Source organism: Cupriavidus sp. YR651, assembly GCF_900101625.1.
Taxonomy (GTDB): Bacteria; Pseudomonadota; Gammaproteobacteria; order Burkholderiales; family Burkholderiaceae; genus Cupriavidus.
The window spans coordinates 225,378-281,467 of the sequence record NZ_FMYZ01000002.1; the positions used below are offsets into that span (position 1 = coordinate 225,378).

General features: G+C 65.7%; 51 protein-coding genes and 1 tRNA gene (2 of these 52 cut by a window edge). 23 read left to right on the forward strand and 29 right to left on the reverse strand.

Annotated elements, in window-relative coordinates; all coding sequences use genetic code 11:
- From BLR29_RS07170 to BLR29_RS07190, 5 genes are all read left to right on the forward strand, one after another.
- A protein-coding gene (locus BLR29_RS07170) for a M16 family metallopeptidase (RefSeq protein WP_092135789.1) crosses the window boundary here: on the forward strand, positions 1-567 show its end. Its footprint begins 987 nt before the window's first position; 567 of the gene's 1,554 nt are visible here — the last part of the coding sequence; its start codon lies beyond the left edge, outside the window; it ends in the stop codon at positions 565-567.
- A 9-nt stretch (positions 568-576) separates the two neighbouring features.
- Positions 577-1,941, forward strand: coding sequence for a M16 family metallopeptidase (locus BLR29_RS07175; protein WP_092135791.1), 1,365 nt, complete (start codon positions 577-579; stop codon positions 1,939-1,941).
- Between the two features lie 88 nt (positions 1,942-2,029).
- The gene (gene rsmD / locus BLR29_RS07180; RefSeq protein WP_176860896.1) at positions 2,030-2,668 is read left to right on the forward strand and encodes a 16S rRNA (guanine(966)-N(2))-methyltransferase RsmD; all 639 of its coding nucleotides are present in this window, start codon (positions 2,030-2,032) and stop codon (positions 2,666-2,668) included.
- Positions 2,669-2,864: 196 nt separating this feature from the next.
- On the forward strand, positions 2,865-3,350 hold the full coding sequence (gene coaD / locus BLR29_RS07185) for a pantetheine-phosphate adenylyltransferase (RefSeq protein ID WP_066739714.1): 486 nt from the start codon (positions 2,865-2,867) through the stop codon (positions 3,348-3,350).
- 66 nt (positions 3,351-3,416) lie between these two features.
- Entirely contained in the window at positions 3,417-3,677 is a 261-nt protein-coding gene (locus tag BLR29_RS07190; RefSeq protein WP_092135794.1) for a YfhL family 4Fe-4S dicluster ferredoxin, read from the forward strand.
- A gap of 140 nt (positions 3,678-3,817) precedes the next feature.
- Here the strand turns inward: BLR29_RS07190 and pth are convergent, their stop codons facing one another.
- The 7 genes from pth to BLR29_RS07225 all read right to left on the reverse strand — a co-directional run bounded on the left by pth (position 3,818) and on the right by BLR29_RS07225 (position 10,094).
- Positions 3,818-4,414 (reverse strand): aminoacyl-tRNA hydrolase, encoded by a 597-nt coding sequence (pth, locus tag BLR29_RS07195; RefSeq protein ID WP_092135795.1) that lies wholly within the window; start codon positions 4,412-4,414, stop codon positions 3,818-3,820.
- Positions 4,415-4,565: 151 nt separating this feature from the next.
- On the reverse strand, positions 4,566-5,183 hold the full coding sequence (locus BLR29_RS07200) for a 50S ribosomal protein L25/general stress protein Ctc (RefSeq protein ID WP_092135797.1): 618 nt from the start codon (positions 5,181-5,183) through the stop codon (positions 4,566-4,568).
- Between the two features lie 186 nt (positions 5,184-5,369).
- A complete protein-coding gene (locus BLR29_RS07205) occupies positions 5,370-6,323 on the reverse strand; it encodes a ribose-phosphate pyrophosphokinase (RefSeq protein ID WP_092135798.1) in 954 nt (317 codons plus the stop codon).
- A 94-nt stretch (positions 6,324-6,417) separates the two neighbouring features.
- Positions 6,418-6,494, reverse strand: a tRNA-Gln gene (locus tag BLR29_RS07210).
- A 67-nt stretch (positions 6,495-6,561) separates the two neighbouring features.
- Positions 6,562-7,440: a 4-(cytidine 5'-diphospho)-2-C-methyl-D-erythritol kinase gene (gene ispE, locus BLR29_RS07215; RefSeq protein ID WP_092135800.1), complete on the reverse strand. Its 879-nt coding sequence runs from the start codon at positions 7,438-7,440 to the stop codon at positions 6,562-6,564.
- A complete protein-coding gene (locus tag BLR29_RS07220; protein WP_092135801.1) occupies positions 7,437-8,051 on the reverse strand; it encodes an outer membrane lipoprotein LolB in 615 nt (204 codons plus the stop codon). Before BLR29_RS07220 ends, ispE begins: the two co-directional genes overlap by 4 nt.
- 141 nt (positions 8,052-8,192) lie before the next feature.
- Positions 8,193-10,094 carry a tetratricopeptide repeat protein gene (locus tag BLR29_RS07225; RefSeq protein WP_092135803.1) on the reverse strand — a complete coding sequence of 634 codons (1,902 nt, stop codon included), beginning with the start codon at positions 10,092-10,094 and terminating at the stop codon, positions 8,193-8,195.
- Between the two features lie 222 nt (positions 10,095-10,316).
- Here BLR29_RS07225 and mutM point away from each other — a divergent pair, with 222 nt between their 5' ends.
- The 3 genes from mutM (at position 10,317) to mutY (ending at position 14,898) form a co-directional block, all read left to right on the forward strand.
- Complete coding sequence (mutM, locus tag BLR29_RS07230; protein WP_092135804.1) at positions 10,317-11,222, forward strand: bifunctional DNA-formamidopyrimidine glycosylase/DNA-(apurinic or apyrimidinic site) lyase; 906 nt, start codon at positions 10,317-10,319, stop codon at positions 11,220-11,222.
- 363 nt (positions 11,223-11,585) lie between these two features.
- Positions 11,586-13,529 (forward strand): dynamin family protein, encoded by a 1,944-nt coding sequence (locus tag BLR29_RS07235; RefSeq protein WP_092135806.1) that lies wholly within the window; start codon positions 11,586-11,588, stop codon positions 13,527-13,529.
- A gap of 193 nt (positions 13,530-13,722) precedes the next feature.
- The gene (gene mutY, locus BLR29_RS07240; RefSeq protein ID WP_092135807.1) at positions 13,723-14,898 is read left to right on the forward strand and encodes an A/G-specific adenine glycosylase; all 1,176 of its coding nucleotides are present in this window, start codon (positions 13,723-13,725) and stop codon (positions 14,896-14,898) included.
- A 16-nt stretch (positions 14,899-14,914) separates the two neighbouring features.
- Here mutY and BLR29_RS07245 read toward each other — a convergent pair whose 3' ends face one another.
- The 11 genes from BLR29_RS07245 to BLR29_RS07295 all read right to left on the reverse strand — a co-directional run bounded on the left by BLR29_RS07245 (position 14,915) and on the right by BLR29_RS07295 (position 24,410).
- On the reverse strand, positions 14,915-15,568 hold the full coding sequence (locus tag BLR29_RS07245; protein WP_092135809.1) for an LON peptidase substrate-binding domain-containing protein: 654 nt from the start codon (positions 15,566-15,568) through the stop codon (positions 14,915-14,917).
- Positions 15,569-15,652: 84 nt separating this feature from the next.
- A complete protein-coding gene (gene rapZ / locus BLR29_RS07250) occupies positions 15,653-16,549 on the reverse strand; it encodes an RNase adapter RapZ (RefSeq protein ID WP_092135810.1) in 897 nt (298 codons plus the stop codon).
- Between the two features lie 105 nt (positions 16,550-16,654).
- Positions 16,655-16,987 carry a PsiF family protein gene (locus BLR29_RS07255; protein ID WP_092135812.1) on the reverse strand — a complete coding sequence of 111 codons (333 nt, stop codon included), beginning with the start codon at positions 16,985-16,987 and terminating at the stop codon, positions 16,655-16,657.
- A gap of 236 nt (positions 16,988-17,223) precedes the next feature.
- Entirely contained in the window at positions 17,224-18,195 is a 972-nt protein-coding gene (gene hprK / locus BLR29_RS07260; RefSeq protein ID WP_008650955.1) for an HPr(Ser) kinase/phosphatase, read from the reverse strand.
- Positions 18,196-18,279: 84 nt separating this feature from the next.
- The gene (locus BLR29_RS07265; protein ID WP_092135813.1) at positions 18,280-18,735 is read right to left on the reverse strand and encodes a PTS sugar transporter subunit IIA; all 456 of its coding nucleotides are present in this window, start codon (positions 18,733-18,735) and stop codon (positions 18,280-18,282) included.
- 491 nt (positions 18,736-19,226) lie between these two features.
- Complete coding sequence (gene hpf, locus BLR29_RS07270; protein ID WP_092135815.1) at positions 19,227-19,580, reverse strand: ribosome hibernation-promoting factor, HPF/YfiA family; 354 nt, start codon at positions 19,578-19,580, stop codon at positions 19,227-19,229.
- Between the two features lie 50 nt (positions 19,581-19,630).
- A complete protein-coding gene (locus tag BLR29_RS07275; RefSeq protein WP_092135816.1) occupies positions 19,631-21,115 on the reverse strand; it encodes an RNA polymerase factor sigma-54 in 1,485 nt (494 codons plus the stop codon).
- Between the two features lie 123 nt (positions 21,116-21,238).
- Positions 21,239-22,030 (reverse strand): LPS export ABC transporter ATP-binding protein, encoded by a 792-nt coding sequence (gene lptB, locus BLR29_RS07280; protein ID WP_092135818.1) that lies wholly within the window; start codon positions 22,028-22,030, stop codon positions 21,239-21,241.
- Between the two features lie 44 nt (positions 22,031-22,074).
- Positions 22,075-22,719, reverse strand: a complete 645-nt coding sequence (gene lptA / locus BLR29_RS07285; protein WP_092135819.1) for a lipopolysaccharide transport periplasmic protein LptA — start codon at positions 22,717-22,719, stop codon at positions 22,075-22,077.
- A 74-nt stretch (positions 22,720-22,793) separates the two neighbouring features.
- Positions 22,794-23,423 carry an LPS export ABC transporter periplasmic protein LptC gene (gene lptC, locus BLR29_RS07290; RefSeq protein ID WP_092135821.1) on the reverse strand — a complete coding sequence of 210 codons (630 nt, stop codon included), beginning with the start codon at positions 23,421-23,423 and terminating at the stop codon, positions 22,794-22,796.
- Between the two features lie 3 nt (positions 23,424-23,426).
- The gene (locus BLR29_RS07295; protein ID WP_092136641.1) at positions 23,427-24,410 is read right to left on the reverse strand and encodes a KpsF/GutQ family sugar-phosphate isomerase; all 984 of its coding nucleotides are present in this window, start codon (positions 24,408-24,410) and stop codon (positions 23,427-23,429) included.
- 148 nt (positions 24,411-24,558) lie between these two features.
- Here BLR29_RS07295 and BLR29_RS07300 point away from each other — a divergent pair, with 148 nt between their 5' ends.
- The gene (locus tag BLR29_RS07300) at positions 24,559-26,538 is read left to right on the forward strand and encodes a monovalent cation:proton antiporter family protein (RefSeq protein WP_092135822.1); all 1,980 of its coding nucleotides are present in this window, start codon (positions 24,559-24,561) and stop codon (positions 26,536-26,538) included.
- Here the strand turns inward: BLR29_RS07300 and BLR29_RS07305 are convergent.
- The gene (locus BLR29_RS07305; protein ID WP_092135824.1) at positions 26,535-26,960 is read right to left on the reverse strand and encodes a ribbon-helix-helix domain-containing protein; all 426 of its coding nucleotides are present in this window, start codon (positions 26,958-26,960) and stop codon (positions 26,535-26,537) included. The genes BLR29_RS07300 and BLR29_RS07305 overlap by 4 nt on opposite strands.
- 38 nt (positions 26,961-26,998) lie before the next feature.
- Entirely contained in the window at positions 26,999-27,577 is a 579-nt protein-coding gene (locus tag BLR29_RS07310; protein WP_092135826.1) for a DJ-1/PfpI family protein, read from the reverse strand.
- A 246-nt stretch (positions 27,578-27,823) separates the two neighbouring features.
- Here BLR29_RS07310 and BLR29_RS07315 point away from each other — a divergent pair, with 246 nt between their 5' ends.
- A complete protein-coding gene (locus tag BLR29_RS07315; protein ID WP_092135827.1) occupies positions 27,824-28,396 on the forward strand; it encodes an adenine phosphoribosyltransferase in 573 nt (190 codons plus the stop codon).
- 238 nt (positions 28,397-28,634) lie between these two features.
- Entirely contained in the window at positions 28,635-30,323 is a 1,689-nt protein-coding gene (locus BLR29_RS07320; protein WP_092135829.1) for a Na/Pi cotransporter family protein, read from the forward strand.
- Positions 30,324-30,422: 99 nt separating this feature from the next.
- On the opposite strand, the gene uvrA is transcribed toward BLR29_RS07320, so the two are convergent.
- Complete coding sequence (uvrA, locus tag BLR29_RS07325) at positions 30,423-33,287, reverse strand: excinuclease ABC subunit UvrA (protein ID WP_092135830.1); 2,865 nt, start codon at positions 33,285-33,287, stop codon at positions 30,423-30,425.
- 438 nt (positions 33,288-33,725) lie between these two features.
- Here uvrA and BLR29_RS07330 point away from each other — a divergent pair, with 438 nt between their 5' ends.
- Together BLR29_RS07330 and BLR29_RS07335 are read left to right on the forward strand one after the other, a co-directional pair.
- Positions 33,726-34,994 (forward strand): MFS transporter, encoded by a 1,269-nt coding sequence (locus tag BLR29_RS07330; protein ID WP_092135832.1) that lies wholly within the window; start codon positions 33,726-33,728, stop codon positions 34,992-34,994.
- A gap of 317 nt (positions 34,995-35,311) precedes the next feature.
- Positions 35,312-35,866 carry a single-stranded DNA-binding protein gene (locus tag BLR29_RS07335; RefSeq protein WP_092135834.1) on the forward strand — a complete coding sequence of 185 codons (555 nt, stop codon included), beginning with the start codon at positions 35,312-35,314 and terminating at the stop codon, positions 35,864-35,866.
- Between the two features lie 130 nt (positions 35,867-35,996).
- Here the strand turns inward: BLR29_RS07335 and BLR29_RS07340 are convergent, their stop codons facing one another.
- The 3 genes from BLR29_RS07340 to BLR29_RS07350 form a co-directional block, all read right to left on the reverse strand.
- Positions 35,997-37,445, reverse strand: coding sequence for an N-acyl-D-amino-acid deacylase family protein (locus tag BLR29_RS07340; RefSeq protein WP_092135835.1), 1,449 nt, complete (start codon positions 37,443-37,445; stop codon positions 35,997-35,999).
- Positions 37,446-37,462: 17 nt separating this feature from the next.
- Positions 37,463-38,506 carry an asparaginase gene (locus BLR29_RS07345; RefSeq protein ID WP_176860897.1) on the reverse strand — a complete coding sequence of 348 codons (1,044 nt, stop codon included), beginning with the start codon at positions 38,504-38,506 and terminating at the stop codon, positions 37,463-37,465.
- 70 nt (positions 38,507-38,576) lie between these two features.
- Positions 38,577-39,566 carry a Bug family tripartite tricarboxylate transporter substrate binding protein gene (locus tag BLR29_RS07350; protein ID WP_092135838.1) on the reverse strand — a complete coding sequence of 330 codons (990 nt, stop codon included), beginning with the start codon at positions 39,564-39,566 and terminating at the stop codon, positions 38,577-38,579.
- A 166-nt stretch (positions 39,567-39,732) separates the two neighbouring features.
- Here BLR29_RS07350 and BLR29_RS07355 point away from each other — a divergent pair, with 166 nt between their 5' ends.
- On the forward strand, positions 39,733-40,632 hold the full coding sequence (locus tag BLR29_RS07355) for a LysR substrate-binding domain-containing protein (RefSeq protein WP_255371130.1): 900 nt from the start codon (positions 39,733-39,735) through the stop codon (positions 40,630-40,632).
- Positions 40,633-40,698: 66 nt separating this feature from the next.
- Here the strand turns inward: BLR29_RS07355 and BLR29_RS07360 are convergent, their stop codons facing one another.
- Both BLR29_RS07360 and BLR29_RS07365 read right to left on the reverse strand, forming a co-directional pair.
- A complete protein-coding gene (locus tag BLR29_RS07360; RefSeq protein WP_176860898.1) occupies positions 40,699-41,547 on the reverse strand; it encodes an IclR family transcriptional regulator in 849 nt (282 codons plus the stop codon).
- The gene (locus BLR29_RS07365; RefSeq protein ID WP_092135840.1) at positions 41,544-42,347 is read right to left on the reverse strand and encodes an IclR family transcriptional regulator; all 804 of its coding nucleotides are present in this window, start codon (positions 42,345-42,347) and stop codon (positions 41,544-41,546) included. The genes BLR29_RS07360 and BLR29_RS07365 overlap by 4 nt, the downstream gene beginning before the upstream one ends.
- Positions 42,348-42,710: 363 nt before the next feature.
- Between BLR29_RS07365 and BLR29_RS07370 the strand changes: the two genes are divergently transcribed.
- The 6 genes from BLR29_RS07370 to BLR29_RS07395 all read left to right on the forward strand — a co-directional run bounded on the left by BLR29_RS07370 (position 42,711) and on the right by BLR29_RS07395 (position 48,964).
- A complete protein-coding gene (locus BLR29_RS07370) occupies positions 42,711-43,670 on the forward strand; it encodes an MBL fold metallo-hydrolase (protein ID WP_092135841.1) in 960 nt (319 codons plus the stop codon).
- A 61-nt stretch (positions 43,671-43,731) separates the two neighbouring features.
- The gene (locus BLR29_RS07375) at positions 43,732-45,486 is read left to right on the forward strand and encodes an FAD-dependent oxidoreductase (protein WP_092135843.1); all 1,755 of its coding nucleotides are present in this window, start codon (positions 43,732-43,734) and stop codon (positions 45,484-45,486) included.
- Between the two features lie 36 nt (positions 45,487-45,522).
- Entirely contained in the window at positions 45,523-45,750 is a 228-nt protein-coding gene (locus BLR29_RS07380) for a DUF2783 domain-containing protein (RefSeq protein WP_092135844.1), read from the forward strand.
- A gap of 214 nt (positions 45,751-45,964) precedes the next feature.
- Entirely contained in the window at positions 45,965-47,326 is a 1,362-nt protein-coding gene (locus BLR29_RS07385; RefSeq protein WP_092135846.1) for an MFS transporter, read from the forward strand.
- A 65-nt stretch (positions 47,327-47,391) separates the two neighbouring features.
- Positions 47,392-47,760 carry a hypothetical protein gene (locus BLR29_RS07390; protein WP_092135847.1) on the forward strand — a complete coding sequence of 123 codons (369 nt, stop codon included), beginning with the start codon at positions 47,392-47,394 and terminating at the stop codon, positions 47,758-47,760.
- A 280-nt stretch (positions 47,761-48,040) separates the two neighbouring features.
- Entirely contained in the window at positions 48,041-48,964 is a 924-nt protein-coding gene (locus BLR29_RS07395) for a transporter substrate-binding domain-containing protein (protein ID WP_092135849.1), read from the forward strand.
- Positions 48,965-48,972: 8 nt separating this feature from the next.
- Here BLR29_RS07395 and BLR29_RS07400 read toward each other — a convergent pair whose 3' ends face one another.
- Positions 48,973-49,869, reverse strand: a complete 897-nt coding sequence (locus BLR29_RS07400) for a MurR/RpiR family transcriptional regulator (RefSeq protein ID WP_092136647.1) — start codon at positions 49,867-49,869, stop codon at positions 48,973-48,975.
- 192 nt (positions 49,870-50,061) lie between these two features.
- Between BLR29_RS07400 and BLR29_RS07405 the strand changes: the two genes are divergently transcribed.
- The 3 genes from BLR29_RS07405 to BLR29_RS07415 all read left to right on the forward strand — a co-directional run bounded on the left by BLR29_RS07405 (position 50,062) and on the right by BLR29_RS07415 (position 53,572).
- Complete coding sequence (locus BLR29_RS07405; RefSeq protein ID WP_092135850.1) at positions 50,062-51,387, forward strand: aspartate aminotransferase family protein; 1,326 nt, start codon at positions 50,062-50,064, stop codon at positions 51,385-51,387.
- A gap of 12 nt (positions 51,388-51,399) precedes the next feature.
- Entirely contained in the window at positions 51,400-52,248 is an 849-nt protein-coding gene (locus BLR29_RS07410; RefSeq protein ID WP_092135852.1) for a beta-keto acid cleavage family enzyme, read from the forward strand.
- Between the two features lie 118 nt (positions 52,249-52,366).
- On the forward strand, positions 52,367-53,572 hold the full coding sequence (locus tag BLR29_RS07415) for a pyridoxal phosphate-dependent aminotransferase (protein WP_092135853.1): 1,206 nt from the start codon (positions 52,367-52,369) through the stop codon (positions 53,570-53,572).
- 36 nt (positions 53,573-53,608) lie between these two features.
- Here the strand turns inward: BLR29_RS07415 and BLR29_RS07420 are convergent, their stop codons facing one another.
- Positions 53,609-55,150, reverse strand: a complete 1,542-nt coding sequence (locus BLR29_RS07420; protein ID WP_092135855.1) for an efflux transporter outer membrane subunit — start codon at positions 55,148-55,150, stop codon at positions 53,609-53,611.
- A gap of 11 nt (positions 55,151-55,161) precedes the next feature.
- On the reverse strand, positions 55,162-56,090 hold the 3' portion of the coding sequence (locus tag BLR29_RS07425; protein ID WP_255371131.1) for an ABC transporter permease. Its footprint extends 289 nt past the window's final position; only the last 929 of its 1,218 coding nucleotides appear in the window; the start codon falls outside the window, past its right edge; its stop codon occupies positions 55,162-55,164.

Here is a 56,090-nt window from a genome sequence, read left to right on the forward strand (position 1 = left end):
TACAAGGTGCCGCGCCTGCATGACGTGGAGAAGGATGTCGATCCGTACGCGCTGGAAGTCCTGTCCGCCGTGCTCAACGGCTACGACAACGCCCGCCTGACGCGCGAGCTGGTGCGCGAGCAGCGGCTGGCCGACGACGTCAACGTTGGCTACGACAGCATCAATCGTGGCGAATCGCTCTTCGTGCTCGACGGCACGCCCGCCAGCGGTCATACCACCGAGGAGATCGAGCGCGCGTTGCGCGAGGAAATCCAGCGGATCGCGAAGAACGGCGTGTCCGAAGAGGAGCTGAAGCGCGTGAAGGCGCAGGTCGTGGCCGGCCAGATCTACAAGCGCGACTCGGTCTTCGGGCAGGGCATGGAAATCGGCGTGGCCGAGATCGCAGGCCTCTCCTGGCGCCAGATCGACCGCATGCTCGACAAGATCAAGGAAGTCACGCCAGCCCAGGTGCAGGCCGTCGCCGGCAAGTATTTCAGCGACGACAACCTGACCGTGGCCACGCTGCTGCCGCAGCCGATCGACCCCAACAAGCCCAAGACCGCGGCCCCCGAGGGCCTGCGTCACTGAGGAGCGACGATGTCCGTATCCGTCATGACGATTGCATCGCCACGCATGGTGCGCCGGCTGGCTGGCGCCGCCTGCGGGGTGGTCGCGTTCCTCGCCGGTGCCGTGGCCCATGCCGCCATCCCGATCGAGAGCTGGACCGCATCCACCGGGGCAAAGGTATTTTTCGTGCCGAGCCCGTCGATCCCGATGCTCGACGTCAATATCGACTTCGACGCCGGCAGCCGCTATGACCCGCCGGGCAAGGCCGGGCTGGCAACGCTCGCCGCCGCGTTGCTCGACAAGGGTGCCGCCGCGCAGGATGGCCAGCCGGCGCGCAACGAAGCGCAGATCGCCGATGCATTCGCCGATACCGGTGCCGATTTTGGCGGCGCTGCCGGGGGAGACCGCGGTGGCATCGGCCTGCGGACGCTGACGGCATCGCCTGAACGTGAGCAGTCACTGCGTCTGGCCGGGCAGCTCATCAAGGCGCCGACCTATCCGGACGCCGTGGTCGCTCGCGAAAAGCAGCGCCTGATCACCGCGATCCGCGAGGGCGATACGCGCCCGGGCGTAATCGCCGACAAGACCGTGTCGAAGGCGATGTACCCGAACCATCCCTACGGGGTATCGGCCACGCCGGAGTCGGTCGGATCAATCACGCGCGACGACCTGACGAAGTTCTGGCGCGACACCTACAGCGCAAAGCGCGCCGTCGTGACGCTGATCGGCGCGATCGACCGCAAGCAGGCCGAACAGATCGCCGAAGACCTGACGAAGGGCCTGCCCGAAGGCGTCGCGCCGCCGGCGATCCCCGACGTGCAGATGACGATTCCGGCCAGCGAGAAGCGCATCCCGCATCCGGCGCAGCAGGCCAGCGTGGCGATGGGCCAGCCCGCTATCGCGCGTGGCGACCCCGACTACTTCGCGCTGCTGGTGGGCAACTACGTGCTGGGCGGCGGCGGTTTCAGCTCGCGCCTGACGGATCAGGTGCGCGAGAAGCGGGGGCTGACCTACGGCGTGGACAGCTATTTCGCACCGTCCAGGCAGCCGGGTCCGTTCGGCATCACGCTGCAGACGAAGAAGGCCAACACCGATGAGGCGCTGACGCTGGTGCGCCAGATCGTTGCCCAATTCGTGGCGCAGGGCCCGACCGACGCTGAATTGCGCGCTGCCAAGGACAACCTGGTCAACGGCTTTCCGCTGCGAATCGACAGCAATCGCAAGCTGCTGACCAATGTGGCCAATATCGGCTGGTATGGCCTGCCGCTCGACTACCTCGACACGTGGACCGCGCAGATCAACAAGATCACGCGCGATCAGGTCCGTGCGGCATTCCAGCGCCATGTTCACCCGGACGCGATGGCCACGGTCATTGTTGGCGGCCCCGAAAAGTAGCCGTTGATCATCGTGCGCCCCATCCGATGGTGGGGCGCGCCGCCCCGCGGCCGGTGTGGCGCGGCGTGGCAGGCTCTACAATCACGGCATGAATTCGCGTTCCCGACCTTCGCCCGCGCCGCGCGTGCGATCCTCTTCCCCAGCGTCACGATCGGCGACCGCCCAGGTGCGGATCATCGGCGGGCGCTGGAAGCGCTCCCTGTTGCCGGTGCTTGACGCCGAGGGCTTACGCCCGACCCCGGACCGCGTCCGGGAAACCCTGTTCAACTGGCTTGGCCAGGACCTGTCCGGGCTGAGCTGCCTCGACCTGTTTGCGGGCTCCGGCGCACTTGGCTTCGAAGCCGCGTCGCGCGGCGCCGCCGCCGTGACGCTGGTGGAAGCCAACCCGCGTGTGGCGCGCCAGTTGCGTGACAACCAGTACCGGTTTGACGCCGTGCAGGTCAAGGTCATCCAGGGCGATGCCTTTGGTGTGGCCGCGCAGATGCCCGCCGCCAGCTTCGACGTGATCTTCCTGGACCCCCCGTTTGCGGAGGACTGGCTCGGGCCCGCACTGGAGCATGCGGCGCGGCTGTCACGTCCGGGCGGGGCCGTGTATGTGGAAACCGATCGTGCGCTGATCGGACCGGATGCGCCGGTGCCGGCATCGCTGGAGATCGTGCGTCAGGCACGGGCCGGCGCGGTGCACTTCCACCTGTTGCAACATCGCCTGCCAGGCGGATCGGAATAGAGACGTCGTACGACGAGTTCCGCGCCGTATAAGCCTTTCCGGTCGTGCTGCAATGCCGCAAAAAGGGTGCGCGTGCCGACTTCCAAACGCGGCATTTGGCGTTACACTACGCCGCTGTTGTTTGTTCAACGCTCGTCACCAAGAATCATTCGAAACGGCAAGTGAAGCCGGCAACGGGCAGCCCAAAGGAGGAAATATGGTCGTCGCGGTCTATCCCGGTACATTCGATCCCATGACCCGGGGACACGAGGATCTCGTCCGCCGCGCGTCGAATATCTTCGACGAGCTGGTGGTCGGTGTGGCGCACAGCCCCAACAAACGCCCATTCTTCTCGCTCGAGGAGCGCATCGGCATCGCGCGCGAGGTGCTCGGCCACTACCCCAACGTGCGGGTGGAAGGCTTCTCGGGCCTGCTTAAGGATTTCGTGCGCAAGAACAATGCGCGCGTGATCGTCCGCGGCCTGCGCGCCGTGTCGGATTTCGAATACGAGTTCCAGATGGCCGGCATGAACCGCTATCTGCTGCCTGACGTCGAAACCATGTTCCTGACGCCGTCTGACCAGTACCAGTTCATCTCGGGCACCTTCGTGCGCGAAATCGCGGTGCTGGGCGGCGATGTCAGCAAGTTTGTCTTTCCCTCCGTGGAGCGCTGGCTTCAGGAGAAGATTGGCAAACCGGAATAAAATAGAAGTCTTCGATCCCGCCGACGTGGCCAGTCGGGCGCGGGCGGGTCGCTGGAAGGAAATATCATGGCGCTGATCATCACCGACGACTGCATCAACTGCGACGTTTGTGAGCCCGAGTGCCCGAACGAAGCAATTTCGATGGGGCCCGAGATCTACGAGATCGACCCCAACAAGTGCACCGAGTGCGTCGGCCACTTTGACGAACCGCAGTGCCAGCAAGTCTGCCCCGTTGCGTGTATTCCCAAGGATCCCAACCGGGTGGAAACGCATGAAGTGCTGATGCAACGCTACCGGTTGCTGACCGCGGCAAGGCACGCGGCCTGAAGCCGGATCGCATCGGCGGTCGACTCGTTGCTCGTTCCGGGCTATCCGGAAAAGAAAAACCCCGCTCAACGCATGTTGGCGGGGTTTTTTGCTGGCCGCGTGGCGGATTGCTCCGCTCAGGCTTAGGGGATGAGGCGCGATCAGCGTCCCGTGTGCAGTTCCATCATCGCACGCTCGCTCTCGCCTCGCGCCAGCAGTCCCAGCGGGTCGATGCTGCGGTCGATGGCCTCGTCGATGGCTTGCTGTTCTTCCTTCCGCGGCGGCTTCAGCACATAGTTCACCACGTCCTCGCGGGCGGCTCCGGCGCCGCCCGGGGCATTGCGCGGATGGCCCACGCCCAGGCGCAGCCGCCAGTAGTCCTGTGTGGTCAGGTGAGCGGCGATGTCCTTCAGCCCGTTATGGCCGCCCGCACCGCCGCCGCGCTTGAGCTTGACGGCGCCCGCAGGCAGGTCCATCTCATCATGTGCCACGAGGATTTCGTCCGGCAGGACTTTATAGAAGCGCGCCAGCGATACCACGGCCAGGCCGGAACGGTTCATGAATGTTGATGGCTTGAGCAGCCAGATGTCCTGGTCCCACAGCCGCGCACGGCCGGCCAGGCCGTGGAAGCGGCCTTCCACGCGTAGCGTTGTGCCACCCATGCGGGCGAGCTGGTCGACGAGCCAGAATCCGGCGTTGTGCCGCGTGGCTTCGTATTCCGCCCCGGGATTGCCGAGGCCGACGATGAGCTTGATCATGCGTTATATCGGGAGTCGGGTGCCTGACGGCACCGGTTGGCGCCAGACAGGATACGCGAAAAATCCGCGCGAAAAAAAACCGCCGGCGAACCGGCGGTTTCTTCGATGCAGCAGCGGCGCTGGTCCGCTACGGCACCTGATGCAATGTCGCTCAGGCAGCCGGCGTTTCGCCAGCGGCTGCTTCACCGCCTTCAGCTGCCGCCACGCCGCCGGCCGGCAGCGAGATGTTGGCGATGGCGGGGTTCTCGTCACCGTGGGTGATGGCGGTCACGCCCTTCGGCAGGTTCAGGTCCGACAGGTGGATGGTCTGGTTCAGTTCGGCCTTGCCCAGATCCACTTCGATGAACTCGGGCAGGTCGCCCGGCAGGCACGACACTTCCAGGTCATTCAGGATGTGGTTGACGATGCCGTGGCCCAGCTTCACGCCAGGAGCGGATTCCTGGTTCATGAAGTGCAGGGGCACCTTCACGTGGATCTTGTCGGTGGCGGACACGCGCTGGAAGTCGACGTGCAGCACCAGCGGCTTGAACGGGTGCATCTGGAAGGCGCGCAGCAGGGCCTTCTCGGACTTGCCAGCCACTTCGAGGTCCAGGATCGACGAGTGGAACGCTTCCTTCTTCAGGGCGTGCCACAGGGCGTTGTGATCCAGCTCGATCATCTTCGGCTCGTTGGCGCCGCCGTAGATGATGCCGGGGGTCTTGCCGGAATTGCGCAGGCGGCGGCTCGCACCCGTACCCTGTACGCTACGCTCGAAAGCGATAACTTTCATTGTGAACTCCAAAAGTAAGAAGGCTGTCCGCGACCAGACAGCCTCGACTGGGCGACGCATCTTGAATGGTGCGCCGCCTGAATCACGTTGACCGCCGATATGGCAGCCAACGCGGTAAAGCCTTGCATTTTAGCAGGATTCCCCGCTCAAATCGCCCGCTCCATGTGAAACGGGCGAGCGGCCGGATCAGGCGTCGGCAAACAGCGACATGATCGAGTCGCCCTTCACGATCCGGGTAAAGGTCTCGGCCAGCAGCGGGGCGGTGGAGACCTGGCGGATCTTGCCGGACTGGCGTGCCTCGTCCGACAGCGGGATGGTGTCGCACACCACCACTTCGTCGAGTTCGGACGCCGCGATGCGGGCGGCAGCGCCGCCGGACAACACCGGGTGGGTGCAGTAGGCGAACACCTTCAGCGCGCCGCGTTCCTTCAGCACCTGGGCCGCCTTGCACAGCGTGCCGCCGGTGTCGATCATGTCGTCCATGATGACGCAGTTGCGGCCGGCGACTTCACCGATGATGTTCATCACCTCGGCCACGTTGGCCTTGGGGCGACGCTTGTCGATGATGGCCAGGTCGCAGTTCAGCTGCTTGGCCAGTGCACGGGCGCGTACCACGCCGCCAACGTCCGGCGACACGACCAGCAGGTCGCCGTAGTTCTTCTCGCGCAGGTCGCCCAGCAGTACCGGGGATGCGTAGATGTTGTCGACGGGGATATCGAAGAAACCCTGGATCTGGTCCGCGTGCAGGTCCATCGTCAGGACCCGTTCCACGCCGGCGACTTCCAGCATGTTGGCGACGATCTTGGCCGAGATGGCCACGCGCGCCGAACGCGGGCGGCGATCCTGGCGGGCATAGCCGAAGTACGGCATGGCGGCGGTGATGCTGCGTGCCGAGGCGCGCTTGAGGGCATCGACCATCACCATCAGTTCCATGAGGTTGTCGTTGGTCGGCGCGCAGGTCGACTGCAGCACGATGACGTGCTTGCCGCGAACGTTTTCCTGGATTTCGACCTGGACTTCACCGTCGGAGAAACGGCCTACCAGCGCTTTTCCCAGAGGAATGCCGAGGTGCTGTACGACAGCCTCCGCGAGTTTGGGGTTGGCGTTGCCGGTAAATACCATCAAGCCTTCGCTGCTCATTCGGGGCACCTGTCTTGCTGCTGGGGGAGCTTTGCGCTACCGGCTGGTGCCGGCAGCGATATCTGCGTATCCGTCAGGACACTATAGGAAGTAATGGCAGGGGAAGAAGGATTCGAACCTTCGAATGCCGGAATCAAAATCCGGTGCCTTGACCAACTTGGCGACTCCCCTACACAACCTTTATCGTCTGTCGCTGCGCCGTCTGAATACTTCCGGCACTTCGCCAAACGAAAACTTGCTATGCGAATGTTGCGAGCGGGTGGTGCGACAAACTTCTGACACACCTGCCATCCCATTCGGATGGCAACCGATCCACCACCTGCTGCGCAGTCTGCTCGTCATCAAATCGGGCAAACACGCAGGCTCCGGAACCGGTCATCCTTGCATGCGGACAATATTGTCTCAGCCATTCAAGGGCTCGGGCAACTTCGCCGAACTTCGCTGTTGCTACCGCTTGCAAGTCGTTGCGACCGAAAGCGAATTTGTTTGTGCAAGCAGCGAAGTCCGCAATTATGGAGATGGGCGTATTCCTTGTCAAGCGTTCGTCGGAAAAAATTGCAGCAGTGGGGACATGCTGCCGAGGGTGGATGACGACGAACCAACTCGCGGGCAATTCGACGGCCGTCAGCTCCTCGCCAACACCCTCCGCAAACGCGTTCTGGCCGAATACGAACACGGGCACATCAGCGCCCAGCGCAAGGCCGATGCGCATCAGTGCGGTGCGTTGCAAGCCCAATCCCCACAGGTGGTTCAGCGCGAGCAGCGTCGTCGCGGCATCCGACGATCCGCCGCCGATGCCGCCGCCCATCGGCAGCCGCTTGTCGACCGCGATGTCCGCGCCGAAACGCGTTCCGCTGGCCTGCTGCAATGCGCGGGCCGCACGCACGACGAGATCGGTATCGGCCGGCACCCCAGGAATATCCGTGGTGCGCGCGATCACGCCATCCTCGCGACGATGAAAGTGCAGTGTGTCCGACCAGTCCACCAGCTGGAAAACGGTCTGGAGCGTGTGATAGCCGTCGGGGCGGCGTCCCGTCACATGCAGGAACAGGTTGAGCTTGGCCGGCGCGGGGCAGTCGCGCAGTTCGGGCGGTGGCAGGGGTGTGCCAGCGGTCATTGCTTGGTCTCCGGATCGATCACGAGCCGCACGGACAGCGGCGAGTCGGCGCCGTCGCGCGCCATGTCGACGCGACGCGGCCGCGCGGTGGCCGGTGCAGCACCCTCGGGCGATTCCTGCCAGTCCACATAGCGCACGGTCCAGCCGCTTTGCATCAGGGTATCGAGGCGGCCTTTCGCATCGCGCGTCGACTTCGATGGCGCGCCGCTCGCGGGCCGGCCATGCAGCCAGTCACGCATGCCGGCCACGGGCAGCGAAAAACCGAGCGCCTGCTCCATCAGGCTGTCCACCTCGGGCGCGTTACGCGGCGGTTCGTTGGGCAGGTCGAGCGTGGCGCCGGACGGCGTGGACGTCACGACGGCAAGCGTCTGGCCCAGCGGCGACACCAGGTCCAGCCGGACATTGCGGCCCTGTTCTTCCCAGCGGAAGCTGCCCTGCACACCCTCGTTGCGGCCGTAGCGGACGTAGTTGGCGGCAAAGCGGCCGGAATACAGTTCGGCGCGTGCGGTTTCGCCGGCATCGAAGCTGCGGCTAGGCACAACGCTCGCACAGCCGGCGAGCCAGAGCGGGGCGGTCGCGCAAAGCAGGGCCAGGCGACGGAGTCGGAGCATGGTCACGAATGGGTGGGGATAAGTAGATGGGCGATCGGCGCGGCCATCACGCGAGTTGGCATGGCGCGTTGACATGGCGGCCCGGCATGGCAAGCCCGGGCACGCGGCCCGGGCGCATCATGCTGCGTCGTCGTCCTCGGATTACTTCGACAGCAGCACGTTCTGGTTGTAGCGACGCAGCGTGTCGAGCAGCGTCTGGTTTTCGGGCTCGGCCTTGGCGGCTTCTGTCCACGTCTTGCGTGCCTCTTCGTGCTGGCCAAGCTGCCAGAGCACCTCGCCCAGGTGCGCGCCGATCTCGGCCTCCGGAGCCTTGGCGTAGGCGCTCTTCAGCAGGTCTGCCGCCGGCTGGAGTTCGCCCTGCCGGTACTTGACCCAACCCAGGCTGTCCATGATGTAGGGATCGTCCGGGCCGAGTTCGGAGGCGCGTTCGAGCAGCTTGCGGGCCTCCGGCAGCCGTTCGTTGCGATCGGCCAGCGAATAGCCCAGCGCGTTGTAGCCCTGCTTCTGGTCGGGCTGCAGGTCGATAACCTTGCGCAGGCCGCGCTCCATGCTGTCGTAGCGCTTCTCGCGTTCGTCCAGCATGGCCAGTTCGTAGACCCAGTCGGCGTTGTCGGGCTCGACCTTGACGCGTTCGTCCAGCAGCTTGCGTGCGCGGTCGTACGCCTTGCTGTCCATCAGCGTGGCCACCTCGGCCTGGCGGATCGCCGTCATGCGCTGCGCGCGCTGGCCGGGATCGGCGATGTCCTCGGCATCGGCCAGCATGTCGCCGAACACGGCCTGGGCGTCGTCGAGCTTGCCCATGCGCGCCAGCAACTGCGCGCGCTTGGCCTGTGCGGCGGGCGCCAGGCGGCTGTCCTCGATGCGGTCCAGCCACTCGATCGCGCCAGCGTAGTCCTTCTTTTCCTCGGCGATCTGGGCCAGATACTGGAAGGCCACGTCGGGGTTGGCGGCCGGCGACTTCGCCGCCATCTCCAGGTATTCCTTCAGATAGCGCTCGGCGTCATCGTAGCTGCGCGCCTGCAGGCTGGTCAGGCCCAGCGCCAGCGGCACGCGCGGGTCGTTGGGCGCAACCTTGCGCAGGACTTCGAACTCGGCGCGGGCGGCCTGCATGTCGTTCTTCTGCAGGTACACCCGAGCCAGCGTGATATGGCCATTCACCGACTTCGGCGACTTCGACAGGAAGCGCTTGAGCACCGCGATGGACTTGTCGGGATCGGACTCGACCTGCATCTCGGCGGCCATCAGCGCGGCGGCCTCCATATCCGGCTTCAGGCGCAGTGCTTCGTCGAGTTCGGCGAGCGATCCCGCATTGTCGCCGGCAGCTTCCTTGGCGCGGGCCATGGCCAGGTGCGTCTCCGCCAGCTTCATGTCGTTGGCGGTAACGCGCTGGAGCACGCCCACGGCGCCGGCCGGGTCGCTCGTGCGCGACAGCTGCTGCTGCATCTGCAGGATGGCGTCGCCGCGATGGCCGGCCGGCGCGCTGGCCAGTTGCTGGACCAGCAGCGGTTCGGCCTCGTCCCAGCGGCCGTTCAGCACGAGCAGCGTCGACAGGACCTGCCTGGCCGCAGGCGATGTGGGCGCCAGTTCGGCCCACAGGCGGGCGCCATCCAGCGCCTGCTGCGAGATGCGTGCGTTGAACGCAATCTCCGTGGCGCGCTGGGCCAGGCGCGGATCGCGCGTCTGGCGGGCCAGGTCCAGGTATGTGCGGTACGCGGTGCCGACCAGGCCACGCTGCAGCGAGATCTCTGCCGCCAGCACCCGATAGAGGATGTCCGGCGTCAGCGTCACGTTGGGCAGCGGCGTGCGCGGCGCGCGAGACTTGGCCGCGGATGCCGGGACGTCGATGACTTCGTCTTCGGTCTGAGCAACGGTGGCGGGTGCGGCGTGCGCCAGCGAGGCAAACGCCAGGCAGGCGGCGACGCCCAGCGCACGCGCGTGGCGGCGGAACCGGGCGGCGGGCGAACCCATTGGGGCGGCGGCGAAAGCGGTCATTGGGAAAGAGTCCGGGCGCATGGCCTGAAGGGACGAACGGAAGTCCGGCATGAAATCAATGCTCCGGCGCACGGGGGCGTAGGAATGGATGAGAGGCATTGTAGCCTGCCGCTACAATGCCCTGCTTGCCCCGAAGGGCCGAAACGTATGAGAGCCCGCACAGCGCGTTGCCGCAAGGCATGGCGGCGTGCGGATTCCTGCGTGATTGGAGCGCCAAAGCGGGCAAGTGGTTCTTGAAAGCGGGCCGGATGCCGGCCGGGAGACACGGGCGCGATGCCAGAATTGCCGGAAGTCGAAGTCACGCGGCGCGGACTGCTGCCGCATGTGGTCGGGCGCCGTATCGTCGACGTGACGGTACGTCATCGTGGCCTGCGCTGGCCCGTGGAGCCCGAACTCGAGGGCCGGCTGGCCGGACGCGTGATCGGGCGGATCGAGCGACGCGGCAAGTACTTGCTGCTGGAGTGCCTGCCGCCAGTGCACGTGGCCGCGAGCGCGAACCGCCCCGAGGGCGATTCCGAAACCGGTTGGCTGCTGGTCCACCTCGGCATGACCGGTACCCTGCGGGTCTATCCGGAGGCGCCTGCGCCGGGCCCGCACGACCACCTGGACCTGCTGCTGGCAGCTGAACCCGATGACGCCGGGGCCGACCCCCGGCCGGTCGTCCTGCGCTTTCGCGATCCGCGCCGTTTTGGGGCGATCGTGTGGAGCCCGCTGCCCGAGTCGGACCTCTCCGATCATCCACTGTTGCGCAAGCTTGGCATCGAGCCGTTCGATCCACGCTTTGACGGCGCGTGGCTGCATCGCCATACGCGTTGGCGCAGCGTGGCCATCAAGACTGCGCTGCTGGCCGGTGACATCGTGGTCGGGGTCGGCAACATCTACTGTTCCGAGAGCCTGTTCCGGGCCGGCATCCGGCCGACGACTCCGGCGGGCCGCCTCAGCCTGGCCCGTTGCGAGAAGCTTGCCGTCGCCGTACGCGAGACACTCGCCGAAGCCATTGCCCGGGGCGGGAGCACGCTGCGCGACTTTGTTGGCAGCGATGGCAGCAGCGGGTACTTCCAGCTGGACTGCTTCGTCTACGACCGCGCCGGCGAGCCCTGCCGCGTCTGCGGTAACCCCGTCCGCCAGATCGTGCAGGGACAGCGTTCCACGTTCTACTGCCCGCACTGCCAGCACTGACCGAGGGGCGGACGTCGGAAGGCGGAAGGCGGCGGCGGCCCTCCCGCGCGTGCCTGAAGCATCACAGCACACGGCAATCCGGTGCAGGGGCATTGTCGTAAGACATTGCCGATGGGTCGGCGCAACACTCGCTCGTCACGGAAGCAACAAGGGACGCGAATTCCACAAAATCCGGCAAGAAACCTGTATCGTGTGCGCAGACATAAAAAGTTACAAAATGCACCGAATCCCACCGATATGACATGGATCCGGTGCGGCGTTTTGTTCCGGTTCCGCAGGGTCAGCGGGCCAAGCCGGGACGAGACGTGTTCTACGAGCCCGAAACGATAAATCCGAGCCGAACCAGCCAACGCGAACACCTCCATGACGAGCCTCGCCCACCAATTCGAACAATATGGCGCCTGGAGAACCGGGGTCCTTCAGTCTCTCGCCGAATTCCAGTCCTGGCTGCAACAGTACGACCTCTATGACGCCACTGCGGAAGACCGCGTGCAGCGCATCCAGAGCGTCCTGAAGAGCGACCGGCTGAAGGTTGCGTTCATTGCCGAGTTCTCGCGCGGCAAGAGCGAACTGATCAACGCTATCTTCTTTGCCGACTACGGCCGCCGCATCCTGCCGTCGTCCGCCGGGCGGACCACGATGTGTCCGACCGAGTTGCGCTACGACGAGAACGAGCAGCCGTGCATCCGGCTGCTGCCGATCGAGACGCGCCTGCAGGATGCATCCACCGCGGACTTCATGGAGCCAGGTTCCGCCGGGTCCCACTGGACCACGGTGCCGCTGGACCCGTCGTCGCCCGACGGCATGCTGGCCGCGTTCCAGCACGTGGTGGAAACCACGCGCGTGGCGCCGGCCGTGGCCGAATCGCTTGGCCTGTACAACGAGAGCGACCCTGACGCTGCCTGGTCCGTCGATGCCGATGGCATGGTCGAGATTTCGCGCTGGCGCCATGCCGTCATCAATTTCCCGCATCCGCTGCTGCGCCAGGGTCTGGTGATCCTGGACACGCCGGGCCTGAACGCGATCGGTACGGAACCGGAACTGACGCTGCGCCTGATTCCGGATGCGCACGTGGTGGTGTTCGTGCTGGCCGCCGATGCCGGCGTGACCAAGAGCGACCTGGAACTGTGGCGCAGCCACGTGGGCGCGGGCCATCGCCGCGGCTGCCTGGCGGTGCTGAACAAGATCGACGGCCTGTGGGATCCGCTGAAGTCGTCGCCCGAGATCGCCAGCGAGATTTCGCGCCAGGTCCGTTCGACTGCGCAGATCCTTGGCATCGAGGAGCGTCGCGTCTATCCGGTCTCGGCCCAGAAGGGCCTGGTGGCCAAGGTCACGCATGACCAGCCGCTGCTCGTGCGCAGTAACCTGCCGCAGTTCGAGCATGTGCTTTCGGACCAACTGATCCCGCAGCGCCGCGAGATCGTGTCCGATCAGGTCCAGCGGCTCGTGCAGGACATGTCGCGCGGCGCGCAGCAACTGCTGCAGAGCCGCCGTCGCGACATCGTCGAGCAGCTCTTCGAGTTGCGCGGCCTGCGCGGCAAGAACCATGCGATGGTCAAGCACATGCTGCTGCGCGTGCAGGGCGAGAAGGAAGAATTCGAGCAGAGCATCTCCAAGTTCCAGGCCCTGCGTCTGGTGTTTGGCCGCCACAGCGCCGACATCATCAAGAGCCTGCAACTGCGCGACGTGCGCCGCACCATGCGAGATGCGCGCGAGCAGATGAAGGAGCGATTCTTCTCGCGTGGTCTGCGCGAAGACATGGAGGCGCTGTTTGGCCAGCTCACCGGGCTGATCACGGATGCCGACCAGAAGATCGCCGGGCTGCACCAGCTCGTGGACAGCATGTATCGCCGCTTCAATGCAGAGCATGGCTTTACGCTGCCGTCGCCGATGCAGTTCGTGACGTCGCGCTACGTTGCGGAGCTGCAGGAGACGCTGCAACTGGTCAACAATCACTTCGGTGCGGTCAACATGCTCACGCGCTCGCGCCCGCAACTGGTGCAGAACGCATTTGCGACGATGGCCAGCCGCGTGCTGGAGAACTTCCGCGACCTCAACCGCGATATCGAGATCTGGCTGAAGTCGGTCATGACGCCGCTGGAGGCCCAGGTGCGCGAGCACCAGAAGCAACTGCGCCGCCGCGTCGATTCGATCGAGCGCATCCATGAGGCGACGGACACGCTGGAGAGCCGCATCTCGCAACTGGAGGAAGTGCTCAACGGGCTGGACGAGCGCAGCGGCAAGATCGAGTCGTATGCCAGGAAGCTGGTGGAGCCGCAGGAGGAAGCCAGCGCGCGCGCCGCGTAAGGCTTTTGGCGGGGCGTCCCCGGCAGCATCGGGACGCCCGCGCGGTATCATGTGGCGCCGCCTTCGAGCGGCGCCTTGTTTTTTGGCCCGTCGCCCCCGGATGTTCGTCCCTGATTCGCCTCTGCGCGTCTGATTGGCCTCCGAGACGCCTCCGATTCGCCCTGGTGCCGCACACCCAACCTGTTCCCACGCAATGCCCCGCAAGTCCGCTGCCGCCTCTGTTCCCGCTGTCAACACATCGCCCGACATCACCGTGCCACCGGACTTCGGCGCACGCGTGGTGTGCTGGCAGCGCGATCACGGACGGCATGACCTGCCGTGGCAGAACACGCGCGATCCCTACCGCATCTGGTTGTCGGAAATCATGCTGCAGCAGACGCAGGTCGCGGCGGTCATCGAGTACTTCCAGCGGTTTGTCACCGCGCTGCCCACGGTGGCCGCACTGGCCGCGGCGCCAGCGGACGAAGTGATGGCGCTCTGGGCCGGCCTGGGCTACTACTCGCGCGCGCGCAATCTGCATCGATGCGCCAGGTCGGTGATGGAAGACCACGGCGGCGTGTTTCCGACCGATCCCGCCGTGCTCGTCACGCTGCCCGGCATTGGCCGTTCCACCGCGGCTGCCATCGCGGCGTTCAGCGCGGGCGTACGATCGCCGATTCTCGACGGCAACGTGAAACGCGTGTTTGCGCGAGTCTTCGGCATCCACGGATATCCGGGTGAGCGGGCGATCGAGACACGCATGTGGCAGCTGGCAGAGCTTGCGTTGCCCGCAGCGGGGCCGCGACAAGCGGAAGACATGGTTGCGTACACGCAGGGGCTGATGGATCTTGGCGCGACGATTTGCTCGCGCGGCAAGCCCGCCTGCCTGGTCGACGCCGAGGCCTGTCCGCTATCGGCGGATTGCGTGGCGCGGCGCGATGGCCTGACCGCCGTGTTGCCCACGCCCAAGCCGCGTGCCGCAATTCCCGAGCGGAGCACGGTGATGCTGATCGTACGGCATGGGCGCGACGTGCTGGTCTCCCTGCGGCCGGACAGCGGCATCTGGGGCGGCCTCTGGAGCCTGCCAGAGATGGCGGTGACCTCGGTGCCGTTCGATGCGGAGGCCGCGGAGCAGGCGGCGCTGGATGCCGCCAGCGCGTTTGGAACACCCACGCGCGCCTGCCTGACCGGCGAACTGACCCACGTATTCACGCATTTCCGGCTGCTGATTCGCGCGATCCGCGTCGACCTCGGTGCGCTCGCGCTGCGCAGCGGTGCCGATGATGGCGCCAGCCGGCGCTGGCTGTCACTCGATGACCTCGACGCGCTCGGCACGCCGGCGCCCGTGCGCCGGCTGCTTGAGGATCAGGCAAGAATCGGATTGTTCTGAAAATGAGCGAGGCGCGTCACATGATGTGGTGCTGGCGCATGTAGCGATGAACGATCTCGATGCGCATGCCGGCATCGGGCAGGGCCATCAGCATTTGCTTGGCCTTTAGCGGCACGGGCAGCAGTTCGCAGAGCCGGTTGGCCACCCAGCTCGGGTCGTCCCAGAGGTAGGGTTCGGCAAACGGCATCCTGGACTTGTCGGTCTGCTCCGCGTGGATCGCGGTCACGAGGCGGCGCAACGCGGCCAGGCATTCGCCGAGCAACTCCAGCTTGCAATCGATGACGTCCGGCGGGATCAACTCCGCGCGCGCCACGATCAGGCCGTCTTCGCGCGTTTCGTGCGACAGCACCTGAAAGCGCTGGCGCCCGCGTGCCTCGATCAGCAGCACACCCAGCTGCTCCATGTTGCAGTCGACGATGTCGGCCAGGCAGCCAATGGGTTCGGGATCGGTGGGGTGGCCGGGACGGCTGACTTCCTCGCCGCTGGCAATCAGGCAGACACCGAACGGGGTGTGGTCGCGCATGCAGTTGCGCACCATGTCCACGTAGCGCTTCTCGAACACGCGCAACGGCAGGCGGCCATCCGGGAATAACACCGTGTGCAGCGGAAACAGTGGCAGGGCGTCCAGGTCGGTAGTCCTGGGTGCGGTGTCGGGCGGATGTGACGACATGCGGTGCCGGTTCCAGTGGCGGGTCGGCGGCGTCGGTGCGGCGCGCATCGCCGAAACCCGGGTACAAAACCTCGGTACAACGCTTCAGCTTGCCGGGGCAAGCTCGCGGTGTCTGACCAGCACATTACCATGTGCCCGGAAGTAGTTGGCAAGTCTTTCCGCAATAAACACCGACCGGTGCTGGCCGCCTGTGCAGCCGATTGCGACGGTCAGGTAGCTGCGGTTATCGGCAATGAAACTCGGCAGCCACTTCTCCACGTAGGCGCGGATGTCCTCGGCCATGGCCAGCACCATCGGCTGGCTTTGCAGGAAGTCGATCACGGGCGCGTCGCGGCCCGTCAACGGGCGCAGCGCGAGGTCGTAGTAGGGGTTCGGCAGCGAGCGTACGTCGAATACCAGGTCGGCATCGCTCGGCACGCCATGCTTGAAGCCAAAGGACTCGAACAGCAGCGTCAGCTGCTGCCTGTCATCGCGGATCAGTTCCTTGATCCAGCTGCGCAGCGCATTGGTGCGCACGTTGCTTGTATCGATGCGGTGCGCCGATTCCGCCAGCGGGCTGAGCAGCTCGCGCTCCATTTCGATGGCTTCGATCAGCGAGGTATTGATGCGGGTGTCTCCACCCTCCACGCTGTCTGTCGTCGCCAGGGGTGCATCGGTCTGTGCGGACAGGGGATGGCGGCGGCGTGTCTCCGAATAACGCTGGACCAGCGCATCGGTGCTGGCGGTCAGGAACAGGACCTGGACCTGGTGTTCGGCGGCCAGGCTGCGCACGGTATCCGGAAGGCGCGCGAGCGATTCGCGGCTGCGGATGTCGGTGGCCACGCCGAGGTGCGTGTAGCCCTGGTCGGCCAGGTAGCTGGTCAGCTCGGGGATGAACTGGGCCGGCAGGTTGTCGACACAGTAGTAGCCTGCATCTTCCAGGACGTTCAGGGCGACCGACTTGCCGGAGCCGGAAATTCCGGTGATGAGAATGATCCGCATATCAATGGAAGCATAGCATCGGGTGATGGCGGCGTCATGACAGCGTGACCCAAACAACAAAGGCGAACCGTGTGGGGTTCGCCTTTGCTGGAGGGTGGGGACGGATCAGGCTGGCTTGGCCGACAGGCACTCGCTCTGGGCCTTCTTGTATTCGTCGCCCTTCTTGCCCTTGTTCTGCTTGGCACAGGCCGCCATCTTTTCCTGCTGGGTCTTCGGCTCGGCCGCGGCTGCCGGGCCACTGCCGGACAGGCACTCGCTCTGGGCCTTCTTGTATTCGTCGCCCTTCTTGCCCTTGTTCTGCTTGGCGCAGGCCGACATCTTTTCCTGCTGCGCGGTCTTGCCAGATTTCTCTGCGGCCGGAGCCGAAGCGCCTTGGGCAAATGCAGCCGTGGCGAACAGGGGGGTCACCAGCACACACATCGCGATCAGTTTCTTCATGCTTCTCTCCTGGCTGTGGAAAAACATCTTGGCCGCGCACCATCGTTCTGACACTGAAAGGCTGGCTGGCGGTACCGGACTGGGCTCGATGCCCATTACAGCACAAAACGGGGGGCACCCGTAGACCGTTGACGCAAGTCAGGCAGGCGCTTGTAAGCAAATGAAAAACGCCCGCGAGGTGCGGGCGTTGGCGGGTGTCGGCGGGCGTTTGCCGGTGGCTGGAGCGGCTGGCGTGCCTAGAGCAGTCGTCCCTGGCCCCGGGAGACCACGTCGGCCTGCATGGCGGCGCGCTGGCGGTCCATGAAGTCGCGCAGGGTGTCGATGCCACGCAGGCGCAGGATCGTGTTGCGTACGGCGGCTTCCACCAGCACGGCGAGGTTTCGGCCGGCCGCCACCTGGATCTTCACCATGTGGATCGGCAGGCCGAGCACATCGAGATACTGCGAGTCGAGCGGCAGGCGTTCGAACTCTCCGTCATTGCGGCGCACCAGTTGCACCACAAGCTTGAGTTTCATCTTCCGGCGGACCGCCGTCTCACCGAAGATCGTCTTGATATCGAGCAGGCCCAGGCCGCGCACTTCCAGCAGGTTCTGCAGCAGCGGCGGGCAGCGGCCCTCGATGAAATCGGGACCCAGCCGGACAAAGTCCACGGCGTCGTCGGCCACCAGCCCGTGGCCGCGCGAGATCAGTTCCAGGCCCAGTTCGCTCTTGCCCAGGCCGGATTCGCCCATGATCAGCACGCCCATGCCCAGGATGTCCAGGAACACACCGTGCATCGTCACGCGGGGCGCGGAGATGCGCGACAGGTACAGCCGGAGGTGATCGATCACGGCCGCCGAGGAAACCGGCGTGGTGAACAGTGGCGTGGACGAGCGCGTGCAGCGCAGTTCCAGGTCCGGCGGGGGCTCCATGCCATCGGCCACGACCAGGAACGGCGGCTCCAGCAGGATCAGTTCGCCCATCTGCCGCTTGCGCGGTTCGTCGTCGAGCCGCTGGTAGTACAGGATCTCGGGCTTGCCGAGCACCTGGATCCGGTTCGGGTGGATGAGGTTCAGGTGGCCCACCAAATCGGCCGCGGATGTGGCTTCACGGGCGAATTCGACATCGAAGGCACGATCGGCTCCTTCGAGACCGGCGACCCACGAGAGTTTGATGTCGGCTGCGTTGTCGTCGAAGATCGACTGCGAGGTGACGCCGGTGAGTTCCATGCGGGATGACTTTCGGGACTGGCTTTGCGCGTCAGACGGCGGTGGCCGCGGTGCGCGAGGCGATGGGGCGGGCAATCACGGGGATCAGGGGTGCCACTGCGTCAGTAACTGGTGGACAGCTTCCGGGGTCGGCAACGTAGCCAGCCCTTCGCGCATGTCGCGGTCCGACAGCAGTTGCGCAATCTCCGAGAGGATTTCCAGATGTTGCTGCGTGGCCTGTTCCGGCACGAGCAGGAAGATCAGGAGCGAGACGGGCTTGCCATCGGGGGATTCGAACGGAATCGGCTCGGCCAGGCGCATGAAGCCGGCCAGCGGCTGCTTGAGGCCCTTGATGCGGCCGTGCGGAATGGCGACCCCGGCGCCGAGGCCGGTCGAACCGAGCGATTCCCGGGCAAACAGGTTATCCGTCACGGTGGCACGCGCCACGCCATGGTTGTTCTCGAATAAGAGCCCGGCTTGCTCGAACACCCGCTTCTTGCTGGTGACGGTGACGTCGAGGTGGATGTTGCCGGGTGGCAGCAATTTGGCCAAACGATTCATGGGCGATGCACGAGAAGTCAGGTTAGCGGGCCGGGGCGCATAGGCCGTCCCGCCGCGTGGGGGCAATTCAGGATATCGAGTGCTTTGTCAGGACGCCCGCATTGGAGCGTCCGGCCATTATAGAGCAGGGTCACACCGCACTTGTGCGATGCAACGCCGGTTCTGCGGGTGGTGCCGCAAGAATTCCGGCCGGCTTGCCCACCCGTTGCCGCCGCCCGCCACGCATGGTCTCTTGCCGTGCGATATGTCGGTCCGGTGCGCCGGGGCCGTTCTGCCTTGTTTGTATGGCGCAGCATACACTGAGCGGGACGCGTTGCGAACACCCTGGAGCCTTTGGCCGTGGCGCCAAGGTAACGAATGAAACAAGTGGAATCCGGAGTGCCGGTGGCGACACAAATCCGCGCGCCCATCAAAAAAGCCGCGCTGATTGCGCGGCTTGATCTCTTCTTTTCAGTCCTCTTCAAGGCAACCCGAATGGGGTGCCGGCAAGGCTATTGCTGCTGTAGTTGCGCTTCAGCCATCTGGTACTTGACTGCTTCGCGATCGTGGCCTTGTACGCGGTCCTTGTAGCGGATCACTTGCCGGTCGAGCTTGTCGACCAGAGCGTCGATCGCCGCATACAGGTCTTCATGATGTGCTTCGACGAAGATGTCCTTGCCCTTGAGATGCAGATTGATTTCCGCGTACTGACGCCGGTCCTTTTCCTTATGGTTATCCACCGATAGCAGCACACTAACGCCAATGACTTGATCGAAATGCCTGACGATACGCTCCAGTTTCGTTTCCACATACTCACGCAGCGGCGGCGTGATGTCGAGGTGGTGTCCACTGATCTTGAAGTTCATAGCGCTTCTCCTTCTGAAAGAGCCGCACCAGGCAGGCGGTTGCGGCTCGGCTACAAAGTCTTGCGGAGATTGACTGCTGGGATCTTGAGCGCTTCGCGGTATTTGGCCACCGTGCGGCGTGCAACCACAAAGCCTTGCTCGCCAAGCAGTTCGGCGATCCGGCTGTCGGAAAGAGGATTCCTGGGGTCTTCGGCTCCTATCAGTTGCTTGATCAGCGCGCGGATTGCCGTGGATGAGGCCGCGCCGCCCGTCTCCGTGGAGACGTGGCTGCCAAAGAAGTACTTAAGTTCGAAAGTACCCATTGGCGTGGCCATGTATTTATTCGTCGTGACCCGGGAAATGGTTGACTCATGTAAACCCAGTGTATCGGCAATCTCCCTCAAAACCAAGGGGCGCATCGCGATTTCGCCGTGCGTGAAAAAGTTCTTTTGACGCTCCACAATCGCCTGCGCCACGCGCAGGATCGTGTCGAATCGCTGCTGGATGTTCTTGATGAGCCACCGCGCCTCCTGCAGTTTTTGTTGCAGCCCGGCAGTGCCCGATTCCCCTTTTGCACCGCGCAAAATCTGCGCATACATATCGTTGATGCGCAGGCGCGGCATGACGTCGGGATTGAGCTGCGCGATCCATCCACCACCAGTCTTGCGCACGAACACATCGGGCACGACAAAGTCCGCTTCCGGGCGGCTGTATGCATGACCGGGGTAGGGCGCGAGCGAGCGAATCAGATCGTGCGCTGCCTTCAATGCTATTTCGTCCACCTGCAGCGCTTTCTTGAGTCGCGTGTAGTCACGGACGGCCAGCAGTTCCAGGTGATGGTTGACGATGGACAGCGCCAGTTCACGCTGCGGATGCTGCAGTCGGCGCAGTTGCAGGGCCAGGCATTCCGCGGCATTGCGCGCGCCCACGCCGGGCGGGTCGAAGCTTTGCAGCAGCGTCAGTATCGCGTGGACTTCGTCGATCTCGAACTCCAGTTCCTCGGGGAGTTCGGTGCAGATTTCCTCGAGCGACGCGCTCAGGTAGCCGTCGTCGTCCAGCGATTCGATCAGGAAGATGGCCAGGCCCTTGTCGCGCGTCGAAATCTTGAGCGGCGCAAGCTGTTCCATCAGGTATTCGCGCAGCGTCGGTTCGGCATCGCGCAACTGCATCGGCGTCTTTTCGTCCTCGTCGCCCTGGGGGCGGCGGGCAAAGTCATCGAGGCTCCAGTCGTTGCCGTAGTCCTCGCCACCGCTGTCGCTGTAGTTGTCTTCGTCGCCACCGGACGCGCCTTCAGCGCGGTCCTCGCCGTTGCCACCCTGCTGCTCGGCAGGGGCCGGCGCGGGTGCGCTCTGGAGGTTGACGGAGCCGTCCGCGCCCACGCGCAGCGGGCTTTCGATCCAGTCGTTTTCGCGTTCCAGCAGGGGGTTCTCGGTCAGCGCCTGCTCCACTTCCTGCTGCAGTTCCAGCGTCGAGAGTTGCAACAGCCGGATGGACTGCTGCAGCTGCGGAGTCAGGGCAAGGTGCTGGGAGAGGCGAAGCTGAAGCGACGGTTTCATAGCGACCTATTCTATGCGCATCTTTCCGTTGTTGGAACGGAAATTGCTATCGCCTATCGCTTTTGCTTCGTGATCGCCAACCACTGTCGGCGAGCGGTCCGCGCGGGGTGCGCGGACGGGGCATCACATGCGGAAATTCTCGCCCAGGTAGACGCGCCGCACGGACTCGTTGGCGATGATTTCCTCGGGCATGCCGGCGGCCAGCACGGTGCCTTCGCTGATGATGTAGGCGTGGTCGCAGATCCCCAGCGTCTCCCGCACGTTGTGGTCCGTGATCAGCACGCCGATGTTGCGCGCCTTGAGGAAGCTGACGATGCGCTGGATTTCGCCCACGGCAATCGGGTCCACGCCGGCGAACGGCTCATCCAGCAGGATGAAGCGCGGCGACGAGGCCAGCGCACGCGCGATTTCCACCCGGCGACGCTCGCCGCCGGACAGCGACAGCGCCGGATTGTTGCGCAGGTGGGCAATCTGCAGGTCGTCCAGCAGCGCATCCAGGCGGCGGTCCAGCTCGGCCCTGGATAGCGGCTTGCCGTTTTCCACCTGCAGCTCCAGCACGGCGCGGATGTTCTCCTCGACGTTGAGCTTGCGGAAGACCGACGCCTCCTGCGGCAGGTATGACAGGCCCATGCGCGCGCGCTCATGGATCGCCAGGCCGCTGATGTGCTGGTCGTCCAGCACGATGTCCCCTTCGTCCAGCGCCACCAGGCCCACGATCATGTAGAACGACGTGGTCTTGCCCGCGCCGTTGGGGCCCAGCAGGCCGACCACCTCGCCGCTCTTCACGTCCAGCGAGACGTCCTTGACCACGGTGCGCGAGCCGTAGCGCTTCTTCAGGTGGCGCACGACGAGGGTGCTGCTGTCGGTGCGGACGGCGGAAGCGTCGGGGGTGGCGAGCGTGGCGGTATCGTTCATCTCAGGCAATCATGCAGTGCGTGACGCTGCGGGCAGCGTGTCGTTCAGGGCTTGGCGGGCGCGGGCGCCGGCTTCAGTTCGAGGGGCGGGGCGGCAGGGCCGCTGGCCTGGTCCGCACGCGGCGACAGCACGGCGCGCACGCGGCCGGACGGATTGCCGGTGGACGTATTGTCGCCGCCGCCGGTGGCCGTATACAGCTCGTTGCGGCTGTCGTAGGTGATGACGGCCCCGCGGATCTCGTCGATGATCTTCGCGCCGGTGCCGGCCACACGCGCCGCGCGGGCATGGCCGATCAGCTTGTTGATCTCGGCCTTGCCGTCGTATTCGATGCGGTCGCCCCAGCCGTCGATGTACTCGTCCACACCATCGCGCTTCTGGCGGATATAGGCCTGCCGGCCCGGCTTGGCGGTGGCCACGGCGTACTGGTAGCCCTCGGGGTCGGTGCGGATTTCGGCCGCATCGGACTTCAGCACCATCGTGCCCTTGGTCAGCACCACGTTGCCGGTCAGCGTGTAGATCTGTTTGACGTCGTCGTAGCTGGCATTGTTGGCCTCCAGCACCAGCGGCTTGTCCTTGTCCGCGCGTTCGGCAAGGACCGGCTGGGCCAGGGTCATGCCGAGCGCGGCGGTTGCCGCCAGCAGGGCGGGCGCGATGCGGCGACAGGACAATGTCGTCAGGGATGAAGTCATGTTTGGCTAGCGGTGAGAAAGGGACGGCGATCAGGTCGGCACCTGACGGCGCTCTGGCATCGTCGCGGCGATGATTAGGGGGTCTTGGCCTGCCCTGACGGCGGATTCATGATGATCGTGCCGCGGACGTTGCCCAGCAATTGTACTTCGCGGGTGACGTTGTTGAAGATCAGGCCGTTGGCGGTCATCACCGACGGGCCGCGATGCAGTTCCACCGCCTTGTCGGTCTTGACGATATCGTCATTGACCAGCAACTGGAAATATTGAGAAGCGGCAGTCATGCGCGGGTCCTTGGACGGGTCCGGGCCGGCCTGCCGCACGACGAATGCATTGCCGTACAGGTCGATGATGGAGCCCTCGGCATTCATCACCCCGCGGTCGGAGTTGGCGGTGACGGGCGGGCGATCGGGCTGGTAGGCGCGCATGGCCGGACGGGTCACGTCGTAGGTCTGGTCGTCCTCGAAATGGATCATCTTGATGCCCGTGAAGCGCAGCTTCGTGGTGCCGTCTTCGGCCAGCTCCGTGGCGGAGAAGCGCTCCATCCAGTAGTCCGGCTCGTGCCGCTTGACGTTCTCGCGGGAGGTGTCTTCGCGCGGCGAATTGACCTGGACCAGCCAGAAGGTGCTGCCGGCGACGATTGCCATCAGCAGCAGCGGCAACAGCCGCATGATGAACCCGGTGAGCCTGGCGAAGAGGTCCTGCATCGTTCAGATGACCTTGGCGCGCGTCAGGTCGTGGATATGCAGGGCGCCCACCAGGCGGCCGTCGCCGTCCACCACCAGCAACTGGTTGATGCGGTTGGCTTCCATGACCTGCACGGCTTCCACCGCCAGTTGGTCCTGGTTGACCGTGTGCGGGTTGCGGTGCATGACGTCGCCAATCGGCACGGTCCGCCAGTCGCGCGGGGTTTCCAGCAGCCGGCGCAGGTCGCCGTCGGTGAACACGCCGATGGCATGGCCGTCCGGGTCGACCACGGCCGTCATGGCCATGCCCTTGCGGGTGATTTCCATCAGCGCCTGGGCCAGCGGCGTGTTTTCGCGCACTTCCGGCACGCCGTTGCCGGTGCGCATGACGTCGCGCACGTGGGTCAGCAGCTTGCGGCCCAGCGCGCCGCCCGGGTGGGACCGGGCAAAGTCTTCTTCGCCAAAGCCGCGCGCATCGAGCACGGCCACGGCGAGAGCGTCGCCCAGCGCCAGTGCGGCGGTGGTGCTGGCGGTCGGCGCCAGGTTCAGCGGGCAGGCTTCCTGGGCCACGGCACCGTCCAGGTGCGCGTCGGCCAGCTTGGCCAGGTTCGACTCCGGATTGCCGGTCACCGAGATCAGGCCGGCACCGATGCGCTTGACGATGGGGATGATCGACAGCAATTCGGCGGTTTCGCCGGAATTGGAGAATGCGATCAGCACGTCGTCGCGCGTGATCATCCCCAGGTCGCCGTGGCTGGCCTCGGCCGGATGCACGAAAAACGACGGCGTGCCGGTGGAGGCCAGCGTGGCCGCCACCTTGCGGCCAATATGGCCCGACTTGCCGATGCCCGACACGACGACGCGCCCCGTGCAGGCCAGGATCATCTCCACGGCCTTGGTGAACGCGGGTGTCAGTCGGCCGGCCAGCGCGGAAACGGCCTCGGCTTCAATCTGGAGGGTATGGCGGGCGAGCCGGAGTGCTCGATCCGCATCGAAATTGGCTATCATGGCGACGAAGTATACCAACGAATGCGATGGCGTCTGGCCCGGCTCCCCGCCCGAGGGGCCCCGACGACCGCCGCGCTTGCCGTTTCGCCGGCAGGGCGCAAATGCCGGGACGGCGCGCGTGCCCGGTCGATCACTCTAAGCCTGCCGAATGCATTCTCCGCTGGAACTGACCCTGATGCTGCTGGCCGCCGCCGTGCTCGGCGTGGTGGCCTTCCGCATGCTGCAGCTGCCGCCCATGCTGGGCTACCTGGCGGTTGGCATCCTGATCGGTCCCCACGCCCTCGGCCTGGCCAGCGATTCGGGCCAGACCAAGTACCTGGCCGAATTCGGCGTCGTCTTCCTGATGTTCTCGATCGGGCTGGAGTTCAGCCTGAGCAAGCTGCGCGCCATGCGGCGGCTGGTGTTTGGGCTGGGCGGGTCCCAGGTCGTGCTGTCGATGCTGGTCGTGATCCCCGCCAGCTGGCTGTTCAACTGGCTCTTCCCGCTGTCCTGGCAGGCGTCGGTGGCGCTGGGCGGGGCGCTGGCCATGTCGTCGACGGCCATCGTGTCGAAGATGCTGTCCGAGCGGATGGAGCTGGAAAGCGAACACGGCCGCAACATCATCAGCGTGCTGCTGTTCCAGGATCTGGCCGTGGTGCCGCTGCTGATCGTCATCCCGGCGTTGTCGCGCGATCCCGCGGATCTGGCCGCGGCGCTCGGATTGGCCACGGTCAAGATCGTGGTGGCCCTGGGCGCGATCTTCTTCCTGGGCCAGCGGCTGATGAGCCGCTGGTTCCACGTGGTGGCGGCGCGCCGGTCGCAGGAGCTGTTCATGCTCAACCTGCTGCTGGTGACACTGGGCATGGCCGCGCTGACCGAACGGCTGGGCCTGTCGATGGCACTGGGCGCGTTCATGGCCGGCATGCTGATCTCCGAGACGCCCTACCGCCACCAGGTGGAGGAGGACATCAAGCCGTTCCGCGACGTGCTGCTGGGGCTGTTCTTCGTCACCATCGGCATGTTGCTGAATATCCGCGTGGTGCTGGACCACATCTGGCTGGTGCTGGGCCTGCTGGCGGTGCCGATCCTGTTCAAGCTGGTGCTGATCACGGGGCTGGCGCGGTTGTTCGGCTCGCGCCAGGGGGTGGCCATCCGCACGGGCCTGGGGCTGGCGCAGGCCGGCGAATTCGGCTTCGTGCTGCTGAACCAGATCGATGGCATGGGTCTGGTGGACCCGGTGCTGATCCAGGTGATCCTGGCCTCGATGCTGTTGTCGATGCTGGCGGCGCCGTTCCTGATCCAGTACAGCGATGCCATCGTGCTGCGCTTTGCCGCCAACGAATGGCTGATGCAGTCGCTGAACATGACGCGGATCGCCGCGCAGAGCCTGCAGACGGAAAAGCACGCCATCATTTGCGGCTTTGGCCGCAGCGGGCAGAACCTGGCGCATATGCTGGAGCGCGAGGGCATCACCTACGTGGCGCTGGATCTTGATCCGGACCGCGTGCGGGAGGCCGCCGCCGCAGGCGACACCGTCGTGTACGGCGATGCGGGCCGGCGCGAGGCGCTGATCGCCGCCGGTATCCATCGCGCGGCGGCGGTGGTGGTGACGTACGCCAATACGCCGTCCGCGCTCAAGGTGCTGCGCCACGTGCAGGAGCTGGCGCCGGCGCTGCCGGTGATCGTCCGCACGGTGGACGATTCGGAGCTCGACACCCTCCAGAAGGCTGGCGCCACCGAGGTGGTGCCGGAAATCATCGAAGGCAGCCTGATGCTGGCCTCTCACGCGCTGGTGCTGCTGGGCGTGCCGATGCGACGCGTGGTGCGTGGCGTGCAGCAGGCGCGCGACGCGCGCTACAGCCTGCTGCGCGGCTACTTCCACGGGCGCGATGATGAAGAAGACATGGTCGAGCGCGACACGGTGCGGCTGCATTCGGTGTCGCTGGGGCCGGAACACACGGCGGTGGGGCGCCGGCTGGGCGCGCTGGGGCTGGACCGGATCGGCGTGGAGGTGACGGCGGTACGCCGGCGCGGCATCCGGGCCTTCGATCCCCAGCCGGAAACGGTGCTGGAACCGGGCGACATCATCGTGCTGCGCGGCACACCGGAGGCACTGGAATCCGCCGAGGAACGGCTGATCCGGGATTAGCGCGCGGCTGCGGCGTCCGCCTTGCGTGGTGATGCGGTGGTGCGGCGGCTGCCAGCGTCGGCCTCCACCCACGACGGCGGCAGACTGTCCAGCACGGCGCACGCGTCCAGCGAGCGGAGCGGCACGGACGTATCGGCAGGAATCCGGCCCTCGCCCTGCAGCAGCAGGTAGCGCAGACAGCACACGCGCAGGAACGACGAGAAATTGGCTGACAGCGACGCCTCGCCGCGGTGCTCGGCCAGTTCGTCATGCAGCCGGGTCAGCAGCTGGTTGACGCTCATCGCGTCGCGCTGGGCCAGCTCTTCCAGGACTTCCCAGAACAGGCTTTCCAGGCGGATGCTGGTCGCCACGCCGTGCAGGCGCAGCGACCTCGACTGGGTCTGGTACGAATCCGGATTGGCCCGGATGAAGATCTCACACATGCGAAGCCCCCGTGCGGCGGTGCCGCGTTCGGAAGTCTCTACTGTACGATCCGCGTCCCGAGCACGGCAAGGAACTGTGCCAGCCAGGCCGGATGGGCGGGCCAGGCCGGTGCCGTGACGAGGTTGCCGTCGGTGTGTGCCTGGTCGACCGGGATATCGGCGTACTTGCCGCCCGCCAGCCGGACTTCCGGCGCGCAGGCGGGGTAGGCGGAGCAGGTGCGGCCTTCCAGGACCTCGGCCGCGGCCAGCAATTGTGCGCCATGGCAGACGGCGGCAATCGGCTTGTTGGCGGTGGCGAAGTGCCGGACGATCTCGACGACGCGCGCGTTCAGCCGCAGGTATTCGGGCGCACGGCCGCCGGGGATGACGAGTGCGTCATACGCTGCGGGATCGACGTCCGCGAAGGTGGCGTTGAGCGTGAAGTTGTGGCCGCGCTTTTCGGTATAGGTCTGGTCGCCTTCGAAGTCGTGGATGGCCGTGGCACAGGCATCGCCTGCCTTCTTGTCAGGGCAGACCGCATGGACGGTGTGGCCCACCATCTGCAGTGCCTGGAATGGCACCATGGTCTCGTAGTCCTCCGCAAAGTCGCCTACCAGCATCAGAATCTTCTTTGCCATCGCTGTCTCCTGTATGGTTACGGGTGTCCGGGGCCCGTTGGGCCGGCCGGATCATTGTGCGGCGGCCTGACGCGGCACGGGTGGTAGCCCGTTACCGCAGGCGATTCGCAAAGCCGATGCGCGCAGCCGCTGCCGCACGGCACACAAGCCGCGCGGTTGTGACCCATAATGCGGGCCGGCGCGCGTCCCGGCGCTGGCTCTTGCCGTGCGTCCGCCGGCGCGATTACTTATTCCACGTATTTCCCCATGGCAGATTCCATCATCCAGTCCCCCGATCTTGGCGACGTCACCGGTTACCTGCGCGATCGCATCCGCACCGTGCCGGACTGGCCCCAGGCGGGCGTGATGTTCCGCGACATCACGCCGCTGCTGCAGAGCCCCAAGACGCTGCGCGTGCTGATCGACGTTTTTGTGCACCGCTACATGGATCAGCGGCTGGACCTCGTGGCCGGCATCGATGCGCGCGGCTTCATCCTCGGATCGATCATCGCGTACGAGCTGAACCTGGGCTTCGTGCCGATCCGCAAGAAGGGAAAGCTGCCGTTCCAGACCGTGGCCGAGGAATACGAGCTCGAGTACGGCAGCGCCACGGTGGAAATCCACGCCGACGCCTGCAAGCCTGGCGACCGCGTGCTGCTGATCGATGACCTGATTGCCACCGGCGGCACCATGATGGCCGGCCGCAAGCTGCTGGAGCGCCTGGGCGCAACGGTGGTGGAGGGCGCCGCGATCGTCGATCTTCCTGAGCTTGGTGGCTCCAAGCTGCTGCAACGGAGCGGCCTGCCGCTGTTCACGGTTTGCAATTTCGAAGGCCACTAAGAGGTCCTCCAAGGCCTTCTGCCTCGCGCGCATTCGCGCGCTTTCCCTACAGCTTCCGCCCGCCGATGCCGATGAATCCAACACGCGGCGCGGCGGCTGTTGCCTGCACGCGCCAGCGTCGGGGCCGTCCGTTGCCCCACAGGGGGTGGGGGCGCATAATGCCTCATTGACAACAACACGATGACCGGGCGGCGCCTCCGTTGTTCCATGTCGGCACCGGTCACAACAAGGACGCACGATGGGCGTACTCCTTCATCTGCTTTCCGGCGTGGCGCTCCTGGTCTGGGGTACCAACATCGTCAAGGTCGGCATCCTGCGCGTGTACGGCGCCAATCTCCGGCACGTGCTTTCTGTCAGCGTTTCCAATCGCTTCACCGCCTTTGTCGCCGGACTGGGCGTGACCGGCCTCGTCCAGAGCAGCAATGCCACGGCCGTGATCGTCAGCTCGTTCGTGGGCCAGGGCCTGATCGCGGTGGCACCCGCGCTCGCCATCATGCTGGGCGCCAACGTGGGCACCGCGGTGATGGTGCAGGTGTTCTCGCTGGATTTGTCCTGGCTGTCGCCGTTGCTGATCTTCGTCGGCGTGATCTTCCATCTGTCGTGGAAGGGCAGCAAGGCGGGCCACGTGGGCCGCGTACTGATCGGGCTGGGCCTGATCACGCTGGCGCTGGAGCTGATCTCGATCGCCACGCGCCCCGTGGTGCAGGCCGCCGGCGTGAAGGTGCTGTTCAGCACGCTGACCGGCGATGCCGCGCTCGACATGCTGATCGGCGCATTCCTGACCATCCTTTGCTATTCGAGCCTGGCCGTGGTGCTGTTCTGCGGCGCGCTGGCGTCCGCGGGCGTGGTGTCGATCCACGTGGCGATGGCGCTGGTGCTTGGCGCCAACCTGGGCTCGGGCATCTCGGCGCTCCTGACCACGTCCGGCAACAACCAGCCGGGCAAGCGCGTGACGATGGGCAACCTGCTGTCGCGGCTGCTGGGTTGCGTGATCGCGCTGCCGCTGCTGACGCGGGCGGAGGAGCTGCTGGCGATGGCCGATGCGGACCCGCAGCGCCTGATCGTCAATTTCCACCTGTTGTTCAACGTGGCGCTGGCCATCCTGCTGCTGGGCGCCACCGGGCCGATGGCGCGTGTCTGCGAGGCGATCCTGCCGGGCCGCAACACCGGCGATAGCCAGGTGACGCCGCGCCACCTGGACCCCGCCGCGCTGCCCACGCCCACGCTGGCGCTAGCCAATGCCGCACGCGAGGTGCTGCGCATCGGCGACCGCGTCGAGCAGATGCTGGACAACATGCTGCGTGTGCTGCGCACCAACGACGTCAAGCTGGCCAATGCGACGTGCCGGATCGACAACGAGGTGGACGATCTCTACACCGCCATCAAGCTGTACCTGACGCGCATCAGCACCGAGGCCCTGGACGAGCGCGACGGCCAGCGCTGGACCGAGATCATCTCGCTGACGATCAACCTGGAGCATGCGGGCGACCTGATCGAGCGGATCGTGCTGGATGCCAAGGAAAAGAAGATTGCCCACAACCTGGCCTTCTCGGAGGCAGGCATGCAGGAGATCGCCGAGATGCACGGGCGGCTGGTGGCCAACCTGCGGCTGGGCTTGTCGGTGTTCCTGACCGGCGACCTCCGCAGCGCGCAGCAGCTGATGGCGGAAAAGGCCAACTTCCGCGACCTGGAGCGCAAGTACGCGCGCACCCATCTGCAGCGCGTGGCGATCCAGACGACGGAGAGCATCGAGACCAGTTCGCTGCACCTGGACGTGATCAGTGAACTCAAGCGGTTGAATTCGCTGTTCTGCGCCACGGCGTATCCGGTGCTGGAGCAGGCCGGGATGATGAACCGCAGCCGGATGAAGGAAGACGAGCCGCCAAAGGTGGCCGACGTGCCGGAGGCGCAGGCACAGGCACGCTGAGGGGCTTTCTCTCCCGCGCTGCCGCTTGCCGTACACGTAGTACGGCAAGCGCGTGCGGCAAATCCGGCAACGACGCCGGATTCTTTTTGATCGTGTCGGTCAGGCCCGCTTCAGCAGCGGTGCCAGGTATTTCCCGGTAAAGCTGGCCTTGCTGCTGGCCACCGTCTCCGGCGTGCCCTTCGCAATGACCTGCCCACCGCCCGCACCGCCCTCCGGACCCATGTCCAGCAGCCAGTCCGCCGTCTTGATGACGTCCAGGTTGTGCTCGATGATCACGACGGTGTTGCCCTGGTCGCGCAGCTTGTGGATGACCTTGAGCAGCAGCTCGATATCGTGGAAGTGCAGGCCCGTGGTCGGCTCGTCCAGGATGTAGAGCGTGCGCCCCGTGTCGCGCTTCGACAGTTCCAGCGACAGCTTGACGCGCTGCGCTTCGCCGCCGGACAACGTCGTGGCCGACTGCCCCAGGCGGATATAGCCCAGGCCCACGTCCAGCAGCGTCTGCAGCTTGCGGCGCACCACCGGCACCGCGCTGAAGAACTCGTGCGCCTGCTCGACGGTCAGGTCCAGCACCTCGGAGATGCTCTTGCCCTTGTATTGCACCTCCAGGGTCTCGCGGTTGTAGCGCTGGCCGTGGCAGACATCGCACGGCACATAGACATCCGGCAGGAAGTGCATCTCCACCTTGATCACGCCATCGCCCTGGCAGGATTCGCATCGGCCGCCCTTGACGTTGAACGAGAAACGGCCCGGATCGTAGCCGCGCTCCTTGGCCGACGGCACGCCGGCAAACAGTTCGCGAATCGGTGTGAACAGCCCCGTGTAGGTGGCGGGATTCGATCGCGGCGTGCGGCCGATCGGGCTCTGGTCGACGTTGATGACCTTGTCGAAGTGCTCGAGGCCTTCGATGCGGTCGTGCGCGGCCGGTTCCGCCGTGGAGCCGTACAGGTGTCGCGCCACGGCGTGATAGAGCGTGTCGTTGATCAGCGTCGACTTGCCCGACCCGGACACGCCCGTGATGCAGGTCAGCAGGCCCACCGGAATGTCTGCCGTGACGTTGCGCAGGTTGTTGCCGGTTGCGTTGACGATGCGCAGCAGGCGCTCCTCGTCAGGCTCGGCGCGCGTCTTCGGCACCTCGATGCGCCGCTTGCCGGACAGGTACTGGCCCGTCAGCGATGCCACGGCGTCCTCGATCTGGTCAGGCGTGCCTTCGGCCACGATCATGCCGCCATGCACACCCGCGCCGGGGCCGATGTCGACCACGTAGTCACACGCCCGGATCATGTCTTCGTCGTGCTCCACCACCAGCACCGAGTTGCCGATGTCGCGCAGGTGCTTGAGCGTGCCGATCAGCCGGTCGTTGTCGCGCTGGTGCAGGCCGATCGACGGCTCGTCCAGCACGTACATCACGCCGGTCAGGCCGGAGCCGATCTGGGACGCCAGCCGGATCCGCTGCGCCTCGCCGCCCGAGAGCGTATCGGCGCTGCGCTCCAGCGACAGGTAGTCCAGCCCGACGTTGTTCAGGAAGTTCAGCCGCGCGGTGATTTCCTTGACGATCTTGTCGGCGATCTCGCGCTTGGCGCCGTGCAGGTTCAGCGTCAGGAAGTAGGTCAGTGCGTCGCGCAGCGGCCAGCCATTGATCTCGTAGATCGCACGCGCCTGGTCGTCCTCGCCCACCTTGACGTGGCGCGCTTCCGTGCGCAGCCGCGTGCCATGGCAGACCGGGCAGGGCTGGTTGTTCTGGTACTTGGCCAGTTCCTCGCGCACGGCCACCGAATCGGTTTCACGGTAGCGGCGCTCCAGGTTGGGGATGATCCCTTCGAAGGCGTGCGCGCGCACCGTGGTGCGGCCTTTTTCGTTGATATAGGTGAACGGAATCTCTTCCTCGCCGGACCCGTGCAGCACTACCTGCTGAACGTTGGGCGGCAGATCCTCGAACGACGTTTCCGTGTCGAAGTCGTAGAACGCCGCCAGACTTTGCAGCATCTGGAAGTAGAACTGGTTGCGGCGATCCCACCCCTTGATGGCGCCGGAAGCCAGCGAGAGATTCGGGAAGGCCACCACGCGCTTCGGATCGAAGAACGTGATCTGGCCCAGGCCGTCGCAACTCGGGCAGGCGCCCATCGGGTTGTTGAACGAAAACAGCCGCGGCTCCAGCTCCTGCAGCGAGTATGAGCAGATCGGGCAGGCAAAGCGCGAGCTGAACACGTGCTCGCGGCCGGTATCCATTTCCAGCGCGATGGCGCGGCCGTCAGCCAGGCGCAGCGCGGTTTCGAACGATTCCGCCAGGCGCTGCTTGATGTCCGCCCGCACCTTGACGCGATCCACCACCACCTCGATGGTGTGCTTCTCGGTCTTCTTCAGCTTGGGCAGGGCGTCGACCTCATAGACCTTGGCCTCCGCCTCGTGAGCCGTACCACCACCCGAGCGGATGCGGAAGCGCACGAAACCCTGCGCCTGCATCGAATCGAACAGGTCCGAATGCTCGCCCTTGCGGTCGGACACCACTGGCGCCAGGATCATCAGCTTGGTGTCCTCGGGCATCGCCAGCGCCGCATCCACCATCTGGGCCACGCTCTGGGCCTGCAGGGCGAGGTTGTGGTCGGGGCAGTGGGGCGTGCCGGCGCGGGCAAACAGCAGGCGCAGGTAGTCGTGGATTTCGGTCACCGTGCCCACGGTGGAGCGCGGGTTGTGGCTGGTGGCCTTCTGCTCGATGGAAATGGCGGGAGACAGGCCCTCGATCAGGTCCACGTCGGGCTTTTCCATCAGTTGCAGGAACTGCCGGGCGTAGGCGGAGAGGGACTCCACATAGCGGCGCTGGCCCTCCGCGTAGAGGGTATCGAACGCCAGCGACGACTTGCCGGAACCGGACAGGCCCGTGATGACGATGAGCTTGTTGCGCGGCAGGTCGAGATTGATGTTCTTCAGGTTGTGGGTTCGTGCCCCACGGATCTTGATTTCTTCCATATACCGATAGTTCGCCCAGCCAGGCCGCCAATGCCGCCGGATGGCAGACAGGTCGGTCTCACGGAAATGTCAAAGTGCCTAAAGCAACGCCTGCGGCGCCCAGAAAACGGGCGCAAGCCCTGCCGCCCCACGCACTTTGGGGGTGGCCGACTGCGGCCACGTGACCCGGGAAGCGCGGGGAGCAAACCTGCTAATATACCGAACTTCGGTTTCCGGGGTTGCCCGGCGCAAGGCGGGTAGAAGACAACGTCCCCGCGGGTCCCGTGAGCGTTGCATCGGCGCCCGTCAGTGCACCGTCAGTGCCCCGCGCGGCATGCCGCCCGCAGGCAACTTCCCGGTGCCAGGACGATCGAAGCTCCCGTCGCCCACGCCATCCCGGCCTGGCGGCACCTTGTTTGCCCCAGGGCCGACCGCGCCAGAATTCCATTCACGACCGCAATGCCGTCGATCCCTTCTTCCCCACAGCCCGCGACCATCGCCGACGAGCCCGCCAAGACGGAAGCCGTGCGCGACCGTATGACCAAAAGCGAGTTGCGTGCCAGTCTCTCGCTGGCCAGTATCTTTGCCCTGCGCATGCTGGGCCTGTTCCTGATCCTGCCGGTATTCGCCGAATACGCGCGCGGCCTGCCCGACGGGCACGATGCCCAGCGCATCGGCATCGCCATGGGCATCTACGGGCTGATGCAGGCGTTCCTGCACATCCCGCTGGGCTGGCTCTCCGACCGCATCGGGCGCAAGCCGGTCATGGTGGGCGGGCTGCTGCTGTTCGTGGCGGGCGCGTTGATCGCCGCCTTCTCCGACACGCTGACCGGCATCACCGTCGGCCGCGCGCTACAGGGCATGGGCGCCATTTCGGCGGCCATCACGGCGTGCATTGCCGACCTGACGCGCGAACGGCATCGCACCAAGGCCATGGCGATGGTGGGCGGCAGCATCGGGCTGACCTTTGCCCTGTCGCTCGTGATCGCGTCGCCGCTGCTGCACAGCATTGGCATGCCGGGCATCTTTGGCCTGATGGCCGTGCTGGGCGTGCTCGCCATCGGCGTGACACTGTTCCTGGTGCCCGCGCCGCCGCCGCCGCATCCCGTGCAGATGCCGTTCCGCAAGGTGTTGTTCAACGCCGACCTGGCCCGCCTGAATGTCGGCGTGCTGGCGCTGCATGCCAGCCAGGTCGCCATGTTCATGGTGGTGCCCGCCATGCTGAAGGACGCCGGCATGCCGCTGGACCAGCACTGGAAGGTCTACCTGCCGGTGGTGTTGGTGTCGTTCGTTCTCATGCTGGGGCCGATGATGGCTGCCGAGCGCTACGGCCGCGTGCGCCCGGTGCTGCTGGCGTCCGTGGCGCTGATGACCGCGGTCCAGCTGCTGTTTGCCGTCGTCCACGGCCTCTGGCCGATTGTCGGCGTGCTGCTGCTGTTTTTCGTGGCGTTCAACGTACTGGAGGCCATGCAGCCCTCGCTGGTATCGCGCTACGCGGCATCCGGCCGGGGCGCCGCGCTGGGGATCTACAACACCACGCAGGCCATGGGGCTGTTCCTGGGCGGCGTGGTGGGCGGCTGGCTGCTCAAGCACGAAGGCCGGAGCGCCGTGTTCGTCGGCTGCGCGGCCGTGTTGATGGTCTGGCTTATAATCGCGTGGAGCATGAAGGCGCCGCCGGCCCGTGCGGGCATGGGCAACAACGGTGGCGCGCCGGCAGTGGCGGGTTAGACACAGTTTGTGTCGTATCCGTAACAGCCCGAAACGCTTTTTCGTCTTATCGGGGTTAGCATGAGCACGCGCCCGACCGGGGGTCCGGAGGGCGCGTGACGTCGTTTACGTGAAGTGTCGCTTACCTGAAGCGTGGCGCCGATCGGTGATCGCCAGCAGGTGACGCCAACAGGCAAAGCGGTGAAGCGGTGAAACAGGTGACGCGCTGAAGTGGATTGCGCATCCCTGCCAGGCATCCTTGACGAACAACCCACAGCAAATTCAGTATTGCCGCGCAACTGCCGCCGGACGGGGCGCGGTCCTTGGAGAACATTTACATGGCATCGGTCAACAAAGTCATTCTCGTCGGTAACCTGGGCGCCGACCCGGAAACCCGCTACATGCCCAGCGGCGATGCCGTGACCAACATCCGGCTGGCGACGACTGACCGCTACAAGGACAAGCAGTCCGGCGAGTTCAAGGAAGCGACCGAATGGCACCGCATTGCCTTCTTCGGCAAGCTGGCAGAGATCGCCGGCCAGTATCTGAAGAAGGGCTCGTCGGTCTACATCGAGGGCCGCATCCGCACGCGCAAGTGGCAGGACCAGTCGGGCCAGGAAAAGTACAGCACCGAAATCGTTGCGGACCAGATGCAGATGCTGGGTGGCCGTGGCGCGGGTGGCGGTGGTGAAGAAGGCAGCTTCGGCGGTGGTGGCGGTGGCTACAGCCGTGAGGCGCAGGGTGGTGCCGGTGGTGGCGGCTACGGCGGTGGTGCAAGCCGTGGCCAGGGCGGTGGCGCCCAGCAAGCCGGCGGTCAGCAGGGCGGCCAGCGCCGCCAGCCGCAAGCCCCGTCGAACGGGTTTGAGGATATGGATGACGATATCCCGTTCTGACCTCGCGTAAGCAGAATCTGTAAAGAAGAACCCCGCCTTTGCGCGGGGTTTTTTCTTTTACCTCAGTACCTTATGTGGCGCAGCAGGGCAGCCGGCCAGCATGGCAGCCTGACCGCAGCGAGAACGCGTGTCAGTTGGAGCGGCCGTGCCGAAGCACCCTGCCCGCGTGCACCTCCATGGTCTCTCCGTCCCGGCAGGCGAGCTTTCCGTTGATGAATACTGCCTTGATGCCAGTGCTCACCGCGGTCGGATTTTCGAAGGTGGCCGCATCGCCCACGGATTGCTCATCGAAAACAGCGATATCGGCGTAGTGGTTCTCGGCGAGGATCCCCTTTTCCGTGATACCGAAACGGCTGGCACTCAGCCCGGTCATCTTGTGAACAGCTGTCTCGAGGGAAAACAGGCGACGCTCGCGCACATAGTGGCCCAGGACCCGTGGGAAAGTGCCCCACAGGCGCGGATGCGGACTCACGTCGTGTGCCAGGCCGTCGGAGCCCACCATTGTTGCCGGATACTGAAGAATGCGACCGACATCGTCTTCGCTCATGGCGAAGTAGATCGCGCCAGCCGGCTGCAAGGTCTCCGCCAGCACCTCAGGTGGCACCCCGCGTTCCCTTGCCAGCGAAAACAACGAGCGACCGGCGGCGCTGGGATCGGCCTGCGACCAGGTCACCCGTACATCATCGGACTGTGCGATTCGGCCCGGTAACAGCATCGTCGAGGAAGCGTTGTAGGGATAGCAGTCGAGACAGACAGACTGACTCCTCGATGCGGCGTCAATCATGGACAGGGTTTCCACGGAGCGTCCATGATTCGCCTTGCCGACCAGCTTGTGGTGTGACAGCACGGCTTCGATACCGAGTGCGCGTCCAATCAGCAACGCCTCGCTCAATGCGTCGGCGATGGCATCGCCTTCATCCCGGATGTGCATGGTGATGATTCCCCGGGCGGCCGTAAGCGGTGCGCCAACCGCGATGACTTCGTCGGTATTCGCGGCGGTGGCGGGCGGGTAGTAGAGCCCCGTGGACATGCCGATGGCTCCCGCGTCCAAGGCCATCGCGAGGTCGCTCGCCATGAGTCGCTGCTCCCTCATCGTCGCGACACGATCCAGTCGCTCCATGCGGCTGACACGCAAGGTGGAGTGCCCGACCAGGCAGGCGGCATTGACCGCCGGCCCGGACTCCTCAAGCTCGTTCAGATAGTCGCCAAATCTCCCGTAACGCCAGGGGCCTGCACCCAGCAGATCGAGCGGTGCTGGCGGGGTTTCCAGCGAATGGAGCGGCGCCAGACTGATACCGCAATTTCCGGTGATGACAGTTGTCACCCCTTGCGATAGCTTCGGATGCGCACCCTCGGGGGCCTCCAGCAAGAGCCGGTCATCATGCGTATGGACATCGATGAAACCGGGAGCAACGATACAGCCGGTTGCATCGAAGCGCCTGGTAGCCGGGACACGCGACAAGTCTCCTAGCCGAACGATGCGGTCCGCGGCAATGCCAACGTCCAGGCGTTGGCGGGGAGCCCCGGTGCCATCGATGACGGTGCCGCCTTCGAGAATCAGATCCAGCGTCGTATTCATGCGCTCGCCTCTGTCATTCATTGCTGTGCGAAGAACTCGGAGATCTGCCCCAGATCTTTGGTCCGGGTCAGCGCGAGCATCAACAGGATCCGGGCCTTCTGCGCCGTGAGGCTGCCGGTGGCCATGCTTCCCGACACCTTCGGCGTGACGATGCCGCTCACCACGCGTGAGCTTCGAACGACCGAAACCCCCTTGCTGCCGAACTCGCGGATCAGCGCCTCATGGTCCGGACTGGCATTGCCGTTGCCCGTGAATCCGATGACCACGCCCTGTGCGCCCTCCTTTACGGCATCGCGCACTAGCTGCATTTCCTGCCCCTGATAGCGATACACCAGCTCGACATGCGGCAGCTTCGTGACCGCCGACACATCGAAGTACAGTTCACCCCTGGCCCGCGCGGGCTCGAAGTAGAAGAGCACGCGCTCTCCGGCGATGGCACCGAGGTAGCCCTGTTCCAGTGCACCCATGGTGTCAACGTTGAGGGTGTTCATCTTGGTCACATACCGGGCCGCGCTGATACGGTCGTTCATCACCACCATCACGCCTCGGTCGCGCGAGCCGGGATCTGCAGCCACCATGACGGCATCGAGAAGATTGACGGGCCCGTCGGCGCTGAGCGATGTCGCCGGACGCATCGATCCGGTGATGACGATCGGCTTGCTCGAGCGGGTGGCCAGGCTCAGGAAGTAAGCCGTTTCCTCCATCGTGTCGGTGCCATGCGTGATGACGACACCGGCGACATCCGGCTCCGCCAGCACTGCGTTGACCCGCTTGGCGAGATTGAGGATGTTCTCGCTGGTAATGACGTTGCTGCCGACGTTGACGATCTGCTCGGCGCGAACATTCGCGTAGTTGTGAATCTGGGGAACCGCCTTCAACAGCGAATCGACGCCGGCCAACTGGCCAGTGTAGTTGGCCATGTCGGTTGGCGAGGGGGTGGCACTGACAATCGTGCCGCCGGTGGCAAGGATGACGACACCAGGCTTGCGGGCGTTGCCGGGCTGATCCGGCTGGCCTTTGACCTGTTGAGCTGCGGCAGGGAGTACGAACAGGTTCGCCAACGCAAACCACGTCAGGAACGCGCGAATGGAAGTCTTCATGATGTCGGGGGGATGGATGAAATTCGAGTCGTCAGCCAACTTGTGCGCCGGAGCGCTTCACGACACCGGCCCAGAGCGGTGTCTCGCGCGCCACGCGCTCGGTGAGCCGCGCAGGAGGACCCGTTAGCGTCTCGAAGCCGATGGCGGCATACCGTTCGCGGACAGCGGGCCTGGCCAGAATGGCGTTGATGACGCTGTTCAGCTGCGCGATGATGTCCGGCGACGTTCGCGCCGGTGCAACGATTCCGCCCCACGCCACGATGTCGTAGCCTTGGACACCCGATTCGGCGAGCGTGGGAATGTCGGGGAACAGCGCGCTGCGCTGCGCACCCGTCACGGCCAGCGCCTTGAGTCGTCCCGCCTTGATATGCGGTGAAATCGAGCTCAGGTTGTCAAACATCAGATCCACCTGGCCACCCAGCAGATCCTGGATGGCTTGTGGACTGCCGCGATACGGGACATGGGTGATCGACGTCCCCGTCATGCTCTTGAACAGTTCCCCGCTCAGATGCCCCGTCGTGCCATTGCCAGCCGACCCCATGGTCAGCGCGCCAGGCTTGGCCTTGGCCCGGGCGATCAGTGCCTGGACACTGTCGACACCGAGGTCCTTGCGCACCACCAATGCGTTTTGCACATAGCCGAGCAAGGCCACCGGTGCGAGCTGCTTGTCGGGGTCGTAGGGAAGTTTCCTGAACAGCGCCTTGTTGATGGCGAGGGTGCCAACGTTGCCGTAGCCGAGCGTGTAGCCGTCGGGCGCTGCATGGACCAGGTCGACCATGCCCACGTTGCCCGCGCCGCCGGGCTTGTTATCCACGATAAAGGACTGACCCAGCGAGAGTGAAAGTTCCTCGGTAAGTATCCGACATATGGCATCGGGCGAGCCGCCAGCGGCGGATGGCACAACGAGTCTGACTGGTCGGCCAGGCCAGCCGGCGGCGCGGGCCAGGCCTGGAAGGACCAGGGATGTGGCGGCGATTCCCAGCGTCATCATCTCGCGCCGGGTGAAGCGTCTTGTGGTCATTGGCTCCTCTCTTCTCCTTGGATAACCGTGGGTGTGTCGATCAGATCCTAGAATTGCAGTCGGTGTTGGACAAACCATGTTTACTGGGGATAGCATGAGATTTCCTCATGGATGCGCTGCTGACATCGCGATCCCGGTTGCCACCTGACAAGCCAGCATCACTCCAATGAACTTCCACGTGCGTGCCCCATCGACGATGTCCTTGCTATGCCTGGAAGCGAGCGCGCGCCTGCTTTCCTTTACGGCGGCAGCCAAGGAGCTCCGGCTCACACAGGGCGCGGTGAGCCGGCAAATTCAGACACTGGAAGATCGACTCGGCGTCAGGCTGTTCACTCGCCGACGCGACGCATTGGTATTGACCGACGCCGGCCGCTACTACCTGGGCGAGATCGCCCCGCTGCTGCAAAGGCTCGAGCGAGCCACGGCCAACGTGATGGCCCTCAAGGGACGAGGGGGGACCCTTTCGCTGTCGGTCGGCGCATCGGTCGGCACATACTGGCTGATTCCACGCCTGCCCGGCTTCACGAGAGACCATGGTGAAATCACGCTGAATCTCGGCACGCGTGTAGGCCCGGTGGATTTCCGCACCACGGCCGTGGATGCGTCGCTGGAGTTCGGCGATGGCCAGCGCGAGGGGCTGCACAATGAATTCGTGCTGCCATTGATTCTCTCGCCCTACGCGGCGCCTGAATGGATTGGCAAGCACGGAAAGACGATCGACGCACGTACGCCTCGATCATCGCTGATTCACCACCAGACCTTGCCTGATGCGTGGGATGAGTGGTTCGCGCTCGAAGGCATCGATGGCGAAGCCGGTCGGGAAGGCCCCCGATACGAGATCATGTCGATGGCGCTGAACGCTTCGGTCGCCGGCATGGGCGTTGCATTGCTGCCGCCCTACATGGCGGACGACATGGTTGCACTGGGGCGATTGAAACGCCTTTCTCGTCGAAGGTGGCGCTACGCAAAGGGCTACTACCTCGTATATCCAGACGAGTCCGCACAGTTGCAATCGCTGCAGGTCTTCAGGCAGTGGCTGAAGGACCAGGCAACGGAGAGTACATAGTTGCACCGCATGAAGAACCCCGCCTTTGCGCGGGGTTTTTTCATTTAAGTTCGACGACCTTTAAAACTAAGCTGGCGCGCCGAATCGCCATGACAGCCGCTGCGCGGCCTGGCGGACCACCGTGGCGGTATCGCTGCCGGTGTCGCTGTCGAAGCTGCCGCTGCTGCCCATCACCGCAATCACGACGGCGAGTGCGCCCGTGTGGTCGAAGACCGGTGCGGCCAGCGTATCGATGCCGGGCACGGGCCGGCTCACGGCGTTGTCGATGCCGGCCTCGCGCACGCCTCGCAACCGCTCCGCATAGTGCGCCTGCAGCGTGCCGTCCGCGGACAGCACCGTGTCAGGCGCCACGCCCGCCATGCGGATGGCATCCTGCGCCAGCGCGCCGGCCAGGACGTCGGCCGACAGATGCGCTGCCACGGTTCGGCCGATTGCCGTGTTCACCATCGACAGCACGGTGCCCACACGCAGGCTGACGTGCTGCGGACGCGCCGATTCCTCCAGGCGGATCACGGTGGGCCCGAGCGGGCCATGCACCGCCATCGCCACGGACAACCCGGTGGCATGCGCCAATGCGATGACCTCGGGTTCCGCCTCGCGGGTGGGGGAGAGCCGCTGCAGCGCGATGAGTCCCAGTTCCAGGCCCAGCGGCCCCGCCAGGAAGTCCCCGGACGCATCGCGCGACAGCAAGCCGATCTTCTGCAGGCTCACCAGGTGCGGGAACGCCTTGGCTGGCACCATGCCCGCGGCGCGCGCCAGCTCTCCCAGGGGTAACGGGCGGCCCGCCGCGACCAGCGCGGCGAGCAACTGCCCAGTGTTGTCGAGCGACTGGATGCCGCGCTGGGGTTTGCCGCTGTCGGCCAGCGTGTTGTCCGCGATGTCGCTCATGTCAGTGATGTCGGTGATGGCCGTCATGCGTGGGTGTCCGCGTGCGCAAAGACATCGGCGATGTCGTCCAGCGCGGCGCGCAGGGCTCGGGCGACTGGTCCCGCCCAGTCCACATCGATCGCACCCGTCGATCCGATCGCCGTCAGGATCAGCCGCAACGCGCCCGCATCGTCGAGTAACGGCATTGCCAGGCTGCTGACCGCTGGGCTCGGCGAATCGATGCTGCGTTCCATGCCACGCTCGCGGATGGCGGCAAGGGCCTCCTGGAACGCCGGCAGGCCGGGGACATTCGTCGTGGCCTGCTGGCGCGTCCAGATCGACTGCCAGTGCGCCGCCGGCTGGAAGGCGCAGTAGGTCCGCCCGGTAGCCGTCGCTGCCAGCGCCATCACCGTGCCCACGTGCAGGTTCACGTGCAAGGGGCTGCCGGCGTGCGCGAAATGGACGATGGTCGGGCCCTGCGGCGTGGGCAGGCTGATCGCCACGCTGTGCCCGATCTCGGCCGCCAGTGCCTGCGTGCGCGGAACGGCGGCGCGATAGGCCGGATCATGATCGAGGTGCAGCATGCCGAGCCGCAGCGCGAGCGGGCCGGGCTCGTAGTGGCCATCGATATGGTCGCGCTTGATCAGGCCAAGCCGGGTCAGGCTCACCAGGTAGGTATGGGCCTGGGCCGGGGCGATCTGCGCGGCGGCGGCCAGGTCCGCCAGCGCCATCGGACGGCGTGCGTCGGCCAGCGCACGCAGCACACGGCCGCCGACCTCCACGCTCTGGATGCCGCGCTGTGTCTTGTCGCCGGTCTCGGAAGACCCCGTGCCCGCGTTTCTTGCCATGCGTGTGTGCCTTGCCCGACCAGGCGTTGAAAGCCCAGATATTAAAGGAAGCGACGCCGCGTGCCCCCGGCCCTCCTGACTTGCGGCGCTGGGGTTTTCCCGGAGTCCGCCACGGTGGAAAGCGTCTTCGCGGAATATTAGTCATTGGCAACTGTATTTGTCATTGACTAATAACGACTGACTTCCTAAGATTCCCTTACCCCGACATCCGGTGCAGTCCAGAAAAACGAACGGGGCGAGACAACGCCACAAAAGCCAGCTGCTGTCCGTGACCACTGAGTCTCGACCGCAAACCATGCAGGCCGTGCCAGCCGTCCCGCCTCGACCCCATCCAACGATTCGAACATCTCATACGAGGCAGACATGGCAAAAGCCTTCGCGTCCCAGGCCGATCTGGAAGCCAAGCAGATCACGTTCACCCAGCTTTCCGAAAACGCCTACGCCTACACGGCCGAGGGCGATCCCAATTCCGGCGTGATCATCGGCGACGACGGCGTGATGATCGTCGACACCACCGCCACGCCTGCCATGGCGCAGGACCTGATCGCCAGGATCCGCGCGGTGACCGACAAGCCCATCAAGTATGTCGTGCTGTCTCACTACCACGCGGTGCGCGTGCTGGGCGCGTCGGCTTATTTTGCCGAGGGTGCGCAGCAGGTGATCGCCAGCCGCGGCACCTACGAGATGATCGTGGAGCGTGGCGAGGCCGACATGAAGTCCGAGATCGAACGCTTTCCGCGCCTGTTCGCCGGCGTGGAGACCGTGCCGGGGCTGACATGGCCGACGCTGGTGTTCGACAAGGAGATCACGCTGTTCATGGGCAAGCTGGAGGTCCGCATCGCGCATCTGGGCGCCGGCCACACCAAGGGCGACACCGTGGTCTGGCTGCCGCAGCAGAAGGTGTTGTTCTCCGGCGATCTGGTCGAGTACGACGCTGCCTGCTATTGCGGCGACGCGCAGCTCGAACAATGGCCGGCCACGCTCGACGCGCTGGCGGCGCTGCAGCCCGAAAAGCTGGTCCCCGGCCGAGGCCCGGCGCTGACCACGCCCGAGGACGTATCGCGGGGCCTGGCCTACACCAAGGATTTCGTCTCCACGCTGTTCCAGGCCGGCAAGGATGCCGTGGCCGACCGGATGGACCTGAAGGCCGCGATGGCGCACGCGCGCAAGTCGATGGATCCGAAATTTGGCCAGGTGTTCATCTACGAACACTGCCTGCCGTTCGATGTCTCGCGCGCCTTCGACGAGGCCGCCGGCATCACGCATCCGCGCATCTGGACGGCCCAGCGCGACCAGGAGATGTGGGCGGCGCTGCAGGACTGACGCCGACCCGACACCCAGCACAGAACTTGCCGCCAAGGCAGTGGACGGAGACAACCGCATCATGAGCAGTACCGCAGTCGATATCGATTATCAGCGCCAGACGTATGACTACGTGCCGTGCGCCGAACAGCGCCCCGGGCAGGCCGCCGGGGCCGCGCATCCCGTGATCGTCGTGGGTGCCGGCCCGGTCGGGCTGGCCACGGCCATCGACCTGGCCCGGAATGGCGTGCCCGTGGTGCTCGTCGATGACGACTGCACGCTGTCCACCGGGTCGCGCGCCATCTGCTTCGCCAAGCGCACGCTCGACATCTTCGACCGCCTGGGCTGTGGCGACCGCATGGTGGACAAGGGCGTGCGCTGGCACCTCGGCAAGGTCTTTCTGCGCGACCGGCAGGTCTATGCGTTCGACCTGCTGCCGGAAGATGGCCACCATCGCCCGGCGTTCATCAACCTGCAGCAGTACTACGTGGAGGGCTACCTGCTGGATCGGGCCCGCACGCTGCCGAATATCGAGATTCGCTGGAAGAGCCGGGTGGCCGGCATCGAGATGCGGGATGACCACGTGGCGCTGACCGTGGAAACGCCTGATGGCAGCTACACGCTGTGCGGCCGATATGTGGTGGCCGCCGATGGCTCGCGCAGTCCGCTGCGCAAGATGATGGGGCTGGAGACCCACGGTCATACATTCCGCGACCGCTTCCTGATCGCCGACGTGAAGATGGAAGCGCCGTTCCCGGCCGAGCGCTGGTTCTGGTTCGATCCGCCGTTTCATCCGAACCAGTCGGTGCTGCTGCATCGCCAGCCGGACAACGTGTGGCGCATCGACTTCCAGCTGGGCTGGGATGCCGACCCGGTGCTGGAGAAAACGCCCGAGCGCGTGATTCCCCGCGTGCAGGCGCTGCTGGGCCCCGACGCGAAATTCGAACTGGAATGGGTCAGCGTCTACACGTTCGCGTGCACGCGCATGGACAGCTTCCGTCATGGCCGCGTGCTGTTCGCCGGCGACGCCGCACACGGGGTCTCGCCCTTCGGCGCACGCGGCGCCAACAGCGGCGTGCAGGATGCCGAGAACCTGGCGTGGAAGCTGGCCTACGTGCTGCAAGACAAGGCGCCGGACAGCCTGCTCGACACCTATGCCAGCGAGCGCGAATACGCCGCCGACGAGAACATCCGCAACTCCACGCGATCGACTGACTTCATCACACCCAAGAGCGCGGTCAGCAAGATCTTCCGCGACGCCGTGCTGACGCTGGCACGCGATCACGCGTTCGCGCGCCAGCTGGTCAACAGCGGCCGGCTGTCGGTGCCGGCGGTACTGCACGGATCGACGCTGAACACGGCGGACACCGACGGCTTTGCCGGGGCGATGGTGCCCGGTGCCGCATGCGTCGATGCGCCGGTCGCCGGGCCGCAGGGCCAGCAATGGCTGTTGCCTCAACTTGGCGATGCGTTTGTCGCGCTGATCTTTGGCGCGCCTGCGGGGCTCGACATGGCGTGCCGTGAAGCGCTGATGCGGCTGCAACAGGACGCCGTGCCGCTGCGGCTGGTGTTCGTCACCGATGCCGGCATGGCCGCGTCGGCCGAAGCGTGGCCCGGTGCGATGGTGGTTCGCGATGCCGAGGGACTGGCGGCAAAGCGCTATGACGCACGCCCCGGCACCTGCTATCTGGTGCGTCCCGACCAACACGTATGCGCCCGCTGGCGTGCCGTGGATGCCGCGCGCATTGCCGAAGCGCTCGCGCAGGCCACCGGTCGCGCGTCGGCGCAACCATCCACCGCACGGGCGCCCGCGACGCGAGCGCCCGTGCTCGCCTGATCCATCGGGTACGACGCAAGAGAAGGAGACAAGCCGATGGCCCTCAACACCACCCCCAACCTGGCTCGCCCCGACGATTTCTACGAGGCGCTGATCGACATGCACCGTGATCTCGACGATGCCGAAAGCCAGGCCGTCAATGCGCGCCTGATCCTGCTGCTGGCCAACCACATCGGCGACCACGAGACGCTGGTGCAGGCGATGGTACTGGCGCGGGACGCCGCAACGGTGCCCGCTGCAGCACCGTTGCCAACGCCGGCCTAGCCGCTGGCCAATCCGGCGCGTGATGGCGTCGTGATCGCTGCATGATGGAAGGCGCGATCCGCTGACGCGATCCGCCGCTGCCGGACTTCCGCCGGCAAGTGCCGCCGGCACCTACCGCTTCATCCGCTTTATCCGCTTCATTCCCTGACAGGGACGCGACAGACGTCCCGGGGCCGCGTTTTGCCCGCGCGCCCCGCATTACCGGAGACAACGCATGAATACCCCGAGCCTGGGCGCCGCCGCGCCCGTGGGCAATGCCCCCTTCTTGCCCGAAACCCGCGCGCTGGCCTCGCACGAGGAGGACGCGCTGTATCGCAAGGTCTGGCTGCGCATCATCCCGTTCCTGTTCATCTGCTACGTGGTGTCGTTCCTGGATCGCATCAACATCGGCTTTGCCCAGCTGCAGATGAAGCAGGACCTCGGCTTCAGCGACGCGATGTACGGCCTCGGCGCCGCAGTGTTCTACGTTGGCTACGTGCTGTGCGAGGTGCCGAGCAACATGCTGCTGGCGCGCTTTGGCGCGCGCCGCACGTTCACACGGATCATGCTGCTGTGGGGCGCGGCATCGGTCGGGATGATGATGGTGTCGCAGCCCTCGCACTTCTACGCGCTGCGCTTTCTGCTCGGGGTGTTCGAGGCGGGCTTCTTCCCGGGCATCGTCCTGTACCTGACCTACTGGTTCCCGGCGCGGCGCCGTGCTTCGGTGATGGCCATCTTCTTTGCCGGCGTGGCGGTGGCGGGTGTGCTGGGCGGACTGGTGTCGGGCTGGATCATGCGCGACATGGCCGGCGTCATGGGCCTGCATGGCTGGCAATGGATGTTCGCGATCGAAGGCGCGCCAGCGGTGCTGCTGGGCCTGGTCGCCGCGACGTGCCTGGTCGACGGGCCCCGCCAGGCGCGCTGGCTGTCGAAGGACGAGCAGGACTTCCTCGTGGCGCAGCACGCGGCCGAAGCGAAGGGCGGTGGCGCCCACGCGCATTCCGTCGCCGCGCTGGCGCAGGCGCTGCGCAATCCGCGCGTCTATCTGTTCGCCTTCATCTACTTTGCGCTGACCTGTGGATCGCTGACGCTGTCGTTCTGGATGCCGTTGATGATCCGCGACTTCGGCATCCGCGACGTCATGGCGATCAGCCTCTACTCGGTGATCCCCAACGCCATCGGCGCCGTGGGACTGATCTGGATTGCACGCCGGTCCGACCGGCGCGGCGAACGGCACGGCCATTTCCTGTTCTGCACGGCTGGCGGCGCGCTGGCGCTGGCGGCGCTGACCCTGCATGTGCCGAGCCTGGGCATCTCGCTGGCGATCCTCTCGGTGGCCGCCGTGCTGATCTTTGCCGCGCTGCCGATCTTCTGGGCGCTGCCGCCGAGCCATCTGCCCGCGCAGACGGCCGCCACCGGCATCGCGTTCATCTCGAGCATCGGCATCACCAGCGGCATCGTCAGCCCGTGGGTGATCGGCCAGATCAAGACGCACACGGGCAGCATGGACAACGCGCTCTATCTGCTGGCGGGCCTGCTGCTGGCCAGCGGCGTGGCGATGTGGAAGGGCGTGCCGCGTCAAACTACGGCCGGATAAGCCCCCCGCACGGCCGGGACGGCGCTACCATGGCGGCATCCTTATACCGAGGAAAGGAGTCCGTCATGTCGAGCCGTCGCCTTGCCGCAGTGAAATGCCGTGCCGCCGTACTCCTTGCGCTGGGCGCCAGTGCGCCCGGCTTCGCCCAGACGCCGCCGTCTGGTGAAGCAGCGATCGACAGCGCGATCAGCGATGCGGTCAAGGAAGGCAGTTCGCCGTATCGCCCGACGCCGCGCCCGTCGGGGCCGCCCCAGGATCCCCAGCTGGAAGAGTGCAAGCAACTGCTCGCGCAGATCAACGAAACCCCGAAGCGCAGTTACCGGCCGTCAGACGCCCCGGTGGAAAACAGCCAGGGCAACGACGTGCTGGCGGTGGAGCGCGATCGCACGCGCCGCCAGTTGCAGCGCACGTTCAACGAGAAGTGCGGGCGCTAGCCACCCTCCGCACGTTCCCCGCCAGTCATTCGTCCGGGCACTCCTGACAGGAGCACCCGGACCCCCTCTCGCGGTACAAAAGCTTCTTGCACCGCAACATCCCCTTCATAACCGCGGGCGCCCCAATACCGGGCGCTGCCGCCCCATTTCCGTGAGAAATACATTTGTTTCATGGTAATCCATGATGGAACAGTTGTTGCTCAATGCCTAGCATTGCAACACCTCACGCATTCGAGGTCGCCTTGTCGCCTCGCGTGCTCGCCAACCAGGAGTGTTTTCCATGAAGCAGCCGTCTCTCTTTGCCCGTTCCGCCCTGACATTCGCGGCGGCGGCCGTCGCCGTGCTGGCCGCTGCCCCGGCGCAGGCGGTCGATGTGGCCGCCAGCCCCACGCTCAGCAAGATCAAGTCGTCCGCAACGATATCGATCGGCCACCGAACCTCGTCGATTCCGTTCTCCTACTACGACGCGAACCAGAAAGTGATCGGCTTTTCGCAGGACATTTGCGACCGGGTGATTGACGCGGTAAAGAAGGAAACCGGCGCGGCCGGCTTGCAGGTGCGGATGGTGCCGGTCACGTCGCAGAACCGCATCTCGCTGGTGCAGAACGGCACGGTCGATCTGGAGTGCGGGGTGACGACCAACCTGAAGTCGCGCCAGCAACAAGTGGCGTTCTCGACCACGTTCTTCGTGGCCGGTACGCGCCTGCTGGTGAAGAAGGGTAGCCCGGTCCACGATTTTGGCGACCTCTCGGGCAAGACCGTGGTCACCAATGCCGGCACCACGTCGGAACGTATCCTGCGCAAGCTCAATGACGAGAAGCAGGCCAATATCACGATCCAGAGCGCCAAGGATTACGGCGAATCGTTCCTGATCCTGCAGTCGGGCCGCGTGGCGGCATTCATGATGGATGACGTGCTGCTGTCGGGCGCACGCACGCTGGCGCCGAACCCCAAGGACTGGGCCGTGGTCGGCACGCCGCAATCGTTCGAGGCCTACGCCTTCATGATGCGCAAGGACGATCCGGGCTTCAAGCAGGTGGTGGACGGCGCGATCAACGGGCTGATCAAGAGCGGCGAGATCAACACGCTCTACGCCAAGTGGTTCGCCAGGCCGGTGCCGCCGAAGAACATCAGCTTCGACCTGCCGCAGAGCGATCCGCTGAAGAAGGCCTACGCCAGCCCCAACGACGAAGCGTTCGAGTAGGAGAGCCTTCAGCCACGTCGCGCGGGCACGTAGGCGCCCGTGCGGTGGAGCTGGCCTTCCGTCTGTTCCAGTGCGCGGATGGCGCCCTTGCCCTTCTTCGCCAGCAACTGCTCCACGAGTGCCTCGACCATCGCAATGCCGGCGGTGATCGACGGGAAGAACGACGGGCTGTCGATGGCAAACAGCAGCGTGCAGTCGGCTTCCAGTGCGATCGGGGCAACGGTGCTGTCCGTCAGGGCGATCACCTTGCAGCCGGCCTCGCGCGCGGCGGTGGCCACGCGCAGGCTTTCCTGCGAGTAAGGCGCAAAGCCCGCCACCAGGACGGCGTCCTTGGCCGTCAGCGCGCGCAGCTCCATCTCCAGCGTGCCGGCGTCGCCGCGAATCAGATGCACCGAGCTGCGGAACAGCCGGTAGATGTAGTGGAAGGTGAACGCGATGGGAAAGCAGGAGCGGAAGCCGGCCACGTGGACCGTCGGCGCCGCGGCCAGCAGGTCGGCGGCACGCGGCAGCGTATCGGCATTGCTGGCCAGCAGCGCGTCCAGGTTGTGATGCTGGACCTCCATCATCTCCGCCAGCATGCGGCTGGAGCCGCTTTCCTTGACCACTTTCCTTGCCCGGCGCGCGTAGGGCTGGCTGCCGCCATCGCGCAAGGCCTCCACGAACAGCTCGCGCAACCCTTGCCATCCGTCGAACCCCAGCGACTGCGACAGCCGCACCAGCGTGGCCGGCTGCACGCCGGCATTGGCGGCAACCTTGCGCATGGAATGAATGGCGATGTCCTGCGGATGATCCAGCAGGTATCGCGCACCGCTCTGGAACTGCGCGCTCAGTGACGGGAAATCGGCCCGCAGCTGGGCGAGCAGAGTGTCGAGGGACTGCGGCGGGGTCTGGCTGTCAGTAGGCATCTGGCGGTTGAAAATCGCGTAATGCAACGATTGTTGCACAGGTCGTCGCCGGCGGAGCGGCGGCGCCGTCTCGTTACTTGGTATCAGGTGTTTCTTTTCGATCTATTTATGAAACACTTGTTGCGCGGCGGGCCGTCTTCTTCCTATACTCACACCTGTTTCGCGCCTCGCACAGGACAGGTTTCCCCCACCATGACGCACGTATTCCATCGCAATCCCAAGCAAACCATGCCGGTCGCCGTGGCTGGCCAGGGCATTGAACTGGTCGACAGCACCGGTCGCCACTATCTGGACGCCTCGGGCGGGGCAGCCGTGTCCTGCCTCGGTCACGGCCACCCGCGCGTCATCGCGGCGATCAAGGCGCAGCTGGACACCATCGCGTACGCGCATACCTCGTTCTTCACCACGGAAGTCTCTGAAACGCTGGCCCGGACGCTGGCCGAAGCGGCTCCGGGCGACCTGGACCACGTGTACTTTGTCTCGGGCGGCTCCGAGGCCGTGGAGGCGGCGCTGAAGCTGGCCCGCCAGTACTTTGTCGAAACCAGCCAGCCGCAGCGCCGGCATTTCATCGCGCGCCGCCAGAGCTACCACGGCAACACCCTCGGTGCGCTGGCGATCGGTGGCAACGCGTGGCGCCGGGAGCCGTTCCTGCCGCTGCTGGTGCCCGCGCATCACGTATCGCCTTGCTATGCCTACCGTGACCAGGCTGGCGGCGAAACCGATACGCAGTACGCGCAGCGCCTGGCCGATGAACTGGAGGCCAAGATCCTCGAACTGGGGCCGGAAACGGTGGCAGGCTTCGTGGCGGAAACCGTGGTCGGTGCCACGGCCGGCGCGGTGCCGCCGGTGGCGGACTACCTGAAGCGCATCCGCGCGGTGTGCGACAAGTACGGCGTGCTGCTGATCCTGGACGAAGTGATGTCCGGCATGGGCCGCACGGGCTACCTGTTCGCTTGCGAGGAAGACGGCGTGGTGCCGGATATCGTCACGATCGCCAAGGGTCTCGGCGCCGGCTACCAGCCGATCGGCGCGATGCTGTCCACTGCGCGCATCTATGACGCGATCGTCGGCGGTAGCGGCTTCTTCCAGCACGGCCACACCTACATCGGCCACGCCACGGCGTGCGCGGCCGCGCTGGCTGTGCAGCAGACGATTGCCGAGGAAAAGCTGCTCGACAACGTGCTGGCGCGCGGCGAGCAACTCCGCGCGCGTCTGCGCGAGGCGCTGGGTGACCATCCCAATCTTGGCGATGTGCGCGGGCGCGGTTTGTTCGTCGGCGTGGAGTTCGTCGCCGACCGCGCCACCAAGGCCACGCTCGACCCGGCCAGGAAGACGCATGCGGCGCTCAAGCGCGCGTGCGTGGAGCACGGCTTGCTGGTCTATCCGATGGGTGGCACGGTCGATGGCATCCATGGCGATCACGTGCTGTTTGCCCCGCCGTTCATCTGCACGGCGGCCCAAATCGACAACATCGTCGATCGTTTTGCGCAAGCCGTGAACACGGTCCTGCCCGCATAAGGAGGCATGGCGATGAGCGACGATATCCTGCGCCGCCCGTTTGCGCTGGCCGTGGCCCCAAATGGTGCGCGCAAGACCCACGCCGACCACCCGCGGCTGCCGATGACGCCCGACGAGCTCGCGCAGTGCGCGCGGGAATGCGTGGACGCCGGTGCCGCGATGATCCACCTGCATGTGCGGCGCGCGGACGGCACGCATAGCCTGGAAGTCGGCGACTACGAGCCGGCCATGGCCGCCGTGCGCAAGGCCGTGGGCGACGCCCTGGTGCTCCAACTGACAACGGAAGCCGTCGGCATCTACCAGCCCGCGCAGCAGATCGCGACGGTCCGCGCGCTGCGTCCGGAAGCCGCCTCCGTGGCGGTGCGCGAACTGGCGCCGGACGACGCCGCGCTGCCCGCCGCCGACGACTTCTTCCAGTGGATGCATCGGGAGCGCGTGGTGGCGCAGTACATCCTCTATGACGCCAACGATGTCCGCCGTTACGCCGCGCTGCGCGCGAGCGGCGCGATTCCGGCCGGGCGCCACTGGGTGCTGTTCGTGCTCGGGCGCTATTCGGCGGGCCAGAAGTCGTCGCCATCGGACCTGCTGCCGTTCCTGGCGGCATGGCAGGAGACCGGGCTCGACAAGTCGGGCACGGAGTGGGCCGTCTGCGCCTTCGGTCGGCAGGAAGCGGATTGCGCCGCCGCGGCGGTGATGATGGGCGGCCACGCGCGGATCGGCTTCGAGAACAATATGTTCCTTCCGGACGGCACCACGGCACCGGACAACGCGGCGCTGCTCCACGCAGTGCGCACGCCGCTCGACGGACTCGGGTATGCGTCGATGACAGCCGACGACTTGCGCGGACGCTTCGCGGACTGAGGGGCCGCAGGCACTTTCGGCGGCCCATTTCAGTGCGTGGCGCCAGCGGAGGGGTACGCAACCTTGCGCACTTTCCGGTACGCTAGGCGCTTCATCGCATCCACCCTCAGGAGTCCCGATGTCCGCCAGCCCGTCCCGCCTTCCTTCCTCCACCGAAGCCGCGCCGCTGGCGCGCGATGTCGTGCGCGGCCTGCGGGCCTCCCGGATCCGCGAGGTCGCCAACGCCGGCATCGGGTTGCCGGACGTGCTGCCCTTCTGGTTCGGCGAATCGGATCAGGTCACGCCGTCCTTCATTCGCGATGCGGCCAGCCGCGCGCTGGCCGGCGGCGCCACGTTCTACACCCATAACCTCGGCATCCCCCCGCTGCGTGCTGCGCTGGCGGACTACGCCAGCCGCCTGCATGGCCCCACGGCGGTCGGCAACGTCGCCGTCACCAGTGCCGGCGTCAACGCGCTGATGCTGGCGGCGCAGCTGGTCACCGGCCCTGGCGACCGCGTCGTCGCGGTTACGCCGCTGTGGCCGAACCTCGTCGAAATCCCGCGCATTCTCGGCGCCACGGTGGAGACCGTGAGCCTCGACTACGGTCCGCACGGCTGGAGGCTCGATGTCGACAAGCTGCTGGCCGCGCTCACCCCGGGCACGCGCGCGGTCATGATCAATTCGCCGAACAACCCGACCGGTTGGGTGATGCCGCGCGCCGCCCAGCAGGTGGTGCTCGATCACTGCCGCCGGCATGGCATCTGGATCATCGCCGACGAGGTGTATGAGCGGCTGTACTACGGCCACGAAGGCACCGGCGTGACCGCGCCGTCATTCCTCGATATTGCCGGCCGCGAGGAACGTGTGATCGCGGTGAATTCGTTCTCCAAGGCATGGCTGATGACGGGCTGGCGGCTCGGGTGGATGGTGCTGCCGTCCGCGCTGATGGACGACCTGGGCAAGCTCGTCGAGTACAACACGTCGTGCGCGCCGTCGTTCGTGCAGGAGGCCGGTGTCGTGGCCGTGCAGGAGGGCGAATCGTTCACGCAGGACCTGGTGAAGCGGCTGCGCGGCGCGCGGGATCATCTGGTCGCCGCGCTGGAGGCGATGCCCGGCGTCGATGCGCACGCGCCCGAAGGCGCGATGTATGTATTCTTCCGTCTCGACGGCGCCAAGGACAGTCTCGCGCTATGCAAGCAACTCGTGCGCGAGGCGCATCTCGGCCTGGCCCCCGGCAGCGCGTTCGGCGACGAGGGCGAGGGCTTCGTCCGCTGGTGCTATGCGTGCGACGTGGCGCGGCTGGACGAGGGGGTGAAGCGGTTGAGGGCCTACCTCGGCCGCTGATTCGCCCCAAGAGGTCGCTTCATTTTGAAACGACCTCTATTTTGCAGGTGGCGCGGTCATGCCGACCGTGGCGGGCTGCTGCCACCATCCGCCGCCGAGCGCCTGCATCAGCGCGGCGGAGTCCGCAAGCCGGTTCGCCTTCGCCTGCGCCAGATCCAGCGCCGCCTGGCGCGCCTGCCGCTCCGCATCGAGCAGCGTGAACTGGCTCACGCCACCCAGCCGATACTGCTCCGAGACGATCGACAGCGTGTCGCGGATCTGCCGCGCGTTATCCGCGCGCGCTTGCAGTGTGCCGGCGTCGGCCTCCAGCGTCCGCAGCGCATCGGCCACGTTCTGCAATCCCTGTAGCACGGCCTGCTGGTACGCGCCCAGCGACTGCTCGTAGGCCGCTTCCTTCGCGCGCTTCTGGGCGCGCAGCTCGCCACCGTGAAAGATCGGCTGCACCACGCCTGCGGCCAGGCTCCACACATTCATGCTGCTGAACAGGTCGCGTGCGCGCATCTGCTGTGTTCCGCCGCTGGCAGTCAGCGTGATTTGCGGATAGAGGTTGGCCGTCGCCACGCCGATGTCGGCGGAGGCCTGGTGCAACAGCGCTTCCGCCGCGCGGATATCCGGCCGGCGCCGCGCCAGTTCCGACGGCAGGCTCACCGGCAGCGTGTCCGGCAACTGCATGTCCTCAAGCCGGAATTCCGGCAGCTGCGCGCTGGCGGGTGTCTGCCCGGTGTACACCGCCAGCTGATGACGCGCCGCATCGATCTGCTGCGACAGCCCCGGGATCAGCGCCTGCGTCTGCGCGAGTTCGGCTTGCTGGCGCTGTACGTCGACGCGTGCCACGCCGCCTTGTTGCAGGCGTTGCCGCATGATGCCGAGCTGGCGTTGCTGGGCCTCGGCGATGGCCACTGTATCGGCCAGCTGCGCACGCAGCCCCGCTTCACGGATGGCCGCCGTGGCGACATTCGCGGCCAGCGACAGCCTGGCGGCCTCCAGCTCGTAACGCTGGTAGTCGACCGCCGCGCGCAGGCCTTCCAGCTCGCGACGCTGGCCACCGAACAGGTCGAGCGCATAGGACACCTGCACGGTGGCGTTGTAGAGCGTGAACGGGCCGGGGCTCGGGAATTGCGTGACGCCGATGGAGGTCAGGTCCACCTGCTGCCGCGTGGCGCTGAGCTTGGCATCCACGCTGGGGAACTGCGTGGCACCGGTGCGCGCGGCCAGGTTCTCCTGCGCCTCGCGCAGACGGGCGCTGGCTTGCCGCAGTGTCGGACTCGATGCCAGCGCCGCGCGGATCGTCTCGTCCAGGGCCGGGTTGCGATACAGCGCCCACCACTGCGCCGGGACGTCGCCGTCGACGAACGACTGGGACTGGCCGAAGCGTGCGTCCCCGCTGTCCGGCATGATGGCCGCGCCCGTTTGCGTGGGCTGCGGGCCGGTCGTGTAGCGCGTATCGGCCACCGCATCGGGGGTCTTGAAATCGGGCCCGACGGCGCAGCCGGATACCAGCGCAACGAGCGCAACGAGCGTGAAACGGGTGAAGCGGGCGGTGGCCGTGCGGGCCGGCGGGGTTGGGATCGCACGCATGGCGGTCTCCTTCAGTCCAGCGTGCGCTTGTAGAAGCGCACGGCGATGGTCATGACGATCGCGGTGAACAGCGCCACCGGCCACACGTTGGGCCACAGCTCGGTCCAGCCGCTGCCCTTGAGCAGGATGCTGCGGATCATCCGGTTGAAGTAGGTCATCGGCAGCACGTTGCCGATCCATTGCGCCCAGGTGGGCATGCCGGCGAACGGAAACATGAATCCGGACAGCAGGATGTTGGGCAGGAAATAGAAGAACGTGAGCTGCACGGCCTGCAACTGATTCTTGGCCAGCGACGACAGCGTGATGCCCACCGTCAGGTTGGCGGCGATAAACAGCAGCGCGGCCAGGTACACGGCCACCACGGAGCCGAGGAACGGCACCGCGAACACATAGCGCGACGCCAGCAGGATGATGGTGGACTGGATCAGCCCGATGAAGATGTACGGGACGATCTTGCCGGAGATCACCTCGACCGGCTGCACCGGCGTGGCCAGCAGGTTTTCCATGGTGCCGCGCTCGCGCTCGCGGGTCATGGCGAGGCCGGTCATCATCACCATCGTCATGGTCAGGATCACGCCCATCAGGCCCGGCACGATGTTGTACTGCGTGATGCCCTCGGGGTTGTACAGGTGCTGCACGTTGACGTCGAACGCGGACTTGCCGCCAGCCAGCGGCGCCAGCGCGCCCTTGAGGTCGATGCGCGCGACGCTGGCCGGCAACTGGGTCAGCGCGGCGATGGCGGGACCCGTGGCGGACGGGTCGGTCGCATCGGCTTCCACGAGAATCGATGGCCGCTCGCCACGCAGCAGGCGCCGCGAGAAATCCGTGGGGATGCTGACGACGAACTGCACATCGCCGCGCATCAGCGCGTCGCGGCCCGTGGCCTCGTCGGGCATCGTGCGGACGACCTTGAAGTACGTGGTGTTCTCCAGCGCGGTGA

Bases quoted from the DNA above. Each gene is read 5' to 3' on its own strand.
- uvrA (WP_092135830.1), bottom strand. From the start codon at position 33,287: ATGGAAGAAATCAAGATCCGTGGGGCACGAACCCACAACCTGAAGAAC.
- BLR29_RS07410 (WP_092135852.1), top strand. From the start codon at position 51,400: ATGAGCGACGATATCCTGCGCCGCCCGTTTGCGCTGGCCGTGGCCCCA.
- lptA (WP_092135819.1), bottom strand. From the start codon at position 22,719: ATGACTTCATCCCTGACGACATTGTCCTGTCGCCGCATCGCGCCCGCC.
- BLR29_RS07360 (WP_176860898.1), bottom strand. From the start codon at position 41,547: ATGACGGCCATCACCGACATCACTGACATGAGCGACATCGCGGACAAC.
- BLR29_RS07330 (WP_092135832.1), top strand. From the start codon at position 33,726: ATGCCGTCGATCCCTTCTTCCCCACAGCCCGCGACCATCGCCGACGAG.
- mutM (WP_092135804.1), top strand. From the start codon at position 10,317: ATGCCAGAATTGCCGGAAGTCGAAGTCACGCGGCGCGGACTGCTGCCG.
- BLR29_RS07370 (WP_092135841.1), top strand. From the start codon at position 42,711: ATGGCAAAAGCCTTCGCGTCCCAGGCCGATCTGGAAGCCAAGCAGATC.
- BLR29_RS07340 (WP_092135835.1), bottom strand. From the start codon at position 37,445: ATGAATACGACGCTGGATCTGATTCTCGAAGGCGGCACCGTCATCGAT.
- BLR29_RS07295 (WP_092136641.1), bottom strand. From the start codon at position 24,410: ATGATAGCCAATTTCGATGCGGATCGAGCACTCCGGCTCGCCCGCCAT.
- BLR29_RS07315 (WP_092135827.1), top strand. From the start codon at position 27,824: ATGGCAGATTCCATCATCCAGTCCCCCGATCTTGGCGACGTCACCGGT.
- BLR29_RS07175 (WP_092135791.1), top strand. From the start codon at position 577: ATGTCCGTATCCGTCATGACGATTGCATCGCCACGCATGGTGCGCCGG.
- BLR29_RS07265 (WP_092135813.1), bottom strand. From the start codon at position 18,735: ATGAATCGTTTGGCCAAATTGCTGCCACCCGGCAACATCCACCTCGAC.
- BLR29_RS07205 (WP_092135798.1), bottom strand. From the start codon at position 6,323: ATGAGCAGCGAAGGCTTGATGGTATTTACCGGCAACGCCAACCCCAAA.
- BLR29_RS07235 (WP_092135806.1), top strand. From the start codon at position 11,586: ATGACGAGCCTCGCCCACCAATTCGAACAATATGGCGCCTGGAGAACC.
- rsmD (WP_176860896.1), top strand. From the start codon at position 2,030: ATGAATTCGCGTTCCCGACCTTCGCCCGCGCCGCGCGTGCGATCCTCT.
- rapZ (WP_092135810.1), bottom strand. From the start codon at position 16,549: ATGCGGATCATTCTCATCACCGGAATTTCCGGCTCCGGCAAGTCGGTC.
- BLR29_RS07305 (WP_092135824.1), bottom strand. From the start codon at position 26,960: ATGTGTGAGATCTTCATCCGGGCCAATCCGGATTCGTACCAGACCCAG.
- BLR29_RS07310 (WP_092135826.1), bottom strand. From the start codon at position 27,577: ATGGCAAAGAAGATTCTGATGCTGGTAGGCGACTTTGCGGAGGACTAC.
- BLR29_RS07385 (WP_092135846.1), top strand. From the start codon at position 45,965: ATGAATACCCCGAGCCTGGGCGCCGCCGCGCCCGTGGGCAATGCCCCC.
- BLR29_RS07390 (WP_092135847.1), top strand. From the start codon at position 47,392: ATGTCGAGCCGTCGCCTTGCCGCAGTGAAATGCCGTGCCGCCGTACTC.
- BLR29_RS07415 (WP_092135853.1), top strand. From the start codon at position 52,367: ATGTCCGCCAGCCCGTCCCGCCTTCCTTCCTCCACCGAAGCCGCGCCG.
- BLR29_RS07245 (WP_092135809.1), bottom strand. From the start codon at position 15,568: ATGTCGTCACATCCGCCCGACACCGCACCCAGGACTACCGACCTGGAC.
- BLR29_RS07200 (WP_092135797.1), bottom strand. From the start codon at position 5,183: ATGAAAGTTATCGCTTTCGAGCGTAGCGTACAGGGTACGGGTGCGAGC.
- BLR29_RS07405 (WP_092135850.1), top strand. From the start codon at position 50,062: ATGACGCACGTATTCCATCGCAATCCCAAGCAAACCATGCCGGTCGCC.
- hpf (WP_092135815.1), bottom strand. From the start codon at position 19,580: ATGAACTTCAAGATCAGTGGACACCACCTCGACATCACGCCGCCGCTG.
- BLR29_RS07225 (WP_092135803.1), bottom strand. From the start codon at position 10,094: ATGCCGGACTTCCGTTCGTCCCTTCAGGCCATGCGCCCGGACTCTTTC.
- ispE (WP_092135800.1), bottom strand. From the start codon at position 7,440: ATGACCGCTGGCACACCCCTGCCACCGCCCGAACTGCGCGACTGCCCC.
- BLR29_RS07395 (WP_092135849.1), top strand. From the start codon at position 48,041: ATGAAGCAGCCGTCTCTCTTTGCCCGTTCCGCCCTGACATTCGCGGCG.
- BLR29_RS07220 (WP_092135801.1), bottom strand. From the start codon at position 8,051: ATGCTCCGACTCCGTCGCCTGGCCCTGCTTTGCGCGACCGCCCCGCTC.
- BLR29_RS07275 (WP_092135816.1), bottom strand. From the start codon at position 21,115: ATGAAACCGTCGCTTCAGCTTCGCCTCTCCCAGCACCTTGCCCTGACT.
- BLR29_RS07350 (WP_092135838.1), bottom strand. From the start codon at position 39,566: ATGACCACAAGACGCTTCACCCGGCGCGAGATGATGACGCTGGGAATC.
- coaD (WP_066739714.1), top strand. From the start codon at position 2,865: ATGGTCGTCGCGGTCTATCCCGGTACATTCGATCCCATGACCCGGGGA.
- BLR29_RS07365 (WP_092135840.1), bottom strand. From the start codon at position 42,347: ATGGCAAGAAACGCGGGCACGGGGTCTTCCGAGACCGGCGACAAGACA.
- hprK (WP_008650955.1), bottom strand. From the start codon at position 18,195: ATGGAACTCACCGGCGTCACCTCGCAGTCGATCTTCGACGACAACGCA.
- BLR29_RS07400 (WP_092136647.1), bottom strand. From the start codon at position 49,869: ATGCCTACTGACAGCCAGACCCCGCCGCAGTCCCTCGACACTCTGCTC.
- BLR29_RS07420 (WP_092135855.1), bottom strand. From the start codon at position 55,150: ATGCGTGCGATCCCAACCCCGCCGGCCCGCACGGCCACCGCCCGCTTC.
- lptC (WP_092135821.1), bottom strand. From the start codon at position 23,423: ATGCAGGACCTCTTCGCCAGGCTCACCGGGTTCATCATGCGGCTGTTG.
- pth (WP_092135795.1), bottom strand. From the start codon at position 4,414: ATGATCAAGCTCATCGTCGGCCTCGGCAATCCCGGGGCGGAATACGAA.
- BLR29_RS07255 (WP_092135812.1), bottom strand. From the start codon at position 16,987: ATGAAGAAACTGATCGCGATGTGTGTGCTGGTGACCCCCCTGTTCGCC.
- BLR29_RS07380 (WP_092135844.1), top strand. From the start codon at position 45,523: ATGGCCCTCAACACCACCCCCAACCTGGCTCGCCCCGACGATTTCTAC.
- mutY (WP_092135807.1), top strand. From the start codon at position 13,723: ATGCCCCGCAAGTCCGCTGCCGCCTCTGTTCCCGCTGTCAACACATCG.
- lptB (WP_092135818.1), bottom strand. From the start codon at position 22,030: ATGAACGATACCGCCACGCTCGCCACCCCCGACGCTTCCGCCGTCCGC.
- BLR29_RS07355 (WP_255371130.1), top strand. From the start codon at position 39,733: ATGAACTTCCACGTGCGTGCCCCATCGACGATGTCCTTGCTATGCCTG.
- BLR29_RS07335 (WP_092135834.1), top strand. From the start codon at position 35,312: ATGGCATCGGTCAACAAAGTCATTCTCGTCGGTAACCTGGGCGCCGAC.
- BLR29_RS07375 (WP_092135843.1), top strand. From the start codon at position 43,732: ATGAGCAGTACCGCAGTCGATATCGATTATCAGCGCCAGACGTATGAC.
- BLR29_RS07300 (WP_092135822.1), top strand. From the start codon at position 24,559: ATGCATTCTCCGCTGGAACTGACCCTGATGCTGCTGGCCGCCGCCGTG.
- BLR29_RS07320 (WP_092135829.1), top strand. From the start codon at position 28,635: ATGGGCGTACTCCTTCATCTGCTTTCCGGCGTGGCGCTCCTGGTCTGG.
- BLR29_RS07190 (WP_092135794.1), top strand. From the start codon at position 3,417: ATGGCGCTGATCATCACCGACGACTGCATCAACTGCGACGTTTGTGAG.